Source organism: Faecalibacterium sp. BIOML-A4 (assembly GCF_009679665.1).
Taxonomy (GTDB): Bacteria; Bacillota; Clostridia; order Oscillospirales; family Ruminococcaceae; genus Faecalibacterium; species Faecalibacterium taiwanense.
The window spans coordinates 1-56344 of record NZ_WKZG01000007.1; the positions used below are offsets into that span (position 1 = coordinate 1).

Annotated in this window: 61 protein-coding genes and 3 pseudogenes (1 of these 64 cut by a window edge); 52 read left to right on the forward strand and 12 right to left on the reverse strand. The window is 54.3% G+C overall.

The window, feature by feature from the left end:
- Positions 1–944: 944 nt before the first annotated feature.
- Together GKG34_RS05980 and GKG34_RS05985 are read right to left on the reverse strand one after the other, a co-directional pair.
- Positions 945–2054 carry an aminoglycoside phosphotransferase family protein gene (locus GKG34_RS05980; protein WP_172678626.1) on the reverse strand — a complete coding sequence of 370 codons (1110 nt, stop codon included), beginning with the start codon at positions 2052–2054 and terminating at the stop codon, positions 945–947.
- A gap of 19 nt (positions 2055–2073) precedes the next feature.
- Complete coding sequence (locus GKG34_RS05985) at positions 2074–2940, reverse strand: AraC family transcriptional regulator (RefSeq protein WP_005946244.1); 867 nt, start codon at positions 2938–2940, stop codon at positions 2074–2076.
- 415 nt (positions 2941–3355) lie between these two features.
- Between GKG34_RS05985 and GKG34_RS05990 the strand changes: the two genes are divergently transcribed.
- From GKG34_RS05990 to GKG34_RS06020, 7 genes are all read left to right on the forward strand, one after another.
- A complete protein-coding gene (locus GKG34_RS05990) occupies positions 3356–4729 on the forward strand; it encodes a carbohydrate ABC transporter substrate-binding protein (protein ID WP_055184864.1) in 1374 nt (457 codons plus the stop codon).
- An 87-nt stretch (positions 4730–4816) separates the two neighbouring features.
- Positions 4817–5701 carry a sugar ABC transporter permease gene (locus tag GKG34_RS05995; RefSeq protein WP_005926926.1) on the forward strand — a complete coding sequence of 295 codons (885 nt, stop codon included), beginning with the start codon at positions 4817–4819 and terminating at the stop codon, positions 5699–5701.
- Between the two features lie 12 nt (positions 5702–5713).
- A complete protein-coding gene (locus GKG34_RS06000; protein ID WP_005946252.1) occupies positions 5714–6610 on the forward strand; it encodes a carbohydrate ABC transporter permease in 897 nt (298 codons plus the stop codon).
- 11 nt (positions 6611–6621) lie between these two features.
- Positions 6622–6810 (forward strand): hypothetical protein, encoded by a 189-nt coding sequence (locus GKG34_RS06005; protein ID WP_005946255.1) that lies wholly within the window; start codon positions 6622–6624, stop codon positions 6808–6810.
- A 39-nt stretch (positions 6811–6849) separates the two neighbouring features.
- Positions 6850–9009: a 1,3-beta-galactosyl-N-acetylhexosamine phosphorylase gene (gene gnpA, locus GKG34_RS06010; protein ID WP_005946257.1), complete on the forward strand. Its 2160-nt coding sequence runs from the start codon at positions 6850–6852 to the stop codon at positions 9007–9009.
- Between the two features lie 309 nt (positions 9010–9318).
- A complete protein-coding gene (locus tag GKG34_RS06015; RefSeq protein ID WP_243139217.1) occupies positions 9319–9849 on the forward strand; it encodes a hypothetical protein in 531 nt (176 codons plus the stop codon).
- A gap of 224 nt (positions 9850–10073) precedes the next feature.
- Positions 10074–11093: a hypothetical protein gene (locus tag GKG34_RS06020; protein ID WP_155115910.1), complete on the forward strand. Its 1020-nt coding sequence runs from the start codon at positions 10074–10076 to the stop codon at positions 11091–11093.
- A gap of 73 nt (positions 11094–11166) precedes the next feature.
- Here GKG34_RS06020 and GKG34_RS06025 read toward each other — a convergent pair whose 3' ends face one another.
- Positions 11167–12117, reverse strand: a complete 951-nt coding sequence (locus GKG34_RS06025) for an RluA family pseudouridine synthase (RefSeq protein ID WP_347563430.1) — start codon at positions 12115–12117, stop codon at positions 11167–11169.
- 191 nt (positions 12118–12308) lie between these two features.
- Between GKG34_RS06025 and GKG34_RS06030 the strand changes: the two genes are divergently transcribed.
- From GKG34_RS06030 to GKG34_RS06060, 7 genes are all read left to right on the forward strand, one after another.
- Positions 12309–13025: a hypothetical protein gene (locus GKG34_RS06030; RefSeq protein ID WP_154255798.1), complete on the forward strand. Its 717-nt coding sequence runs from the start codon at positions 12309–12311 to the stop codon at positions 13023–13025.
- 425 nt (positions 13026–13450) lie between these two features.
- Entirely contained in the window at positions 13451–16114 is a 2664-nt protein-coding gene (gene alaS / locus GKG34_RS06035; RefSeq protein ID WP_154255799.1) for an alanine--tRNA ligase, read from the forward strand.
- A 145-nt stretch (positions 16115–16259) separates the two neighbouring features.
- Positions 16260–16592 carry a histidine triad nucleotide-binding protein gene (locus GKG34_RS06040; protein WP_005946271.1) on the forward strand — a complete coding sequence of 111 codons (333 nt, stop codon included), beginning with the start codon at positions 16260–16262 and terminating at the stop codon, positions 16590–16592.
- A 26-nt stretch (positions 16593–16618) separates the two neighbouring features.
- Positions 16619–17158, forward strand: a complete 540-nt coding sequence (locus GKG34_RS06045; protein WP_005946272.1) for a phosphoribosyltransferase family protein — start codon at positions 16619–16621, stop codon at positions 17156–17158.
- Between the two features lie 69 nt (positions 17159–17227).
- The gene (locus GKG34_RS06050; RefSeq protein ID WP_243139218.1) at positions 17228–19276 is read left to right on the forward strand and encodes a ComEC/Rec2 family competence protein; all 2049 of its coding nucleotides are present in this window, start codon (positions 17228–17230) and stop codon (positions 19274–19276) included.
- A 65-nt stretch (positions 19277–19341) separates the two neighbouring features.
- Positions 19342–20370 carry a DNA polymerase III subunit delta gene (gene holA / locus GKG34_RS06055; protein WP_005946275.1) on the forward strand — a complete coding sequence of 343 codons (1029 nt, stop codon included), beginning with the start codon at positions 19342–19344 and terminating at the stop codon, positions 20368–20370.
- Positions 20367–20981 carry a DUF4093 domain-containing protein gene (locus GKG34_RS06060; protein WP_005946276.1) on the forward strand — a complete coding sequence of 205 codons (615 nt, stop codon included), beginning with the start codon at positions 20367–20369 and terminating at the stop codon, positions 20979–20981. Before holA ends, GKG34_RS06060 begins: the two co-directional genes overlap by 4 nt.
- A 28-nt stretch (positions 20982–21009) precedes the next feature.
- Here the strand turns inward: GKG34_RS06060 and GKG34_RS06065 are convergent, their stop codons facing one another.
- Both GKG34_RS06065 and GKG34_RS06070 read right to left on the reverse strand, forming a co-directional pair.
- A complete protein-coding gene (locus GKG34_RS06065; protein ID WP_243111979.1) occupies positions 21010–21711 on the reverse strand; it encodes a sigma-70 family RNA polymerase sigma factor in 702 nt (233 codons plus the stop codon).
- Between the two features lie 204 nt (positions 21712–21915).
- Positions 21916–22233 (reverse strand): annotated as a pseudogene (locus GKG34_RS06070) (recombinase family protein); the annotation flags it as partial.
- Between the two features lie 85 nt (positions 22234–22318).
- On the opposite strand from GKG34_RS06070, the gene GKG34_RS06075 reads away from it, so the two are divergent.
- The 13 genes and pseudogenes from GKG34_RS06075 to GKG34_RS06135 all read left to right on the forward strand — a co-directional run bounded on the left by GKG34_RS06075 (position 22319) and on the right by GKG34_RS06135 (position 30419).
- Positions 22319–22558, forward strand: a complete 240-nt coding sequence (locus GKG34_RS06075; RefSeq protein WP_005946279.1) for a hypothetical protein — start codon at positions 22319–22321, stop codon at positions 22556–22558.
- Positions 22559–22660: 102 nt separating this feature from the next.
- Positions 22661–23299 (forward strand): DUF6198 family protein, encoded by a 639-nt coding sequence (locus GKG34_RS06080; protein ID WP_005946280.1) that lies wholly within the window; start codon positions 22661–22663, stop codon positions 23297–23299.
- A 314-nt stretch (positions 23300–23613) separates the two neighbouring features.
- Positions 23614–24141, forward strand: a complete 528-nt coding sequence (locus tag GKG34_RS06085; RefSeq protein WP_005946281.1) for an isochorismatase family protein — start codon at positions 23614–23616, stop codon at positions 24139–24141.
- 10 nt (positions 24142–24151) lie between these two features.
- Positions 24152–24679 (forward strand): O-acetyl-ADP-ribose deacetylase, encoded by a 528-nt coding sequence (locus tag GKG34_RS06090; RefSeq protein WP_005946282.1) that lies wholly within the window; start codon positions 24152–24154, stop codon positions 24677–24679.
- 84 nt (positions 24680–24763) lie between these two features.
- On the forward strand, positions 24764–25429 hold the full coding sequence (sfsA, locus tag GKG34_RS06095) for a DNA/RNA nuclease SfsA (protein WP_005946283.1): 666 nt from the start codon (positions 24764–24766) through the stop codon (positions 25427–25429).
- Positions 25430–25507: 78 nt separating this feature from the next.
- Positions 25508–26232: pseudogene (locus GKG34_RS06100) on the forward strand (MerR family transcriptional regulator).
- A 105-nt stretch (positions 26233–26337) separates the two neighbouring features.
- A complete protein-coding gene (locus GKG34_RS06105) occupies positions 26338–26715 on the forward strand; it encodes a desulfoferrodoxin family protein (protein ID WP_044954283.1) in 378 nt (125 codons plus the stop codon).
- A gap of 565 nt (positions 26716–27280) precedes the next feature.
- Positions 27281–27538 (forward strand): helix-turn-helix transcriptional regulator, encoded by a 258-nt coding sequence (locus GKG34_RS06110; protein WP_154255800.1) that lies wholly within the window; start codon positions 27281–27283, stop codon positions 27536–27538.
- An 86-nt stretch (positions 27539–27624) separates the two neighbouring features.
- Entirely contained in the window at positions 27625–28086 is a 462-nt protein-coding gene (locus tag GKG34_RS06115) for a DUF523 domain-containing protein (RefSeq protein WP_005946292.1), read from the forward strand.
- Positions 28071–28847 carry an HAD family hydrolase gene (locus tag GKG34_RS06120; protein ID WP_005946294.1) on the forward strand — a complete coding sequence of 259 codons (777 nt, stop codon included), beginning with the start codon at positions 28071–28073 and terminating at the stop codon, positions 28845–28847. The genes GKG34_RS06115 and GKG34_RS06120 overlap by 16 nt, the downstream gene beginning before the upstream one ends.
- 57 nt (positions 28848–28904) lie before the next feature.
- Positions 28905–29354: a low molecular weight protein-tyrosine-phosphatase gene (locus tag GKG34_RS06125; RefSeq protein ID WP_005946296.1), complete on the forward strand. Its 450-nt coding sequence runs from the start codon at positions 28905–28907 to the stop codon at positions 29352–29354.
- A 12-nt stretch (positions 29355–29366) separates the two neighbouring features.
- The gene (locus GKG34_RS06130; protein WP_005946297.1) at positions 29367–29954 is read left to right on the forward strand and encodes a pentapeptide repeat-containing protein; all 588 of its coding nucleotides are present in this window, start codon (positions 29367–29369) and stop codon (positions 29952–29954) included.
- Positions 29955–29966: 12 nt separating this feature from the next.
- Entirely contained in the window at positions 29967–30419 is a 453-nt protein-coding gene (locus GKG34_RS06135) for an aminoacyl-tRNA hydrolase (protein WP_005946299.1), read from the forward strand.
- 80 nt (positions 30420–30499) lie between these two features.
- Here the strand turns inward: GKG34_RS06135 and GKG34_RS15640 are convergent, their stop codons facing one another.
- Together GKG34_RS15640 and GKG34_RS06140 are read right to left on the reverse strand one after the other, a co-directional pair.
- The gene (locus GKG34_RS15640; protein WP_005946301.1) at positions 30500–30661 is read right to left on the reverse strand and encodes a hypothetical protein; all 162 of its coding nucleotides are present in this window, start codon (positions 30659–30661) and stop codon (positions 30500–30502) included.
- A gap of 14 nt (positions 30662–30675) precedes the next feature.
- On the reverse strand, positions 30676–31557 hold the full coding sequence (locus GKG34_RS06140; RefSeq protein WP_005946303.1) for a DUF5131 family protein: 882 nt from the start codon (positions 31555–31557) through the stop codon (positions 30676–30678).
- Positions 31558–31560: 3 nt separating this feature from the next.
- On the opposite strand from GKG34_RS06140, the pseudogene GKG34_RS06145 reads away from it, so the two are divergent.
- From GKG34_RS06145 to GKG34_RS06205, 12 genes and pseudogenes are all read left to right on the forward strand, one after another.
- Positions 31561–32007 (forward strand): annotated as a pseudogene (locus tag GKG34_RS06145) (ADP-ribosylglycohydrolase family protein); the annotation flags it as partial.
- Between the two features lie 233 nt (positions 32008–32240).
- On the forward strand, positions 32241–32705 hold the full coding sequence (locus tag GKG34_RS06150; RefSeq protein ID WP_154255801.1) for an Hsp20/alpha crystallin family protein: 465 nt from the start codon (positions 32241–32243) through the stop codon (positions 32703–32705).
- A gap of 249 nt (positions 32706–32954) precedes the next feature.
- Positions 32955–33812 carry a YitT family protein gene (locus GKG34_RS06155; protein ID WP_154255802.1) on the forward strand — a complete coding sequence of 286 codons (858 nt, stop codon included), beginning with the start codon at positions 32955–32957 and terminating at the stop codon, positions 33810–33812.
- A gap of 107 nt (positions 33813–33919) precedes the next feature.
- Entirely contained in the window at positions 33920–34954 is a 1035-nt protein-coding gene (locus GKG34_RS06160) for an alcohol dehydrogenase (protein WP_154255803.1), read from the forward strand.
- A 172-nt stretch (positions 34955–35126) separates the two neighbouring features.
- Entirely contained in the window at positions 35127–36866 is a 1740-nt protein-coding gene (gene ade / locus GKG34_RS06165) for an adenine deaminase (protein ID WP_154255804.1), read from the forward strand.
- A gap of 155 nt (positions 36867–37021) precedes the next feature.
- Complete coding sequence (locus tag GKG34_RS06170; RefSeq protein ID WP_005946321.1) at positions 37022–37294, forward strand: hypothetical protein; 273 nt, start codon at positions 37022–37024, stop codon at positions 37292–37294.
- A 66-nt stretch (positions 37295–37360) separates the two neighbouring features.
- Positions 37361–37852, forward strand: a complete 492-nt coding sequence (locus GKG34_RS06175) for an HD domain-containing protein (RefSeq protein ID WP_005946323.1) — start codon at positions 37361–37363, stop codon at positions 37850–37852.
- 2 nt (positions 37853–37854) lie between these two features.
- Positions 37855–38367, forward strand: coding sequence for an NUDIX domain-containing protein (locus GKG34_RS06180; RefSeq protein WP_005946325.1), 513 nt, complete (start codon positions 37855–37857; stop codon positions 38365–38367).
- A 139-nt stretch (positions 38368–38506) separates the two neighbouring features.
- Positions 38507–39700 carry a Fic family protein gene (locus tag GKG34_RS06185; protein WP_005946327.1) on the forward strand — a complete coding sequence of 398 codons (1194 nt, stop codon included), beginning with the start codon at positions 38507–38509 and terminating at the stop codon, positions 39698–39700.
- Positions 39701–39721: 21 nt separating this feature from the next.
- Positions 39722–40177, forward strand: coding sequence for a (deoxy)nucleoside triphosphate pyrophosphohydrolase (locus tag GKG34_RS06190; protein ID WP_154255805.1), 456 nt, complete (start codon positions 39722–39724; stop codon positions 40175–40177).
- Between the two features lie 370 nt (positions 40178–40547).
- The gene (locus tag GKG34_RS06200) at positions 40548–40784 is read left to right on the forward strand and encodes a hypothetical protein (protein WP_005922522.1); all 237 of its coding nucleotides are present in this window, start codon (positions 40548–40550) and stop codon (positions 40782–40784) included.
- A 328-nt stretch (positions 40785–41112) separates the two neighbouring features.
- The gene (locus GKG34_RS06205) at positions 41113–42189 is read left to right on the forward strand and encodes a hypothetical protein (RefSeq protein ID WP_347563431.1); all 1077 of its coding nucleotides are present in this window, start codon (positions 41113–41115) and stop codon (positions 42187–42189) included.
- A 122-nt stretch (positions 42190–42311) separates the two neighbouring features.
- Here the strand turns inward: GKG34_RS06205 and GKG34_RS06210 are convergent, their stop codons facing one another.
- The 3 genes from GKG34_RS06210 to GKG34_RS06220 all read right to left on the reverse strand — a co-directional run bounded on the left by GKG34_RS06210 (position 42312) and on the right by GKG34_RS06220 (position 44240).
- On the reverse strand, positions 42312–42791 hold the full coding sequence (locus GKG34_RS06210; protein WP_242821924.1) for a helix-turn-helix transcriptional regulator: 480 nt from the start codon (positions 42789–42791) through the stop codon (positions 42312–42314).
- A 26-nt stretch (positions 42792–42817) separates the two neighbouring features.
- Positions 42818–43297, reverse strand: a complete 480-nt coding sequence (locus tag GKG34_RS06215) for a sigma-70 family RNA polymerase sigma factor (RefSeq protein WP_154255807.1) — start codon at positions 43295–43297, stop codon at positions 42818–42820.
- A gap of 142 nt (positions 43298–43439) precedes the next feature.
- Positions 43440–44240, reverse strand: coding sequence for an SDR family oxidoreductase (locus tag GKG34_RS06220; RefSeq protein WP_005939638.1), 801 nt, complete (start codon positions 44238–44240; stop codon positions 43440–43442).
- A gap of 297 nt (positions 44241–44537) precedes the next feature.
- Between GKG34_RS06220 and GKG34_RS06225 the strand changes: the two genes are divergently transcribed.
- The 13 genes from GKG34_RS06225 to GKG34_RS06290 all read left to right on the forward strand — a co-directional run bounded on the left by GKG34_RS06225 (position 44538) and on the right by GKG34_RS06290 (position 54974).
- Positions 44538–44795, forward strand: a complete 258-nt coding sequence (locus tag GKG34_RS06225) for a hypothetical protein (RefSeq protein ID WP_082210835.1) — start codon at positions 44538–44540, stop codon at positions 44793–44795.
- Positions 44761–46815, forward strand: a complete 2055-nt coding sequence (locus GKG34_RS06230; RefSeq protein ID WP_154255808.1) for a TIM-barrel domain-containing protein — start codon at positions 44761–44763, stop codon at positions 46813–46815. The genes GKG34_RS06225 and GKG34_RS06230 overlap by 35 nt, the downstream gene beginning before the upstream one ends.
- A 171-nt stretch (positions 46816–46986) precedes the next feature.
- On the forward strand, positions 46987–48504 hold the full coding sequence (locus tag GKG34_RS06235; RefSeq protein ID WP_154255809.1) for a DNA methylase: 1518 nt from the start codon (positions 46987–46989) through the stop codon (positions 48502–48504).
- A complete protein-coding gene (locus GKG34_RS06240) occupies positions 48485–48982 on the forward strand; it encodes a hypothetical protein (RefSeq protein WP_154255810.1) in 498 nt (165 codons plus the stop codon). The genes GKG34_RS06235 and GKG34_RS06240 overlap by 20 nt, the downstream gene beginning before the upstream one ends.
- Before the next feature lie 97 nt (positions 48983–49079).
- The gene (locus tag GKG34_RS06245) at positions 49080–49292 is read left to right on the forward strand and encodes an HFLK protein (protein WP_097774730.1); all 213 of its coding nucleotides are present in this window, start codon (positions 49080–49082) and stop codon (positions 49290–49292) included.
- A gap of 116 nt (positions 49293–49408) precedes the next feature.
- Positions 49409–49786: a desulfoferrodoxin family protein gene (locus tag GKG34_RS06250; protein ID WP_154255811.1), complete on the forward strand. Its 378-nt coding sequence runs from the start codon at positions 49409–49411 to the stop codon at positions 49784–49786.
- Between the two features lie 212 nt (positions 49787–49998).
- Positions 49999–50982 carry a Gfo/Idh/MocA family oxidoreductase gene (locus GKG34_RS06255; protein WP_154255812.1) on the forward strand — a complete coding sequence of 328 codons (984 nt, stop codon included), beginning with the start codon at positions 49999–50001 and terminating at the stop codon, positions 50980–50982.
- 95 nt (positions 50983–51077) lie between these two features.
- Positions 51078–51287: a hypothetical protein gene (locus GKG34_RS06260; protein WP_097772305.1), complete on the forward strand. Its 210-nt coding sequence runs from the start codon at positions 51078–51080 to the stop codon at positions 51285–51287.
- A gap of 381 nt (positions 51288–51668) precedes the next feature.
- On the forward strand, positions 51669–52436 hold the full coding sequence (locus GKG34_RS06270; RefSeq protein WP_154255813.1) for an EFR1 family ferrodoxin: 768 nt from the start codon (positions 51669–51671) through the stop codon (positions 52434–52436).
- A 17-nt stretch (positions 52437–52453) separates the two neighbouring features.
- Positions 52454–53080, forward strand: a complete 627-nt coding sequence (locus GKG34_RS06275) for an alpha/beta hydrolase (protein WP_154255814.1) — start codon at positions 52454–52456, stop codon at positions 53078–53080.
- Positions 53081–53112: 32 nt separating this feature from the next.
- On the forward strand, positions 53113–53502 hold the full coding sequence (locus tag GKG34_RS06280) for a C-GCAxxG-C-C family protein (RefSeq protein WP_154255815.1): 390 nt from the start codon (positions 53113–53115) through the stop codon (positions 53500–53502).
- 383 nt (positions 53503–53885) lie between these two features.
- Positions 53886–54644, forward strand: coding sequence for a cyclase family protein (locus GKG34_RS06285; RefSeq protein ID WP_154255816.1), 759 nt, complete (start codon positions 53886–53888; stop codon positions 54642–54644).
- 18 nt (positions 54645–54662) lie between these two features.
- Entirely contained in the window at positions 54663–54974 is a 312-nt protein-coding gene (locus GKG34_RS06290; RefSeq protein ID WP_154255817.1) for a hypothetical protein, read from the forward strand.
- A 109-nt stretch (positions 54975–55083) separates the two neighbouring features.
- On the opposite strand, the gene GKG34_RS06295 is transcribed toward GKG34_RS06290, so the two are convergent.
- Together GKG34_RS06295 and GKG34_RS06300 are read right to left on the reverse strand one after the other, a co-directional pair.
- Positions 55084–55983 (reverse strand): 4Fe-4S binding protein, encoded by a 900-nt coding sequence (locus tag GKG34_RS06295; protein ID WP_154255818.1) that lies wholly within the window; start codon positions 55981–55983, stop codon positions 55084–55086.
- A protein-coding gene (locus GKG34_RS06300; protein WP_154255819.1) for an FMN-binding protein crosses the window boundary here: on the reverse strand, positions 55980–56344 show its 3' portion. The gene runs 94 nt beyond the window's last position; the window shows 365 of its 459 coding nt (coding positions 95–459); the start codon falls outside the window, past its right edge; its stop codon occupies positions 55980–55982. Before GKG34_RS06300 ends, GKG34_RS06295 begins: the two co-directional genes overlap by 4 nt.

Below are 56344 nucleotides of genomic sequence, written 5' to 3' on the forward strand. Positions count from 1 at the left end.
GAGGGGCGTTGCCCCGACAAGCGCTACCCCAACAAGATCACTTCGGAAATGCAGACGCATTGCAGAAGTGAAGTCCCGGATGGACAGGAAATTTTCAAGAATTGAAAATTTGTGGCCACGGGACGGTTCTTGCCCTCTACCGCTGCGCTCAAAACACATAGACCGCGTTTGCGAAGCAATGAAAGCCCCAGTGGGGCTTTTAAGCGGCAGAACGGTCTGCGATAGCAGATGGAGGGGCTTTGCCCCGACAAGTTCTACAAATGTTTCCAAATTATTAAGACGCAAAAAATAAGTAGCGGGGCTCTGCTCATGTAATGAGGTCACCGTTTGCTCCGAACGAAGTTCCTGCCCCTGTTTGCGCAGCGGCGTTGACGGAAAGTCGGTATCACGTCCGGTCGGCTCATGAAATTTTCAAGGTGCGTTACCCATAAAAGAAAAATACCGCCCACGCAGCGCAGCGATGATTTTGTCGGGTGAAACGGCGGCAAAATGAATCGGTGTGTTGCGGGGCGGTTGATCTTTTAGAGATGATCCACGGTGAGGCAGTGTTCAAAATGAACACGACCACATCTTGTGGATGGTTTTAGACCAATCCACAAAATCAGTGGGATTTGTGACAGAGAATATCATGGTTCGCAAGGCGCGTCAAGATGATTTTGAAAAATTTATTGTGGTAAAGCAGTGATAGTAGGACTTATAGGAGGCCGCTTGAGCTGTTTTTTCTATTTACAGCTACAATGATAGCCATTGGGGGATTGTGATTGGTCAGGGCTGAAAAGGGCTTTCATGATTTGCTGCAGCGCATCATGTCCTCGACGCTCCCAGCGTCCTCAAAGGACGATTTGATGGGTGTGTAGGGATAAGCTGTAAAAAGAAGCATGGACGCCCCCGAAAAGGAGAGCGTCCATGCTTCTTGCTGTATCCGAATGGAGGAGATTGCGAAATCAGTGATTGTCCGGGCAGACGATTTCCAGCATCTGATCGAAAACCTCTTCCATCTGCCGCACCAGTGTGAACTGGGTGCGGGCGCGGTCGAGGTTGTGATCCGGGCGAGCAATATGGAAATAATGGTCGCCCTCCAGATAGTCAGTCAGAAAACGGATGCCGCATTCCAGCGTCATGAGCCTTGCACCCCATGCAAGGCTCTTTTTTTCTGCCATGCTCATGGATGCCCCGGCAGTGGAGAGATACCCTTTGGCGAACACTTCGTACAGATGCAGGTCAAAATGGACTTTGCTCTGGTCAGGTTCGTCCTCAGCGCAGTCGTTGGCACCGGTGCGGATGGAATCGCCGAAGTCGTAGGCCGAAAGTCCCGGCATCACGGTGTCGAGGTCAATGACACAGATGCCTTTTCCGGTAGCGGCATCGATGAGGACATTGTTGATCTTGGTATCGTTATGGGTGACGCGCAAGGGGATTTCCCCGGCGGCCAGCTGATCCAGCAGGACATGGCAGTCCTGCTCCCTCGCATGGATAAATTCGATTTCCGACGTGATATTTTTTGCCCGGCCCAGTGCATCGGCGGCGAGGGCTTTTTCAAAATTGGCATAGCGGTTGGGCGTGTCGTGGAAGCGGGCGATGGTTTCGTGGAGGGTGGAGGCCGGATAATCCTCCAGCTGGTTCTGGAATTTGCCCAGTGTCTCGGCCACGGTGCGGAAGTCGGTTTCGCTGCCGACCTGCTGCAAACAGATGGTATCTTCTACAAAGTCGTAGGCACGCCATGCGCCGCCGTCTGCATCCAGATAGCAAGTCGACCCCGACAAAGTTGGGATGACATTCAGCGTTTCCCGTGCTGGGTCGCCGCCCTCGGCAAGAATTTTCGCCCGCAGATGCCGGGTCACGCCGCAGACATTCTCCATCAGGCCCACCGGGTTAGTAAAGGTATCTGTGTTGATGCGCTGCAAAATAAAGCGTTTGGAATGATCTTCCCGCCAGACCACAAAGGTGTCGTTGATATGCCCCTCACCATAGTGGTGAGCATCGCAGAGCACAGGCCCGCCAAAATCAAAGGCATTTGCAGCAGACTGGAGCAAAGAAAGGGTAACGGATTTCATCATAAATTCCTCGTTTTCGTTATACTTCATGCCGTTTTGTCGGGGCGGGGCGTTTTCCCTGCCGCGTCTGACGGCGGTATTCGTTGGGGGTCATGCCCTCCGCCTTGCGGAAGCACTGGGAGAAATAGCTGGGGGAGGAAAAGCCCATCAGCTCGCTGATCTGCGCCAGACTGTAGCTGGTGTTGCCCAGCATATGCTTGCTCTCCTCAATGCGGCGGCGGTTCAGGTAAGTAATGGGGGAAATGCCGTACTCCCGCTGGAAGGTGTGGGCCAGGTAGTATTTGTTCAGGTGGGCAAGCTCTGCCAGCAGGTCCAGCGAGATATCCTCGCGGTAGTTGGTGTCCAGATACCGCTTGATCTCGGCGCACTCCCGGTTCTCGGTCGGGGCAGCCTCCTCCAGCTGCAGCGAAATGGTGGTGCAGCGCACTAGCCAGATCAGCAGTACCTCCAGCAGGTCCTGACAAACGGTCTCGCAGCCGTCTAAGCTGCGGTCGGCCTCGGCCAGCAGCATGTGCAGCAACGTGACCATCCGCTCCCGGTTCTCCCGGCAATTGAAGATGGCGTAGTTCGTATCCGCCTTGCTGAACAAAAACTCCATGCTGGCAACGCCCAGCACGATATACTCCAAGGGCGAGGCGTTCAGGCTAAGCTCGGTATGCTCCACCTGCGGGTTCACAATGACCATATCGTCCGGCTTTACCGGGAACAGCTGCCCGGCAAGGTAGAACTGTCCCTCGCCGCTGAGGCAGTAGAACAGCTCCGTGCAGGAGTGGGTGTGGGTGGTACTGTTCCAATCGCCGCCAAATTTGCTTTTGCTGATGTACAGCAGCCGGAAGGATTCCCGCGGAGCGGGCGCGTGGCGGATATCAAAGCGCTGGGTACTCATAGATGATCGGCTCCTTCGGGAAACGCAAACTTTCTAAAAATAAACGCAACATTCTAAAAACATTATCAAAAAATGGTGCGTTGTTTCGTGCACTTTACCCTCATTATAGAGGGAACATACAAAAAAAGCAAGCCCTGATTTTAGGCTGATTTTTATATTTTTGTTTCTCAAGTCCCTTCGAAATATGTCAAAATAGTTACAGGTTGGGGATTATGCTGAAACTTCTAAAAGATTTTTAGCACTTTTGCTGGAAGAATTTTTTAGAAAGCAACATCTATAAAAAATGAAACAACAAACCTCTTGAGCAAGGAAGCGAAAGAATTTATATTAGAGGCAGAAAAACACACAGTCCTTCGGGCAAAGCCTGTTTGCCCGGCTGTGTTTGAACGGAACAAAATGATGGAGGCAACACAGTATGAATCGTATTTCTCGTCGTAATTTCCTGAAGGCGGCCGGCGTTGGCGCCGCTGCACTGGGTCTGGCTGCCTGCGGCGGCTCTTCCAGCTCCACCGCATCCAGCGTGGCATCCTCCACCGCCGCTTCTTCCGCAGCGGCGGCTGCAGACGTTACCATCAAGGTAGCCGCCATCGAGACCGGCTACGGCGCTGATATGTGGAAGAAGGTCGCCGAGGCCTTTACCGCACAGACCGGCATCAAGGTGGACCTGACCACCGACAAAAAGCTGGAGGACGTCATCGGCCCCTCCATGCAGGGCGGCGACTACCCCGACGTGGTCCATCTGGCCACCGGCCGTGAAGCTGCCCTGACCGAGCAGTTCATCAAGGGCAACCTGATCGCCGACATCACCGATGTGCTGAGCATGACCGTGCCCGGCGAGAGCAAGAAGGTGAGCGAGAAGATCGCCGGCGGCTTTACCGACACCTCCCTGACCAACCCCTACGGCGACGGCAAAACCTATCTGGCTCCCATGTTCTACAGCCCCTGCGGCCTGTTCTACAACGCCGGTTTCCTGAAGGAAAAGGGCTGGGACGTGCCCAAGACCTGGGACGAGATGTGGGCACTGGGCGACAAGGCTGCCGCTGAGGGCACCTACCTGTTCACCTACCCCACCACCGGCTACTTCGACGCCTTCTTCTATGCGCTGATGTACGCCGCAGGCGGCCCGGAGTTCTTCAACAAGGCTACCCACTACGAAGAAGGCATCTGGGACACCCCCGAAGCAAAGACCTGCTTTGATATCGTGGCAAAGCTGGCTTCCTACACCAACCCCATCACCCCCGCACAGGCCAACGATCAGGACTTTACCCAGAACCAGCAGCTGGTGCTGGACAACAAGGCCCTGTTCATGCCCAACGGCACCTGGATCGTGGGCGAGATGGCCGAGGCTCCCCGTGCAGACGGCTTTGAGTGGGGCATGACCGCCCTGCCCGCTGTCAAGGCCGGCGGCGACGGTTACAGCTACACCTGGTTCGAGCAGGCATGGATCCCCGCCGGTGCCGAGCATCAGGATGCCGCCAAGCAGTTCGTGGCTTACCTGTACAGTGACGAGGCCTGCAAGCTGTTTGCCGAGAGCGGCGCGATCCAGCCTGTGCTGGGCATCGCCGACAGTCTGGAAGGCGACAACAAGATGTTCTACTCCATCTACGACAACGGCGCAAAGGCCGCCATGGGCAACTTTGCAGCCTTCAGCGCCATCCCCGGCGTGGAAGTGCGCACTGTGTTCTTCGACCCTGTCAACTCTCTGGTGTCCGGCAGTATGACCGAGCAGCAGTGGATCGACGGCATCAAGTCCGCCAGCGACCAGATGCGCGCCAACATCATCGAGTAATTAAGCCCTGCCCAGCGGGGGCGGTTTTTACCGCCTCCGCTTTTTTGGGCTGTACAGTACCATCAAGAAAGGAGCGGTCAATCCCCTATGAGAACGGATAAAAGCCGCAAACGGTTCGTATTCCTCTGTGTGGCACCGGCTACCATCCTGTTTTTCCTCTTTATGATCCTGCCCACCCTCAACGTGTTCCGCATGAGTTTGTATGAGCGGGGTGCCTATTCTCCCAACGAGACCTTTGTGGGGCTTAAAAACTTCCAGCATCTGCTGCGGGACGCCCAGTTCATCCGCTCCATGCAGAATATGATCCTGCTGGTGGTAACGGTCACCCTGATCACCTTCGCCTTTGCACTGGTATTTGCCGCCATCCTCACCCGGGAGAAGATCAAAGGCCAGAACTTTTTTCGCATCATCTTCTACATCCCCAACATCCTGTCGGTGGTCGTCATCTCCGGCATCTTCTCTGCCATCTATAAGCCGGAAAACGGCATGCTGAACAGCATCATCGGCCTGTTCCGCAACATGAGCGACCCCATCCTGTGGAAGGGCGAAAAATTGGTCATCCCCTCCATCATCATTGCCATGGTGTGGCAGGCCATCGGCTACTACATGGTCATGTACATGGCCTCCATGTCTGCCGTGCCCATCAGCCTGTACGAGAGCGCCAATCTGGACGGTGCCGGGCGGCTGACCCAGTTCTTCCAGATCACCATCCCCCTTATCTGGACGAATATCCGCACCACTCTGACCTTCTTTATCATCTCCACCATCAACATGGCCTTCCTCTTCGTCAAGGCCATGACAAGCGGCGGCCCCAACGGCGCATCGGATGTGGCGCTGAGTTATATGTACAGCCAGAAGGACGCCGGTCTTTACGGCTACAGCATGGCCATCGGCGTGGTAATCTTCCTGTTCTCGTTTGCCCTGTCCGCCTGTGTCAACAAGGTCACCAACCGCGATACGCTGGAATTTTAAGGAGGGAAGAAGATGCAGAATACCACCGAAAAATCTTCCCGCTCTGCGGAAGGTCTGTACAAGTTTTTCATCTATTTTGTGCTGGTTCTGCTGGCCGTTACCATCATCGTGCCGGTGGCATGGGTGTTCATGGCCTCCATCAAGCAGAATGCAGAGTTCTACGGCAACCCCTGGGCACTGCCCGCCGGGTTCTACTGGCAGAACTTCGTCAACGCATGGAACGGCGCGAAAATGGGCGAATATATGCTCAACTCGGTCATCGTCACCGCGCTGGCTCTGGCACTGCTTCTGGTCGTTGCCCTGCCCGCCGCCTACTGCCTGTCCCGCTTCCACTTCAAGGGGTGCAAGGTACTGAACACCCTGTTCATGGCGGGCCTGTTCATCAACGTGAACTACATCGTGGTGCCCATCTTCCTGATGCTGCGGGACGGCGATGTGTGGCTGAAAAGCCATTTTGGTAGCGGCTTTCTGCTGAACAATCTGGTGGTGCTGGCGGTGGTATACGCCGCCACCGCGCTGCCCTTTACCATCTACCTGCTGTCGGGCTACTTTGCCACCCTGCCCCACGATTTTGAGGAGGCCGCCTATATCGACGGTGCAAGCTATTTTTCCACCATGACCCGCATCATCTTCCCCATGGCAAAGCCCTCCATCATCACCATTATCCTGTTCAACTTCCTGTCCTTCTGGAACGAGTATATCATCTCCATGACCCTGATGAGCTCCACCAAGGCGCCCCGCACCCTGCCGGTAGGTCTTTTGAACCTGATGCAGGCGCAGCAGAGCGCCGCCCAGTACGGCACCATGTACGCAGGTCTTGTGCTGGTAATGCTGCCCACCCTGATCTTGTACATCTGCGTGCAGCGGCAGCTGACGCAGGGCATGACCGTGGGCGGCCTGAAAGGTTAAGGTGACAAACGATGAAAGCATACTGGAAAAACCATCCCGCCCTGCGCATGGTACTGATGCTGGTGCTGTTCGTGCTGGCACTGGTGCTGGTGGTGTCCGGCTGGAAAATGACCGGACAACTGGCAGGGCTTGGCATCATGCTGGTGGGCGTAGCGCTGCTGCTGGCAGTGCTGGCGCTGTATAACGCCGCCTACGATTGACCCCCTACAATTCAAAGAGAGGCAAAAGGAGAGTTTCCCATGGACGAACTGAGAAAGACCGGGCGCGTGACCATTCCCACAGACTTGGACGTTGTGCCCGAAACATTGGAGATCTTAAAAAAGTGGGGAGCCGATGCCATCCGCGACTGCGACGGCACCGACTTCCCGCAGCAGCTCAAGGATGCGGACGCCAAGATCTACTCCACCTACTATACCACCCGCAAGGATAACGCATGGGCAAAGGCAAACCCGGACGAGGTACAGCAGTGCTACATCATGACCGGCTTTTACACCGCCCCCGGCGACACCGTGACCATCCCGCTGATGAAGGGCATCAGCCCGGAGCTGATGCAGGTGAACACCAACGACGACATCACCCGCTGGTGGGAGGTCATGGATCGAACCACCGGTCAGCCCGTGCCCCCGGAAAAGTGGAGCTACGCCGACGGCAGTGTGACGGTACAGGCCGTACCGTTCCATGAGTATACCGTCAGTTTTCTGGCTTACCTCATCTGGGACCCGGTGCATATGTACAACGCTACCACCAACGGCTGGACGAATTTTGAGCACCAGATCACCTTTGACGTGCGTCAGCCCAAGACCCACAAGTATTCCATGGAGCGCCTGCGCAAGTTCATTGCAGAGCACCCCTATGTTAACGTCATCCGCTACACCACCTTCTTCCACCAGTTCACCCTGATCTTCGACGAGCTGAAGCGGGAGAAGTTCGTGGACTGGTATGGATACTCTGCTTCGGTCAGCCCTTATATCCTCAACCAGTTTGAGCAGGAAGTGGGCTACAAGTTCCGCCCGGAGTACATCATCGATCAGGGCTACTATAACAACCAGTACCGGGTGCCCAGCAAGGAATTTCGGGATTTTCAGGCCTTCCAGCGCCGCGAGGTGGCAAAGCTTGCCAAGGAGATGGTGGACATCACCCACGCGTGCGGGTGCGAAGCCATGATGTTCCTCGGCGATCACTGGATCGGCACCGAACCTTTCATGCCGGAGTTCAAGACCATCGGACTGGATGCCGTAGTGGGCAGCGTGGGCAACGGCTCCACCCTGCGCCTGATTTCTGACATTGAGGGCGTGAAGTACACCGAGGGCCGTTTCCTGCCGTACTTCTTCCCCGACACCTTCCACGAGGGCGGCGACCCGGTGCGGGAAGCCAAGGAGAACTGGGTTACAGCCCGCCGCGCTATCCTGCGCAAGCCCATCGACCGCATCGGCTATGGCGGCTATCTGAAACTGGCCTTGCAGTTCCCGGAGTTCGTGGACTACGTGGAGAGCGTCTGCAACGAGTTCCGCGAACTGTACGAGAACATCAAGGACACCACACCCTACTGTGTCAAGCGAGTGGCCGTGCTGAACTGTTGGGGTAAAATGCGGGCTTGGGGCTGTCACATGGTGCATCACGCCCTCTATTACAAGCAGAACTATAGCTATGCCGGTGTCATTGAGATGCTGTCCGGTGCGCCCTTTGATGTGAAGTTTATCAGCTTTGAGGATATCAAGAATGACCCGCATCTGCTGGATTCGTTGGATGTCATTATCAATGTCGGCGATGCCGACACCGCACACACCGGCGGCATCTGGTGGGAAGACCCGGAGATCTCCTCCGCTATCCGCAAGTTCGTCTGGAACGGAGGCGGCTTTATCGGCGTGGGTGAGCCTTCCGGTCACCCGTATCAGGGCCACATTCTCCAGCTTGCCAGCGTGCTGGGCGTGGAGGAAGAAAACGGCTTCACCCTCAACTACGACAAGTACAACTGGGAAGAACACCCGGACCATTTCATTCTGCAGGACGCCGACCAACCCGTGGACTTTGGCGAGGGCAAAAAGAACATCTACGCCCTCGAGGGCACCGAGGTGCTGGTGCAGCGGAACAAGGAAGTGCAGATGGCGGCACACGACTTCGGCAAGGGGCGCGCCGTGTACATCAGCGGTGTGCCTTACAGTTTTGCCAACAGCCGTACCCTTTACCGCGCTATCCTGTGGAGTGCCCACAGCGAGGAGGAGCTGCATACATGGTTCAGCTCCAACTACAACGTGGAGGTGCACGCCTACGTCAAAAACGGCAAGTACTGCGTGGTGAACAACACCTACGAGCCGCAGGACACCACCGTTTACACCACAGACGGCAGCAGCTTTGCTCTGCATCTGGATGCCAACGAGATCAAGTGGTATGAGATCTAAGTTCTCCTTTTCATAAACGAACACAACGGGCAGCTCTGTTACCAGAGCCGCCCGTTGTGTTTGCTGTATCTGCCGATAACTCAACCTGTGTCAATCGAACGCTGCAATGGAGATGGCTGAAAACGCAGAAATTCAGTAATGGGAGCGTAGTAGACCTGCAGAAAAAGAAACTGCCCGCGCAAGTATGCGTAAGATGGTGAAGCACTTGCTGAAAAAATATAAGTATGCGCCAACGTCAAGCGGCGTAAGGGCTGCAACAAAAAGACCGTGCAGAAGGATTGGCTGGAAGATCTGGTTGTTCGGGAGACCATGAAGCTGATTCAGGACGATGCGGTGATTGACAAGATCGTTCAACTGGTCATGGATGTCCAGAATCAGGAAAACACCACGATGCCGCTGCTGGAAAAGCAACTGCGAGAGGTCAACAAAAAGCTAGACAACCTGATGAAGGCGATCGAGGACGGCTTGTACACCCGGACAACGAAAGAGCGTCTGGAAGCGCTGGAAATCCAGAAAGATGAGCTGACTGCAAAAATCGCAGATGAAAAATTGAAGAAGCCCAGCTTCAATGAGGATTTCATCCGATTCTGGCTGATGAAATTTAGAAAGTTCGATATTTCGCAGAAAAAGCAGCGGAAAGCGCTGATCGAGATTTTTGTCAATGCCATTTTTCTGTACGATGACCGGATGCTAATCACGTTCAACTACAAGGATGGCACCCAAACCGTCCGGTTTGAGGACACTTTGACCGCTGATTGCGGAGAAAAAAGTTTGCGTTTGCGAAGCAACGAAAGCCCCAGTGGAGCTTTTTTGTTTGCCCACAGCGTGGTCAGAAAATGAAAAAAGAATGCAAAATATGGTGCGCTTGAAAAATGTCAGGACGGGATTTTTGTAAAAAATGTAGAATATCTTGCCGGAAACTGTGCATTCTCTCCAACAAAAACTGCCCAAACGTGTTGATATTGAGAAAAAAGCTTCACAAACGTTTACAAAAGGGTAACAGGTTGGTATACTTTATGGTGGTAAACGTAACAAGCCATGGAAGCTGAAAGGAGAACCTACCCGTGAATACCGCTGCACCGTCCCGTAAAAAACTGCTGAGCCTTGTGCTGACACTGGTGTTTATGCTCACCTGCCTGCCGGCGGCCTTGGCGGTTGATCTGAACGTGGACGCAGGCTTCTACTTCAAGCAGAGCCGCGGCGGCACCTGCACATTGGCATCCGCAGCCATGATGCTGCGCCGCCGTGCCTATTTTGACGGCCTGACCGACTGGTCCACTGTGACCGAGAACAGTGTCCGTTCCACAGCATGGTCCAACGGGCTTTCCCACAGCTTTACATATAAGGAGATGCAGGTGGGCTACGGCACACTGCCCTCCCGCAAACAGGAAAAAGTGCAGACCCTGATCACCCTGCTTTCGCAGCACCCGGAGGGCATCGTGCTGTATGACCGCAGCCAGCCCCATGCAGTGCTGCTCACCGACTACACCAACGGCAACTTCTATTGCTCCGATCCGGCAGGCAACATCTCTTCCGGACGCATCCCGCTGGAAAACTCCAGCGTTTCGGTCAATAGGTCCTCCTGCTACTGGTATGTGGCATCAGATCACAACTTCATTGCTGCAGAGGCTGACGGCCTGCGTCTGGAAGGCATGAGCTACCCCATCAATGTCCGTGCGGGCAAGGGCATGGCGCTGACCGGCACTGCAAATGCTGCGCTGGGCACCACCCTGACCAATGTGCAGTTGGCAGTGCTGGACGAGAACGACCAGACGGTGTTCACTGCACAGGCAGCACCCAATACGGCAATCTTCTCCTTCAAGTCGCTGGACAGCTCCATCCGCTTTGGTGAACTGCCCGCAGGCAATTACACCTACATGGTGGTCGTGACCGATTCTCAGGGCGATAACCTCTGCTTTACCAGTGACTTCACGGTTTCGGATGGCTCGGCAAGCAGCGGCGTTTACTGGTCGGTGAAGGATACCGAGGGCACCAAGCTGCTGGACAGCATTCAGGAAGTTCAGGATGCCTTTGCAAATGCAACTGAGTCCACTCTGGGCTGGTTTGGCGGTCTATTCCAGTAAAATACGACAAAAAAGAAGTCCCGGAATACACTTCCGGGATTTCTTTTTTTGCTGTAATTTGTTGTAAAAAAGCTTATTTCAGGGTTCCGTCCAGTACCTGACTGTAATACCAGGGCTTTGGTGCGCGGAAGGTCTTGCCGCTGAGGAACTCGAAATCCGGCTGGGTGAAGCGGGGCATGGTGAGTTCCCATGCGCACAGGGCCTGATACTTGAGCTTCAGCTCGCGGTTGGCGGTGTTGTTGCCGTATTTGCTGTCGCCCAGAATGGGACAGCCGATGCTGGCCATGTGGGCGCGGATCTGATGGGTGCGGCCGGTGATCAGCTGCACCTTCAGCAGGGCCAGACGACCGGAGACGGCGATGGTCTCGTACCGGGTCTCCACTTCCTTGGCACCAGGCTGCTTTTCTTCCACGATCTTCACGATGCCGCGGTCCGCGTCCTTAAGCAGATAGCCGCCCAGAGTGGCATCCGGCGGCATCGGACGGCCGAAGGTGACGCAGAGGTAGGTCTTTTTCACTTCGCGGTTCTTGATGGCTGCAAGGAACAGTTCTTCGGCCTCCGGGGTCTTGGCAACGATGACAAGGCCGCTGGTGCCGGTGTCCAGCCGGTGGCACAGCGCCGGGGTGTACAGGTCGTTCTCCTTGTACTCGCCCTGCTGGTTCAGGTAGAGCAGGGTGCGGTTCAGCAGCGTGTCGTCCTCCGGGCCATCCACGGCAAGACCGGCGGGCTTGTTCACAATGACGATCTGCGGGCAGTCGTAGACCACCTGTGCCGGGCCGCGGGCGTTCTTCCACGCCGGGCCGTCCACACGGCGGTCCGCATCCAGAACTTCATCCAGAATGAACAGCTTGATCTCATCACCGGCCATCACGCGGGTGGAAAGGGGCTGCTTTTTGCCGTTCAGCTTGATCTTGTTCTCCCGCAGGGCCTTGTTCAGGCGGCCCGGGGTCAGGGCGGGAAACTGCTGGGTCAGATAGTTGTCGAGCCGGGTGGGGGCAAGACACTTTACTTTTAAAATTTTCACGGGAAATTCCTCTCTATCTTAAAATCAGTTGCAATAGAATGGGTTCTTGATTCGTTTTTATTGTAGCGGAACAAAAACCGCGCGTCAAGCGCAGAGAAAAGGAAATGTTGACTTTTCCGCGCGGGTGACGTATGATACCGAGACAGGTGCGGAAAACACCGCCCCGACAACAACAGAAGAAGGTATAGAATATGAAACTGAATAAAAAGGTGCTGGCCGTTACGGCCATTCTGGCAGTGGGCATTCTGGCAGGCTGCGGCAGCAGCAACAGCACCGCAGGCAGCGCGGCAAGCGCACCGGCTTCCGGTGTGGAAAGCAGTGCGGCTTCGTCCGAAGCAGCCGGTGAGATGGGCGATGTGCTGCCCATCGACGCCGGGAATCTGAACGAGATCAAGACGGGTTCCTACAAGTTTGCAGCCAGCATCACCAAGGTGGCCGACGGCCAGGCGACCCTGAGCGTATACGGCTACGACAGCTACCTGCCCGAGGACATCGACGCCTTGCAGGAGGGCAGCGTGCTTCGGATCCACGACCAGGGCGACACCACCGTGACCAAGCTGACTGTGACCAGCATCGACAGGGATGCCGACAACGGCTATGTGACCATCAACGGCGGCATCGAAGCGGGCGGCGTGGAGCTGACGCTGGACCACGATGTGTACCGCACCGTGACCTTTGACGATTACCCCGTCTACTATGAGATGGGCGAGGTGACCCTGCCTCTGGCCGGGGGCGTGACCCTGAGCGACAGCTCGGCCGACCCGCAGGCTTCCGCCGTGGAGACGGACGGTGCCGATGCCGTGGCCGAGGCCGTCAACGCCGAGCCGGACGGCTGGATGCCCAACAACACCCTGGTCTTTACCGAGGATGGCACCATCAGCAGCATCGTCCGCATCTGGGTGCCGTAAATTTTGCTCAAAACCGTTGACAAACGTTTTGCGTATGCTATAATTTAGCTGTACGCAAAGGGGCATTGTGTCTGCTTTGCGGAATGTAAAATTATGACAGATGGCAATGATGGGGTCAGAAATGCACACCGCCGTTCAGAGAGAGCGCTTCCAGCTGCAAGGCGTTCCGGTCGGTTCCATTTTGCGCCGCCCCGGAGCTTCCGGCGACATAAGTCGGACGCAGCGCAGCGTTAACGCGCCGAAAGCGGCAGGGGACACATTTTATCCTTTGCAATTTGGGTGGTACCACGGAGTTTGATGCACAAGCAGCCTTCGTCCCTTTTGGGATGAGGGCTGTTTTTTGTTTTTTTCACCGTGCCGCCCCTCTGCCATAACAGCATAAAAACGGCGCCTGAGCGCCAAAGACGATTGAGGAGAGAGAACCTATGCAATGGACCGGTTTGAATGAACTGCGTGAAAAGTACCTGAGCTTCTTTGAGAGCAAGGGCCACCTGCGTCTGGACAGCTTCCCCCTGGTGCCCAAGAACGACCCCAGCCTGCTGCTGATCAACAGCGGCATGGCCCCCATGAAAAAGTGGTTTCTGGCTCAGGAAGAGCCGCCCCGTCACCGCGTGACCACCTGCCAGAAGTGCATCCGCACCCCGGATATCGAGCGCGTTGGCATCACTGCCCGCCACGGCACCTTCTTTGAAATGCTGGGCAACTTCTCCTTCCAGGATTACTTCAAAGAAGAGGTCATTCCCTGGGCATGGGAGTTCCTGACTTCCGACGAGTGGATGGCCATTCCGAAGGACCGCCTGCACATCTCTGTGTACGAAGAGGACGACGAGGCTTACGATATCTGGACCAAGAAGGTGGGCATCGCCCCCGACCACATGGTGCGTCTGGGCAAGGAAGACAACTTCTGGGAGCATGGCTCCGGCCCGTGCGGCCCCTGCTCCGAGATCTACTTTGACCGCGGCCCCGAGTACGGCTGCGGCAAGCCGACCTGCGGCGTGGGCTGCGACTGCGACCGCTATATGGAGATCTGGAATCTGGTGTTCAGTCAGTTCGATGCCGACGGCAAGGGCCACTACGAGCGTCTGGCACGCCCCAACATCGATACCGGCATGGGTCTGGAGCGTCTGGCCTGCGTGATGCAGGGCGTGGGCAACCTGTTTGAGGTGGACACCGTGCAGAGCGTGCTGCACCATGTAGAGCGCATTGCCAACAAGACCTACGGCGAGGACGACAAGACCGATATCTCCATCCGTGTCATCACCGACCACATCCGCAGCTGCACCTTCATGGTGTCCGACGGCATCCTGCCTTCCAACGAGGGCCGCGGCTATGTGCTGCGCCGCCTGCTGCGCCGTGCTGCCCGCCATGGCCGTATGCTGGGCATCACCCGCCCGTTCCTGGTGGAGCTGGTGGAGACTGTCATCCAGTCCAGCGAGAGCGCATACCCCGAGCTGCGCGAGCACGATGCTTATATCAAGAAGGTCATCGGCACCGAGGAGGCAAACTTTGCCCGTACCATTGATGCCGGCATGAACATCCTGAACAACATGATCGACGGTCTGGAAAAGGCACATGAGCATCTGCTGAAGGGTCTGGATGTGTTCAAGCTGAACGATACCTTCGGCTTCCCGCTGGATCTGACCAAGGAGATCGCTGCAGAGCAGGGCATTGAGATCGACGAGGAAGGCTTCCACGCCGAAATGACCAAGCAGAAGGAGCGTGCCCGTGCAGAGCGCCTGAAGAAGAACATCTCCGGCTGGAGCGAGGATCTGTTCGGTGCGCTGGATGCAGAACCCACCGTCTTTACCGGCTACGAGACCCTGAACGACACCGGCGTTGTGGTGGCCCTGAGCGACGAGGAGACCCTGACCGATGCCATTGCTACCGACGAGGAAGCAAAGGACGGCGTGCTGGTGGTTCTGGATAAGACTCCCTTCTACGCTGAGATGGGCGGTCAGGCTGCGGACCACGGCATGCTGAACAGCGCCGACTGCAGCCTGCGCGTGCTGGATGTGAAGAAGACCCCCAAGGGCTACTACGTCCACACCTGCGTGCTGGAGAGCGGCATCGTGAAGGTGGGCGACCACCTGACCGCTCAGGTGGATAAGGAATACCGCATGGCCATTGCCCGCAACCACACCGCCACCCATCTGCTGCAGGCAGCTCTGCGTGAAGTGCTGGGCGACCACGTCCATCAGGCAGGCTCCTATCAGGATGCAGAGATCACTCACTTCGACTTTACCCACTTCAGCGCTGTCACTCCCGAGGAGCTGGCCCGCGTGCAGAAGATCGTGAACGATAAAATCTACGAGTCCATGAACGTCACCGTCCGGGAAATGCCCATTGAGGAAGCCAAGAAGCTGGGCGCAATGGCTCTGTTCGGCGAAAAGTACGGCAAGGTCGTGCGTGTTGTGGACATCGAGGGTTGGTCTACCGAGTTCTGCGGCGGCACCCACGTGAAGAACACCGCCCAGATCGGCGGCTTCAAGATCGTGAGCGAGGCCTCCGTTGCTGCGGGCATCCGCCGCATCGAGGCTGTCACCGGCCGCAACCTGCTGATCCGTGCAAACCTGCAGGAGGCTATGCTGCATACCGTGGCAAACACCCTGAAGGCAAACAACGTGACCGCTCTGCCCGTCCGTGCCGAGGCCGTGATGGCTGAGAACAAGGCTCTGGCCAAGGAGCTGGAAGAGATCAAGGCACAGGTCGCCGCTTCCAAGGTGACCAGCCTGTTTGACAATGCCGAAGAAATCGGCGGCGTGAAGATTGCTTCTGCATACTTCACCGGCACCACCGGCGACACCCTGCGCGGCATGTGCGATACCATCCGCGACAAGGCTGTGAAGCCCGCTGTGGCGGTTCTGGTGGGCAAGGCTGAGGATAAGATCACCATGGCTGTCACTGTGACCAAACAGGCACAGGAAAAGGGCCTGAAGGCCGGTGCTCTGGTCAAGGAGATCGCTGCCATTGCCGGCGGCAAGGGCGGCGGCAAGCCGGACTTTGCAATGGCCGGCCTGAAGGACGAGACCAAGATCGACGAAGCTCTGGCTGCTGTCAGCGCCATCGTCAAGAAGGCTCTGGGCGAATAAGAAAACGGGTTCGCCCTCTCCGTCAGCGCTGACGCGCTGCCAAAGTTTATGGTTTTGCCAAGGGCTCTCTCTTTGGGAGAGCTGGACGCAAAGCGGCCTGAGAGGGCGGGGACGTTTATAAAATATCAGGAAGGAGTTGTTTCCCATGGAAGATTGTCTGTTCTGTATGATCGCGGAGGGGAAAATCCCCTCCAAGAAGCTGTACGAGGACGAGCAGGTGGTGGCGTTTTACGACATCAACCCGCAGGCCAAGGTGCACTTTCTGGTGGTGCCCAAAAAGCACATTGTCTCTGCCGCTGCGCTGACCGAAGAGGACGGCGCACTGCTGGGCCATATCTTTGCAGTGATCGCAAAGCTGGCTGCGGAGCAGGGCCTGAACAACGGCTACCGCGTCATCTCCAATGTTGGCGAGGACGCAGGCCAGACCGTGAAACATCTGCATTTCCATGTTCTGGGCGGCGAAAAACTGCCTGTTTGATTCCAATAAAAAGGGAGCGTTGAATTATGGCTGAGACCTATACTCTGCACGTTGCAGGCCTGACCCGTGAGCTGACCATCTGCAAGGTGAATGACCACATGGACATTGCTGCTTTTATCATGCTGGGTGATGCCGAGCTGACCGTGGCTGCTGCCGCTGAACTGCTGAAGAAGTGCCCGGATTTTGATATCCTGCTGACCGCCGAGGCCAAGGGCATCCCTCTGGCACACGAGATGAGCCGCCAGAGCGGCAAGCCCTACGTCTGCGCACGCAAGGGCGAAAAGCTGTATATGACCGACCCCGTGGTGGTGGAGGATCAGTCCATTACTACCGCAGGCAAGCAGAAGCTGGTCATCGACCGCAAGGAGCTGGACAAGATGAGCGGCAAGCGCGTTCTGGTGGTGGACGATGTCATTTCCACTGGCGGTTCGCTCAAGGCTCTGGACGCGCTGGCTGAGCAGACCCAGTGCACCATTGTGGGCCAGGCCGCTGTTCTGGCCGAGGGCGATGCAGCTGAGCGCAAGGATATCATCTTCCTGGAGCCGCTGCCCCTGTTCTTCCACTAAGCTGCAATGCGACGCCCGCTCTGCGTTTTCTGTGCTGGAATGCTGGGTGTGGAGTTAGTGTGCGTTTTTTTGCCGCAAACGGAACTTTTTGTGCCGTTTGCGGCATTTTTTGTTGCCGTTTGTCTGGTGTTGTGCATCTTTGATGCTGCCCGCAAAGCAGCGCTCTGCATCCTGCTGGGTGCTGCTGTGGGTATGGCATCGGTGCTGCACACGGCAAACCGGCTGGAGCGCATCCGGGTGCAATATGCAGGCCGTCCGCTGATGCTGACCGCAGAGGTGGAAAGCACGGCGGATTCCTACGATCCCGATATCGTGGATGCTGTTTTGCATGTAGAGAAAGTGAACGGCAGCGCGGCATCCTTCCGGGTGGAGTGCAGTGCTTTGCCGGAGTGCAAAGCCGGGGAAAGGGTGCAGGGAAGATTTATACTGTCGGACCCGGCATCCGGAAGCCGGGTCGGCCTGTATGCGGACGGCATCGCTCTGCAGGCGGAAATGGACGAGGACGGGCCGGAGCTTACAGTTCTGGGCGAAAGCGGCAGCTTCCGCGCCCGCACCCACCGCCTGCAGCAAAGGCTCAGTGCGTCGCTGCGCCGCCGTATGGACGGCAAGACCGGCGGTGTGCTGGCTGCCATGACTACCGGCGACCGGAGTTATCTGTCTTCGGCCATGCGCAGCGCCTACCGGGGCGCGGGTCTTGCCCATGTGCTGGTGGTAAGCGGAATGCATGTGTCCATTTTGTGCGGTGATATCCTCAGCACACTCCTGCCCTACGAGTGGGAGCAGAGCTACCGCAGGCGCAGACGCCGGGCGGTATTCCGAAGTCTGCTGGCCTTTTTGCTGATGGGCGTGACAGGCTTCACACCCTCGGTATGCCGCGCCGCAGTGGCGGTCTGGGTCGGTGCACTGGGTGTGTGGCTGTACGGCCCGCCGGATACCCTTACCTCTCTGGCGGTGGCAGGTATCGTTATGACCGCAGGCAACAGCTATGCAGTGTGCGATATCGGCTTTGAACTTTCGTTTGCGGCGGTGGTGGGCACGGTGGCAGGCGGTGTGTGCATCCGCCGCGCCCGGGATGCGTGGTACCGCCAGTTCTGGAAAAACGCGAAAAATCCGGTGAAGCGCCTAGGGTATTTCAAACTGCCGGAACGTCTTTGGGGCCTTGCGGAAAGCATTTGTATCTCGTTTTGTGCTTCGGTGGCCACATTCCCGGTGTTGGTGCTGCGCGGGCTGAGTGTGAGCATTTATGCGGTGGCATCCAGTGTGGCGGTGCTGTGGCTCATCCAGCCCATGATGCTGCTGGGCCTTGGCACGGCCTTTGCCGGCCTGGCACCCGCTCTTGCTCCGCTGTATGGGGTGCTATCCGCAGCGTCTGCGGCGTTGACCGGCCTGCTCGACCGCTGGGCCGTCTGGATCTCTGCAAAACCGGGCGCGGGCATCTACTTCGATACGGCCTATGCAGCCATCGTGTGTCTGGTGCTGATCCTGTTGTGCTGGCTGGCGTTCCACTGGCGGGTACGGCTGCGGGTGGCAGGGCCATGCATCCTGCTGGCGGCAGCTGTTTCCATCGGGCTGGGCAATGCTCTCAGCCGGGATGTGGTGCACATCGACCTTGTAGGCAGCGCCAACGCGCCGGCAGTGGTCGTCACCCAGAACGATACCGCCGTGGTGCTGTTCCGGGGCGGAGCTTCTGCCCAGAACGCAGTGGAAAACCAGCTTGCCCGGCGGGGCGTGCAGACTGTGGAGCTTGTGGCAGACCTGCGCACAAACCCTAAAACGGCCTGTACACTGGAAGCAGAGCGGACACTTCCGGCAGCAGAAATGGCGGTGAACACAGCACAAAAGCTGCGGTGCACACCGGCTCTGGTGGAAATGCTGCGCACCCGGAATGGCTGTTTTGTGCGGCTGACTGTGGGCAACCGGCAGTTTGCCGTGGTCAATGGAACTGTAGAACTGGCAAAACAGGTCACAGTGCAGTGGCTGATGGCCTCCCCTGCAAAGCCGGATGCTGTGCAGTATAAAAATGTTCTGGCCCTGCGCAGCTATGACTGGATGGACAACAGAAAAGAACTGGCGGCATCCATCAGCCTGCGGCGGCACGGCGGGCTGAAAACGGAGTGATGCTTTGCAATCCGGGCAGAGTGTGGTACAATAGAACAACACCATAAGAGAAGGGAGGTGCCTGCATGGCGACCGAGACAAAACTCCGGCAGTTGGCGGACAAGGGGTGTCCGGTTTACTATTTTTATTCCAGTGAGCGGTATCTGGTGCGGCAGGCGGTCACAGCCATCACCCGCATCCTGACCGCAGACAGCGACGAGGATGCCACAGTTCTGGATGGAGCTGCGCCGGAGATCGAACAGCTCATCATGGCGGCGGGCACCATCTCATTTTTTGGTACCCGGCGTGTGGTGGTGCTGCCGGAGATCGACCCTGCAGCTTACAGTGACAAGGATCTGGAAGAGTTGAACAGCACCCTTTCCAGTCTGGAAAATGCTGTGGTGGTGCTGGGCAGCGTGTTTGAATTGGAGCGCAGCAAGCTCAAAACAGGCAAGCGCGCACAAAAGCTGATCGCGCAGTGCAAGGCGCTTGGCTACACCGAAGAATTGGCTAAGCCCAAGCCCTTTGAACTGAAAATGATGATGATCGACCGCGCAAAGGAGCAGAAAACCACCCTGCCGGACGGCGCAGCGGCGGCGCTGCTGGAGCGCTGCGGCGAGGATCCGTTCCTTTTGGAAAATGAGGTGGACAAACTCTGTGCATTGTCCGGGTATCAGACGGTCACGGCAGCGATGGTGGCGGAAATGGGCACGGTCAGTCTGGAAGCAGACGTGTTCGAGATGATCCGCATGATCACGGCCAAAAACGCCACAGGTGCCTGCAAAAAGCTGCAGACTTTGCTGCGCCTGCAGCAGGAGCCCATTGCCATTACAGCGGCCATGATCGGCAGCTATGTGGATCTGTACCGGGTCAAGCTGGGGGCAGCAAAACGGAAAAATTACAGCACGGTATTCAAGGATTTTGGCTATAAGGGCAGTGATTACCGGCTCAAGCGGTCGGCCGAAACAGCCTCGCATTACACGCTGGGCCAGATTGAAAACTGTATGCAGGTGCTGCTGGAACTGGACCAGAGCCTGAAAAGCCAGCCTACCGATGACCAGATCCTGCTGGAAACAGCGCTGTGCCGGTTGGCAATGGCGGGGAGCGGACGATGAAGGAAAACGAAATGATCCATACAGGCCGGGTGCTCATTGTGGAGGGCAAGTACGATGCGGCCCGGCTCTCCCATCTGACCGATGCCATGATCCTGCTGACGGATGGCTTTGGCATTTACAGCGACAAAAAGCGCCAGCAGCTGTTCAAAGCGCTGGCGCAGAAAAACGGCCTGATCCTGCTCACGGATTCGGACGCAGCAGGCTTCCGCATCCGCACCTACATCACCAATCTGGTGGGAGAAAAGAATGTGGTTCAGGCTTACGTGCCCGCGATCCACGGCAAGGAAAAGCGCAAGGAACAGCCCGGCAAGGAGGGCCTGCTGGGGGTCGAGGGCGTGGACGATGCCATTGTTCTACAGGCGCTGCGGGATGCCCTTGGCGCTGAGGCGGGTGCCGCAGCGGCCCGCCCGGAAGGACGGCAGATCACCTATACCGACCTCTACGAGTGGGGGCTTTCCGGCAGGCCGGGCAGCGCCGAGCGCAAGGCAAAGCTTCTGAACGCGCTGGGCCTGCCGCCGCGTCTTTCCAAAAAGGAGCTGGTGGAAGCGCTGAATCGACTGTATACTTTTGAACAATTGGACGAATTGCAGTTGAAAATTCTGGATGGCTGACTGCATGGCGCAGGGGTGAGCACACCGTTCACCTCTGCGCTGTTTTTGTGCTCGGAACATCCCACCGCTGGCGCAGAAGTTCCAGCGCATGAGTTTCCAGACGGGAAACATAGCTGCGGCTGATGTCCAGCAGTTTTGCAGTTTCCAGCTGGGTCAGCGGCGGCTGGCCGGAAAGACCATACCGCAGCAGAATGATCTGTCGCTCCCTGGCGGGCAGGCCGTCCAGCAGCTGCCGCATCCGGCGGATATCGTCCTGCGTTTCGCAGGTGTCCTCCATGCAGAAGCTGTCCTGCAGCACATCGGCCAACGTCAGCGCAGAGTCACCATCTGATTCCAGCGCTTCCTGCAGCGAGACGGTCCCGCCGGTTTTGCGGTTCCGGCGGAACTGCATCCGGATCTCATTTTCAATGCACCGGCTGGCGTAGGTGGAAAAGCGTGCCCGACGGTCAGAGTCGAAAGTATCCACTGCTTTCATCAGGCCGATGGTGCCGATGGAAATAAGGTCGTCCTGATCGCCGGGCAGGGCGTAGTATTTTTTTACGATGTGTGCCACCAGACGCAGATTGTGCCGGATCAGTTTTTCCCGTGCGGCAGGGTCACCGGCACGCAGTGCGGAAAAGGCTTCGGTTTCTTCCCGGGCAGAGAGGGGCCGCGGAAAGCTGCCGCTTTCCAGATGAAGCGCCAGAACCAGAAACTTTGTGGCAAAAAATTGCAGAAGAGATAAAAACATGCCGACCCCTCCCCATAGTATCATAAACGGTTACTGTAATTTATGAAGGAGGGCTTGCCTTTTTTCCGGACTCCGGGGCGAACAGTTCTGCCTCATTGTCCACAAAATACTGATAGGCGTCCTTGTCTGCAATCAGGTAGACAGGATTCTGCAAAATCGACTTGATGGAAAACCGGGTGAAAGAACGCCCGTTTTTGTTTTGATGCCCAGCCGTCCCAGTTCTTCAATCAGGCTGGAAAAGTCGCTAATGTTGCGGCTGATGCGGTCCAGACGGTAGACCACAATGGCCTTGAATTTCCGTTCCTTGGCCGCAGTCATCATCTTTTTGAAATCCGGGCGGTTCAGGTTGCCGCCGGAAAAGCCCTCGTCCTCAAAGACAACGGCATGTTCCGCGGCAGCATCGCCGTAGTGAGTGCGGATATATTCGCGGCAGAGGTCGATCTGATTTCCGATACTTTCGCCCTTGCCGGTATAGCGGGACTTGCGGGAATAGATGGCAATGGTGTCAGCAGTTTTGGCCATGAGATACTCCTTTCCTGTTGTCCGGTGGCCGTAGATGCGGCTATTGTAACGCCAACCGCATAGGGCCTTTGGTTCGGCCTACTTTTTGGAGCTGGGCCTCTCGTGCCAGCAGCTCGAACAGAATATCCCGGCCCTCTTCACCGACACCGCGTGCGGCCATGTGCTGTGGGCGAAAGGCTTCGTACAGGACGAGAACGGCTGGGTGGAGCTGAACGCCACCGCCGACGGCCTGACGGCAAACGCTATCCCCAAGGGGCAGGAAGTGCTCATCGTGATCGGGGAGGGGCTGGAAAAAGAACGGATTGAGGTGAGATTAAAGGAATAAGGCGGATCCCCCGTATATCGTTGTATCTTTCCATAAATAGTTTGTCTCCCGCCCAAAGTAGGCGTATAATAGGGGAAAAGAAACGCTAAAGGAGAATCCCCTATGAACGGCACCGCATTGCGCAAACCGACTGCCCGGCGGGTGATGGGCATGGTGGCGGGCATCGTCATCATCGCCCTTGGCATTGCGCTTTTCAAGCAGTCCCACCTCGGCAACGACTCCATCAGCGCCCTGAACATGCGGCTGGCGGAGCTGCTCGGCATCTCGCTGGGCACCCAGAACCTGTGCACGAACATCCTGTTTTTCCTGCTGGAATTCTGGTTCGGGCGCAAGTACATCGGCCTTGGCACCTTCGTCAACGGCATCTGCATCGGGTACATCGTCACGGCGTTCTATGACCCCATTCACGCCCACTTCGGCGACGCGCCGTCGCTGGCGGTGCAGTTGGCGTGGGTCATCGCGGCGGTGCTGGTCACGGCGCTGGGCGCTTCGCTCTACCAGACCGCCGACCTCGGCATCGCGCCCTACGATTACCTTTCCCTCGGTCTGCGGGACTACACACCCTGCCCGTACTTCGGGTGCCGCATCTTCACCGATGCGCTCAGCGCCCTGCTGTGCTGGCTGCTGGGTGGCCTTGTGGGCCTTGGCACCTTGATCTGTGCGTTCTGCCTTGGGCCCTTCATCCAGTTCTTCGATCGGACGTTCTCCCAGAAGGTGCTGCAATACAAACCGAACAATTGAGAAACCCCGCGGCGTCAAATCATACGCTGCGGGGGTCTTTTTTATTGCTGCCGTTAAGCAGAAAATGAAAATGAAGGAGATTTATCTTTCAAAACCGCCTGTGGACTACTGCGGCGATGGGGAGCCATAACAAACCCATCAGACAGGCTTTGGAAGAAGTAAATAGGGATGTGAGAAATGCACTGTCACAGGTTGATGCCGATTCCAAGGATCACGAATAGGATCGCCAGACAGATGCAGCTTAACATTTATCTGGAGATGGCCCAAGGATAAAATGGTAGCATGAAATCAAAGAAAAACAGGAGGGCTTACACATGGTTTTACTGATTGTGGATACACAAAAAGGTATCGTGGATGAACGCCTGTACGCGTTTGAAACGTTTGTCAGCAACATCAAGGAGCTGATCCGGACTGCCCGCGAACAGGGAATCGAGGTCGTCTATGTCCAGCATGACGATGGACCCGGCACTGGCTTTTCCATCGGGGACGATGAATTTGAGGTCTATTCCGAATTTGCACCGCTGCCGACTGAAAGACGGTTCGTCAAAACCGTATGCAGTGCGTTCAAAAAAGAGAGCGGCCTGCTGGAATATCTGACGAAAAAGGACGAAAAAGACGTGATGGTCTGCGGCATCATGACCGACTTCTGCATCAATGCAACGGTGGAGGCGGGCTTTGAGCATGGCCTGCACATGATCGTTCCTGCCTATGCAAATTCCACGCAGGACAACGAGTATATGACAGGGGAGCAGAGCTACCACTATTACAATGAATTCCTCTGGCCGGACCGCTATGCCGATTGTGTGCCCATGGACAAGGCGCTGGAGCTGCTCAAAAAGTGAGGTGTTTACAATGATTTCTGAAAAAGTAAAAAATCAGATTCAAGTGGTGCAGGGGGATATTACTAAGCTGGACTGTGACTGCATCGTGAATGCGGCCAATCGCAGTCTGCTGGGTGGCGGCGGTGTGGATGGTGCCATCCACCGGGCAGCAGGGCCGGAATTGTTGGCGGAGTGCCGCACGCTGCACGGCTGCCGCACCGGAGAAGCAAAAATCACTAAGGGCTACCGGTTGAAAGCAAAGTATATCATTCATACGGTAGGGCCGATTTATTCCGGCACAGCAGAGGATGCTGCGCAGCTGGCGGACTGCTACCGCAATTCGCTGGACCTTGCCAAAGAGCATGACGTCCACAGCATTGCGTTCCCGGCAATTTCGACCGGCGTGTATGGATACCCGCTGGAAGATGCCACGGAGATTGCAGTCAAAACAGTGGCACAGTGGCTGGAAGATCACGCGGATTACGCCATGCAGGTGATTTTCTGCTGCTTCGATGCCCGGACGGAGCGGGTGTATCAGGTAAGAACTCTGCAACAGTGAAAGCGGCAGGATGGTCGTGGAACTGTATCTTGGTAAACAGGATGGGCATGGCTCCCGAATCCTGTACTGAAAATGGAGTAAAGATTGAAATACAGAGAAATCGCAGACGGCATTTTTGTTGACCGTCCCAACCGCTTTATTGCCCATGTGGAAGTGAATGGAGCAGTGGAAACCGTCCATGTCAAGAACACCGGGCGGTGCAGGGAACTGCTGTTGCCCGGTACTGCGGTGCGGCTGGAAGTGTCGGACAACCCGAAACGCAAAACAAAATACGACCTTGTGGCGGTACACAAGCAGGGCCTCGGCTGGGTCAATATGGACAGTCAGGCACCCAATAAGGTGGTAGGGGAGTGGCTTGCAAAACAGGGCTACGACTATATCAAGCCGGAATTCACCTATGGGAAGTCCCGCATCGACTTTTATATGGAAAAGGGCGAGCAAAAGTATCTGATGGAAGTCAAAGGCTGCACACTGGAAGTGGACGGTATCGGCTATTTCCCGGATGCACCTACCGAGCGCGGTGTGAAGCACCTGCACGAGCTGGCACAGGCACAACGGAAGGGATATCAATGCGCAGTGGCTTTCGTGATTCAGATGGAAGGCATCACCGAGGTGCGGCCAAATGTCAGCACACAGCCGGAGTTTGGTACGGCACTGGCCGAAGCAAAGGCCGCAGGTGTGCGGGTGCTGTTTCTGCTCTGCCGTGTGGGGCGTGACAGCTTGGAAATCGTGGAGCAGAGGGAAGGCTGAAAAATTTTTCAGAAAACCTCTTGACCCTGACGCAGCGTCATAGCGTATACTGTGGCTGTCGCAAGGGAGGACAGCAAGATGATGACAGTGAACGAAGTGAGCAAGCAGACCGGAGTGAGCATCCGGACCCTGCAATATTACGATAAAATCGGTCTGCTGCGCGCGGCGGGCCGTACCGAAGCAGGCTATCGGCTGTATGACGATGCCGCGCTGGAACGTTTGCAGCAGATCTTATTGTTCCGGGAACTGGAATTTCCGCTGAAGGACATCCAGAAAATCGTGGAGAATCCTGCTTTTGACCGGCAGAAAGCACTGGAACAGCAGATCACACTTCTGACATTGAAAAAGCAGCATCTTGAAGATCTGATCGGCATTGCGCAGAAAATTCGATCCACAGGAGGAATGGTTATGGACTTTACCGCATTTGATACGCAGAAGATCAAGAAGTATACCGAGCAGGCCAAAAGGAATGGGGCGAAACGCCGGAATACAAAGAGTTTGAGGAAAAAACTGCCCATAAGACCGAGAAAGAGGTCAAGGACATGAGCAGTCAACTGATGGACATCGTGGCGGCATTCGGCGGGATGCAGAGCAAAGACCCGGCGGACTCTGAAGTGCAGGCACAGGTGAAGAAGCTGCAGGAGTTTATCACAGAGCACTACTATAACTGTTCCAAGGCGATCCTGAATCAGCTGGGGCAGATGTATGGGGCAGGCGGAGCATTTACGGAAAACATCAATGCTGCCGGCGGTGCCGGTGCCGCAGAATTTGCGCAGAAAGCCATTGAGATTTATTGCAAGTGAGCCCCAAAACGCTTTGCGTGATTCAGTTACAGAAATCATAAATAGGAAATGTTATCATATAGATACAAGAAACACACTGATAACATTCCAATGGAGGATTTCGATATGAAGGCAAAGTTTTACATCTGCAATCACTGCGGCAACCTCGTCACTACCATCCATAACGCAGGCGTTCCGCTGGTCTGCTGCGGGGAGAAAATGAAAGAGCTGGTTCCCAATACGGTGGAAGCCAGCGGCGAGAAGCATCTGCCGGTGGCAGAGCTTTCCGGCAGTCGTCTCACGGTCACAGTGGGCGCGGTGGAGCACCCCATGGCGGATGTTCACTATATTCAGTGGATTTTTGTGGAGACTGAGAACAGCGGGCAGATCCGCTATCTGAATCCGGGGCAGGCTCCCAACGTAGGGTTTGAATTGGGAAGTGAAAAGCCGGTGGCTGTTTACGCATACTGCAACCTGCATGGCCTTTGGATGACGAAACTCTGATACAATCAATGCAAACAGGGAGTGATTTGATGTCACTCCCTGTTTTTTGATGAGAATTTAATGTTGGCTGAAGCGTCTTTTCTTTTGACGGTTACAATGAAGCAGCAGACCAGAGTGGTATCTGTAAGAATAGGAGACTTGCAACGAAACTTAAAACTAACTTGCAACAAACTTGCAATCTACGGATAAGCTGCGTGTAAGAGCTTTATACGGTTCTTTTGGCTCGGAACTGTGTGTAAACGGGATAGATAAAATGAGCGGACACACTATATGTGTTTGTTAAATACCATTGGCGTTTGATTTTTTGCGTGGAATCGTGAAAATAAGACCTGTGAAAAACGTAGAAAATTTGATATGTTTGCGCTGCAAACTAAGACATATTGATGCTTTTGAAACGAGTTTATAGTGAAATATGTGTAATTCGAGTGCAGATATTCATTCTTGTGAGTTTGTTGTGTGAATTTGTCACGTTCTGCCGCAAAAAGGACTTGACGGAAAAAATACTCTGTGGTAATTTATGAGCAAATTCGCTTTTGTGAAATAAAGTCGAATTTGAATCCGCGATTTGCGGAAAAAGCAAGGAATTACGCAGGAACAGCTGAGTATAATGCTGAACATTAGTGCGAACCATCTTGCAAAAGTTGAAACGGGAAGCCGCTGCTGCTCGATTGAGTTGCTGCAGGATCTTTCGTCCTGCCTGAATGTCAGAACGGACTATCTGCTGAACGGAGATGCACCGCATAACAACCATCTGAGGGAAAGACTGACGTTTCCTGCACAGGAATTAGAAAAGATTACGGCGGACCTCCCGGTATGGGGATAGGAAAAAGCAGAATCCTCTTTTTCAATGCCCAAAAGCGTGGTAGAATAGGGAAAAGATTCAGTATCTGAAAAACGGAGCGCGCAACAATGAAGATTCTGGTCAGCGCCTGCCTGCTGGGCGAAAACTGCAAATACAGCGGCGGAAACAATTACAATCAGGCGGTCTGTGATTTTGCGCGGGGGCATCAGGTGGTTCCGGTCTGCCCGGAGGTGCTGGGCGGCCTGCCCACACCGCGGTGCCCGGCGGAAATCGTGCAGGGTGTTGTCACGAACAAAGAGGGCATCAATGTGGACCGGGAGTTCCGAGCGGGCGCAGCCAAGGCCCTTGCCATCGCAAAAGAAAATAGGGTGGAGCTTGCCATCCTGCAATCCCGCAGTCCCAGCTGCGGCGTGAAGGAAATCTACGACGGAACGTTTTCCGGGACAAAGATTCCCGGACAGGGCGTTTTTGCGAAAATGCTGATGGACGAAGGCGTCCGTGTTCTGGATGCCGGGGAATTGCCTAAAATTATCTTGAAAAATGAGGACGGAAAATGTCAATCAAACTGATTTGCAGCGATATTGACGGTACGCTGCTGCAATACGGCAAAAAGGAACTGGAAGACGAGATCTTTGAGCAGATACGGGAGCTGCATCGGCGCGGCATTTTGTTCTGCCCGGCATCCGGCCGGCAGTATACCAGCCTGCGCAAGCTCTTTGCACCGGTGGCAGACTGCTGTGTGTTTCTTTGTGAGAACGGCGGCGTGATCTATAAAGACGAACAGTGCATCGCCAAGAACCCGATGCCGCGTGCATTGGCCGAAGAAATCGCCAACGACCTGTGGACCCGCAGCGACGGGCAGGGCGAAGTGATGCTTTCCGGCCAGAATACTGCATACCTGATGGAGCGGGGTCTGGGAATGCTCAAGCGTATTCAGTTCATCGGGAACAACTATCAAATCATCCATGACCCTTCCGAGGTGCCGGAGGAGATCACAAAAGTATCGGTGTATCTGCACGAAGGCGTAGAATCTTACACGGAACGGTTTGTCCCACGATGGAAAGAGGCGAACTGCGCTGTGGCAGGGCCGTACTGGATCGACACCACCTTTGCCAACAAGGGCATCGGTGTGCGCAGCATCTGCAAGACTCTGGACATCGCCCTTGCCGATGTGATGGCTTTTGGCGACAATTATAACGATGTGTCGATGCTGGACATTGTGGGTGTGCCCTACATTATGGATGGTGCCGCCGCACCGCTGCGGGAAAAGTACCCGAACCATACACCCCGCCCAGAGGATGTGCTGCGGGAGTTCTTGAAGCAGAACTGAATTTTGCACGCATGTGTGCAAAATTCAAAATGATACGGTATAAGGAAATATTTTGACATGACGAAAGTGCTTTTCATCTGCCATGGCAACATTTGCCGCAGCCCGATGGCCGAATTTGTAATGAAAGACTTGGTGGCCAAAGCCGGGCTTTCTGATAAATTTGAAATCGCATCCGCGGCCACCAGCACCGAGGAGATCGGCAACCCGGTCTATCCGCCCGCCCGGCGGAAACTGGCCGAGCACGGCATCTCCTGCGAGGGTAAAACCGCCCGGCAGATGACCCGGAGGGATTACGAAACCTACGATTATCTGATTGCCATGGATCACAACAACCTGCGCAATATGGCGCGCTTTGTGGGCGGCGACCCGGAGCATAAAGTGTCTCTGCTGATGGATCATACCCGCCGCCCCGGCGATGTGGCCGACCCATGGTATACCGGGGACTTTGAAGCTACCTGGCAGGACGTGCTGGAGGGCTGCACAGCTTTGCTGGAAGAACTGCGCTGACAGGAGAATTTTATGACAGAGCGTTATTGTGAAGGTGAACGGTTTGCTGACCTGTCGTTCACCGAGGAGACTTTTGAGGACTGCGACTTTACCGACTGCGTGTTTGTGGATTGCTCCTTTACCAAATGCGAACTGGATCATACCACGCTGAATGAGTGCAAATTCGTGCGGTGTGAGATCACAGGTCTGCGCAGTACCCATTCCTCGGTGCAGTCGCTGGATTTTGAGGACTGCCGTTTGCAGGAAATCGAGTGGGCACCGCTGATGTCCAACGGTGCCTTCCCAGACCCCATTCACACGCTGAAAGAGTGCAGTCTGAAATATAACACCTTCACCGAAATGAACTTTAACCGCTTCGACTTTTCGGACGGCAACGAAATTGTCGGCTCCATGTTTGCCAAATGCGAGATGCAGCTGGCGAATTTCAAGGGTGTAGAACTTCACGAAACGGAGTTCTACCAGTGTGATCTGCGCAAGGCGGATTTCCGGGATGCCGCCGGTTATAAGGTGGACATTCTGGGCAGCCGCCTGAAGGATGCGAAATTTTCCCTGCCGGAAGCGGTGAATCTGCTGGCAGATTTGAAGATCAAGCTGTCGTAAGAAGGAGAAAAAATGCGTCAACTCATCATTGCACGAAAAGATCTGCAGATGTCTCCCGGTAAGCTGGCGGCGCAGTGCTGCCACGCTTCGCTGGCATTCCTCACCGACCCCATCGGCATGGGACAGGGCGTGGAACCCATTGAGAAAGACGGAGAAATTACCGGCTATCGGGCAGAAATCATGTTGGAGAAAGCAACCTATGAAGAATGGTTCGATGGCTCTTTTACCAAAACTATCTGCGGGGCAAAGAACCGCAATCAACTGCTGAAAGCAAAGACAATTGCCGAGGAATTGGGCCTTGTGGAAAACAAAGACTTCTTCCTTATCCGGGATGCCTGCCACACCGAGCTGGAGCCGGAAGAATTTGATGAAAACGGAGAAGGCATGACCCTGACCTGCATCGGTTTCCGCCCGCTGCCGGATGAAATTGCACATCAGATCAGCCATAAGTTCCATTTGTATTGAGTGCTGGTTCGCGGAATAATAAAAATAGTCCCGGCCATTCTCCTGTGACATACAGGAAAATGGTCGGGATATTTTGCTTTTTATTGAAGATTCATCCCCGCCGCCAGTGCATCCTCGGCGGCGGGGTCTGTGTGGTAGTAGTCGCTGACGTAAACGCCGAACGCAACGCAGACGGCCAGCAAAACAGCCAGCAGGCAGAGAAAAGCTCTGCGGAAAAACGATTTTTTCTTCTGGTTCTTCATAGAACTTCTTTATTTTATAAGCATTTTCCACAGTCACTGCAGCCGTTGCAGATCAACTTGCTGCCGCAGGTCTCGCAGTTTGCGCGGAAATGAGGCACATAGAGATCTTCCTGCGAGATGGGATAGCCCCAGTCGTCCACGAGGTCAAAACGGATGGGCTTGCCCTGAAAGTTCATACCGGATTTATAAGCCATCCGGCTTTGCAGCTGCTTGCTGGGCAGGTGGTAGCGTTTACCGTCTTTGATGAACACAGTGCCAGTCTCGATAAAGCAGAAGGTCACGTTGGCATCCACGCATTCCTGCCGGAGAGACTTGACCCAATCAAAATTGCAGGGGCGGGCACCATCGTAGTTTTCGCCGCCGCAGATGACCTGCTCGATCTGCCCGGCGGTAAGGTACTGCCGGATGCTTACTGGTCCGATGAAGGGCGCGCACATAATGCCCTTGTGCTTGAAGGGCAGGTCAAACAGGATGGGAATGCGCTCATCGGCGCGGCGCTGATTTTCACAGGTGACGTTGAAAAAGATGTTGTCCCAACCGCTGCCCCAGTCCGGCGGCAGGCACTCCCGTACCCGCTGCGGCCGTTTGGTGAGCAGAAAAAACACCACATCGCTGCGTTGGCGCATGATGTCCCACGCCTCAGCCCGCCACGGGTCGGCTTCTTCCAAGAAAAAATCCGAGGTCATGCAGACCCGGATCTGCTCACCACTCTGGATTTTGTAGTGTCCGGTGCGGTCTTTCTGGAGCGGATAGGAAAAGCCGCTTTTCGTTTTGTAGATCTCGGCTCCGTTCTGGTCCCGCATCCGGTCGAGAAAATACATGTAACAGTTCTGGCAGCCCTCGCTGCACTTGACGCAGCCGTGCCATGGATTCCAGATGTCGTGCAGGAAGCTCACCTTCTTTCTATGGCAAAAGTGACCGCTGAAATCACCCACAACCACCCGGAGGGCATCAAGGGCGCACAGGCCACGGCGGCAGCAATTTTTCTGGCTCGTACCGGCCACAGCAAGCCGGAGATCAAGCGGTATGTGGAGCAGACCTTCGGTTATGACCTGAACCGTACCTGCGATGAAATTCGGCCGACCTATCATCATGTGGAGACCTGTCAGGAAACTGTGCCGGAAGCAATCATTGCTTTTCTGGAAAGCGTCAGTTTTGAGGATGCACTTCGCAATGCGGTCTCTCTGGGCGGCGACAGCGACACCCTTGCCTGCATCACCGGCGGCATTGCCGAAGCTTTTTACGGGATGCCGCAGGAACTGCGGGACGAGACTTTGAAACGTCTGCCGGAGGATATCCGGGAAGGATATGAGCTGTTGCGCTTCATGATTGCCAAGATGATATAAAATGCGATGATGCGACTGAATTTCGAAAAGATTGCATAGGATTTTATAAAAGTATTATTCTTTTATGAATTTTAGCACTCTTCTATTGACACTGCTAATGAACGGTGCTATAACAGTGGCGTGCTCAGGAGGAAGGGCAAAAGGAGAGCCGCAAGACTCCCCGGAAAGCTCTTCCGAGTGGACGCTTCAGATTTTTTGCCCCGACCCGAACGCCGGGATTGGAGGAATGATTTATGCTTATGCCGACTGTTTTCCATGAAAACCTGTTCGATGATTTCTTCGATCCGTTCTGGAATGACGCTGCACTGGAACGTATGATGAACCGTGAGGCTCGTGATACCTTTGGTAAGCGCGGTGCAAACATGATGAAGACCGATGTCAAACAGACGGACAACGGCTACGAAGTAGCTGTTGACCTGCCGGGCTGCAAGAAGGAAGACGTCCAGATGAAACTGGACGACGGCTACCTGACCATTCAGGCAGTGCGCAGCCACAGCAACGACGAAAAGGATAAGAAGGGCCGCTATCTGCGGCGCGAATCCTTCTCCGGCACCTGCGCGCGCAGTTTCTACGTGGGCGATGTGAAGAAGGAAGACATCCACGCAAAGTTCGAGGATGGCGTCCTGCACATCGAGCTGCCCAGCTCTAAGCAGACGAAGGCTTTGCCTGAGAACCCGAATCTGATTGCAATCGAGTAAAACGCCGGTCGTGTGCGCCAAAGCACAACGCACATAAGATGCCCCCGGAGAGCCGCAACAAGCCCTCCGGGGGCATTTTTGTTTCGCTATCTTTTCCGCAAGGGAAAACCATGGTATACTGAGAACAGCAACTCAGAATTTATGGAGGTACCTCACTATGGAATACAAACGCTTTGGCGGTAAGCTCCTTGTCCGCATCGACAAAGATGAGGAGATCGGTGAAACAAATTTGATTTTAGGGGGACAAAGATGAGTGATGTAAAAGGAAAGACCGGCGCAGTCCTGAGGGAGACGGCAGTCCTGACCGGGGCGGTGGCGATCATTGCGGCGGGCGTTTTCTTTTTTCTGGTGCCGAGCCATACATCTGTCAGCAGCATTTCCGGCCTTGGCATCGTGCTGTCCAATTTTGTGCCGCTGCCCTTGTCGGTCATTACGATGATCCTGAACGTCGTGCTTCTCATCATCGGGTTCTTTACCTGCGGCAGAGAATTTGGCGCAAAGACCGTATACACCAGTGTGCTGCTGCCGGTGTTTCTGGGGCTGTTTGAAAAGCTGTTCCCGGAGTTCAGCTCGATGACCGGCAGTCAGGAGCTGGACGTGCTGTGCTATATTCTGGTGGTTAGCATCGGGCTGAGTATTTTGTTCAACCGCAATGCATCCTCCGGCGGGCTGGATATCGTGGCAAAGATCATGAACAAGTACCTGCACATGGAATTGGGAAAAGCCATGTCTCTGTCGGGAATGTGTGTGGCGCTTTCCGCGGCCCTGGTCTACGATAAAAAGACTGTGGTGCTGAGTATCCTCGGTACTTACTTCAACGGCATCGTGCTGGACCATTTCATCTTTGATAACAGCATCAAACGCCGCGTCTGCATCATCACCGAAAAAGAGGAGGCGCTGCGTCAGTTCATCCTCCATGACCTGCACAGCGGTGCGACCATGTACGAGGCCATCGGTGCATACAATCTGGAAAAGCACAACGAGATCATTACCATCGTGGACAAGAGCGAATATCAGAAGTTGATGAACTTTATCAACCGGGAAGACCCCAAGGCTTTTGTTACCATTTACAATGTGTCCAGCATGCAGTATCAGCCCAAGATCTGATCGGCGGAGAGCTGCCGCAAAGGACGGGCCTTTTGCGGCTTGCTCTTTGCCATAGCTGCGTGGTATACTCAAGTCCGGAAAGATCAAAGCGCATGGAGGGAATAAGCATGCTGACCTATACCTATGTTTCAGAGGGAACGTTTGCCCTGATGGAAAAACCAAAGCCGGTGCTGCAGCACGAGCGGGACGCCATTGTAAAGGTGACCCTTGCCAGTATCTGCTCCAGCGATCTGCACATCAAGCACGGCAGCGTGCCCCGGGCGGTGCCCGGCATCACGGTAGGGCACGAGATGGTGGGCATCGTAGAAGAAGTGGGTAGTGCGGTGACCAATGTGAAACCCGGCGACCGGGTGACGGTGAACGTGGAAACCTTCTGCGGAGAGTGCTTTTTCTGCAAAAAAGGCTTCGTGAACAACTGCACCGATCAAAACGGCGGCTGGGCGCTGGGCTGCCGCATCGACGGCGGGCAGGCCGAGTATGTCCGGGTGCCCTTTGCGGATCAGGGACTGAACAAGATCCCGGACGGCGTTACCGATCGGCAGGCGCTACTGGTGGGCGATGTGCTGGCCACCGGCTTTTGGGCGGCACGCATCTCGGAAATCACCCCCGAGGATACCGTGCTGATCCTCGGTGCAGGGCCGACCGGCATCTGCACGCTGCTGTGCGTCATGCTGCACAGCCCCAAGCGCATCATCGTCTGTGAAAAGGACGCAAGCCGCCTGCAGTTCATCCGTCAGCACTACCCGCAGGTGCTCACGGTGCAGCCGGAGGACTGCGCCGCCTTTGTGCGCGCCAACAGCGACCACGGCGGGGCAGATGTGGTGCTGGAAGTGGCAGGGGCGGACACTACCTTCCGGCTGGCGTGGGAGTGCGCAAGACCCAACGCCATCGTGACCGTGGTGGCGCTGTACGATAAGGCACAGACCCTGCCGCTGCCGGAAATGTACGGCAAAAACCTCACCTTTAAGACCGGCGGCGTGGACGGCTGCGATTGTGAAGAAACGCTGCGTCTCATCGCAGAAGGCAAGATCGATACCGAACCGCTCATCACCCACACCTACCCCCTGTGCCGGATCGCAGAGGGCTACGAGCTGTTTGAAAAGAAACGGGACAGCGTGATCAAGGTGGCAGTGGAATGCTGACGGTCTGCGCCAAGGCACAACGCACATAAAGTGGCCCCGGAGAGCTGTAACAAGCCCTCCGGGGCCATTTTTGTTTCCCGACATCTTTTCCGCAGCGGCAAGGCGTGGTAGAATAATGGCAGAACCAATCCACAGGTGAGAAAATCGAACTTCAGAGAGAGGAGATGTTTCTATGCAGTCTGATGAGCTGAAACGCCGGATCTCGGCAGGCAGAGGAGATGCTTTGGCTGATCTGGTTTTGAAAAATGCCAGAATTGTCAATGTGTTTACCGATGAGATCGACAACGCTGATATTGCCATCAGCGGAAATTCGATCGTGGGCGTGGGTGCGTATCACGGCCGGAAAGAAGTTGATCTGCACGGCAAATATGTCTGCCCGGGCCTGATCGATGGGCATATCCACATCGAAAGCTCCATGCTCTGTGGTCCGGCTTTCGAGCAGGCAGTGCTGCCCCACGGTACCACTGCGGTGGTCACAGACCCACACGAGATCTCGAACGTTGCGGGGCTGGAAGGCTTGGATTTTATGCTGGAAACGACAAAAAATCTGACCCTTTCGGTTTATTTCATGCTGCCCTCCTGTGTGCCGGCCACGGATCTGGATGAATCCGGCGCGGTGCTGAACGCAGAACAGCTCCGGCCTTACTACGGCAATCCCCGCGTGCTGGGGCTTGCGGAACTGATGAACGCCTATGGAACGGTGCGCTGTGACCCGAAGATCCTGCAGAAGATCCGCGACTGCACCGAAGCGGGAAAGATCGTGGATGGCCATGCACCGCTCTTGAGCGATAAGGACCTGAATGCTTATATTGCGGCAGGCGTTCAGTCCGATCACGAGTGCTCCAACATCGAGGAAGCCATGGAAAAACTCCGGCGCGGACAATACATCATGATCCGGGAAGGAACGGCTGCCAAAAATATGGAGGCCCTGATGCCGCTGTTCCGGGAGCCCTATTGCAGCCGCTGTATGCTGGTGACGGATGATAAGCACCCCGGTGACCTGCTGGACAGCGGCCACATCGATTCCAACATCCGTAAAGCGATCCGGCTGGGCGCAGATCCAGCAGTGGCCGTCAAAATGGCAACGCTGGTCCCGGCACAGTATTTTGGGTTCAAGCAGCGCGGTGCCGTAGCACCGGGGTATGCTGCCGACCTCATTGTAGTATCGGATTTTGAATCCTTTACGGTCGAACAGGTTTACAAGAATGGCACGCTGGTGGCCGAGCACGGAAAAACGCTGAAACCCGCACCGCTTGACATCGACCGTGTGAGATTTTCCCACGTTATGGATTCCTTTGATCTGGATGAGATCACGCTGCAGGACCTGGAACTTCGGGAAAGCGGGGAGCAGGAGCGTGTCATCTGCCTGAACCGGGGCGAGCTGCTTACGGAGGAAAAAATCATCCCGTTCCAACGGCATCCGGGCAAAGCTCCCGGTGTGGACCCGGAACACAACATCGTAAAACTGGCCGTTTTTGAGCGGCATCATCACTCCGGCCATGTGGGCATTGGCTTTTTAGGAAACTTCAGCCTGAAATGCGGAGCCGTTGCATCGAGCATCGCACATGATTCCCATAACCTGATTGTGGCAGGGGACAACGATACCGATATGATGCTGGCCGGCAACACTGTGCGGAAAAACAAAGGCGGACTTGCGTTTGTGGCAGATGGACAGGTCGTGGCAGAACTTGCGCTTCCGGTGGCCGGATTGATGAGCACCGAAAGCGCAGAGAGCGTTGCGGCGAAAATGCAGGCGCTGAACGATGCCCTCAAGGCACATGGCGTGGCGGAAGACATCGGCATTTTTATGACCCTCGCCTTCGTCAGCCTTCCGGTCATTCCAAAACTCAGACTGAATACATACGGCATCATCGATGTAGCGCAGCAGAAAGTCGTTCCGGCTGTTTTTTAATACGCGACAACAAAAATACTGCCGGAGACCGACCCGAATGGTCCGTCTCCGGCAACAGAACAGTTCGTTCCTACTCATAGAAACGAGCCGCATCAAGAGAAAAATTGACGGAAATTCTTATTTGATAAATCGGAATTTAATGGAGGGATGTTTCTATGAAATCTTTTGTTTGCAGTTTGTGTCACAATGGCATACTTGGAGGAGGTCTGTACCTCGATAGTCAGTCGCTTACTTACAAGACAAACAAGCTTACAGTTGACAAAAAATACAGAAATTTAGTTTTGCCGATGCAGGAAATAAAAGAAATCTCTTGGAAGTGGATAGTCTTTCCAATTGCAACAGTTAATATGAAAAATGGAGAACTATATAAATTCATTATTTTCAATAAATCACGCTTTACAAAATGGTTTCAAGAGTATTCTCGATAAATACAAAGTGCCAAATTCGCGTTTATCAAGGTGAACATTTAAGTATTAAAAACGGGAGTGAAACAAATGATGACCATTGCACAGATCATGGAAAAGATGATCGCCTTTTCCGAAGGGAATATCCATGACATCACGCACCTGAGCTGCGTGTGGACCTATGCCAAAACCATTGGTGAGCTGGAGGGGCTGGACGCAGACACGCAGTTTATTCTGGAGGTGGCGGCCATCACCCACGATATCGCCTGCCCGCTCTGCCGCAAAAAATACGGCAACACCAATGGTAAATATCAGGAGCAGGAGGGTGCCCCGCTGGTGCGGGAGTTCTTGGCGGATACCGGCATGGCAGCAGAACAGATCGACCGTGTGGCCTATCTGGTAGGGCACCACCATAGCCCGGCGCAGATCGACGGCATTGACTATCAGATTCTGATTGAGGCAGATTATATCGTCAATGCGTCCGAAAGCGGGTACGACCAGCAGGCAATCCGAACCTTTATGGAACATACGATGAAGACGGCAGCAGGTATCCAGCTGACGAAAGCAGTGTTTGGAGTGTAAAAATGATTCAGAAGCATTGCTTTGAATGCGGTACGGCATTGATTGAAAAAGAACTGGAAGAAGAGGGCATTGTGCCTTATTGCCCGAAATGCCAGCAATACCGGTTCCAGATGTACAATGTGGCAGTCAGCATGATTGTTGTGGATGAGGAGACCGGGAAAATTCTGCTCATCCAGCAGTACGGTAAGTCCTCTTATATTCTGGTGGCTGGATATGTGAACCGCGGTGAGGCAGAAGAACACGCCGCGGTACGGGAAGTCCGGGAAGAAACCGGGTTGGAAGTAGAGCACCTCCGGTTCAACCGTACTAAGTTTTTTGAGCCGTCCAACACGCTGATGTGCAACTTTACGGCTTTCGTCAGAACCGCAAAGGCGCTGCATATCAACCACGAAGTGGACCGCTGCAAGTGGTTCACCCCGCAGGAAGCCAGAGAAAACATCCGTCCCAACAGCCTTGCAGCGGAATTTTTGAATGTGTATCTGGACGAAGTGGGGAATAAGCCGATGGAGATGTGATTCGTGGCTGTGCCACGGGAATTTTGACGGAAAGTATGGAAAAAAAGTTGGTTCGGCCTGTTTCGGTTGACTTTTTTATAAAGAATCGATATATTGATACTATATAGTATCAATAAGTATCAACTGCGAGGTGGACAGAATGGATGGGGCACAGTTTGCCAAAATGCTTTCAGATAAGCATTTGTTTGAACTCAATCGGATGGAATACAAGTACTCGACTGTCAGCGTCAAAGAATTTGCCGAATTGCTGCGGCAAAACTTTGCGCAGCCTCTGCCGTTGACTGATTTTTCTGGAAATAAGCTGTTTTACCTGCCGAACCTCGCGCAAATTTCAACAAATGGTATGAAGCAGTTGCTCTCTGTCCCTGTCAGTGGACAAAACTTCGGTTTGTCGGCGATGACCGAGGAAATTTATGCTACTTTTCAAATTGAAAGTATCCGCTCGACCCGCAGCAGTATCCGTTATATCCTCGATGGTTATGCCCCTCGTGATGAACAAGAAGCCCGCATCTATGGTATGAAGCGCGGACTGGAGTTTATCGCGAATCGTCAGAATAGGATCACCGAGGAGAATCTGCATCACCTATATCAGATCAGCACAGGGGATTATCTCCCGGATGAAGATCGATTACTGCCAAACCACTTTTATCGGCATGGTGAGGTTTTTATTGTGGGCGGTGAAGAACCCAGACCGGGACTTCCGGCAGAGCGGCTTCCCGGTGCCATGAAATGTCTTGTCGATTTTGCGAATGCCAATGACGGCATCAATGAGCTGCATAAGGCTGCCATTCTGCACTTTGCTTTTGCATACTACCACCCCTATTTTGACGGGAATGGACGCACTGCACGGCTATTTCACCTCTGGTATCTTGTTCAGCAGGGCTATCCTGCGGCACTGTTCACGCCGCTTTCCCGATACATCGCTGAAAACAAGGGCGCATATTACAAAGCCTACGAACGCGTGGAGAGAAATGCTCTGATTTCCGGCTATACGGATGTGACTCCCTTTCTGTTCTACTTCTGCAATGAGGTCTATAACCGCCTGCAGGTGGATGCAGTCCCGCCGAAAACTGATCTTGAGGTATATCAAACTGCTCTTGCGGAAGGAAAAATCACAGAAAAAGAACGGCTACTCTGGGAGTATGTTCTGTCTGCTTATGGTGCAGAGGAGTTTACCACAAAGCAGCTGGAAAAGGATTTCCGAAACGCTGCGTATGCAACCATTCGGACGTTTGTGATGAAATTCCATGAGATGGGGCTGGTTACTGCAAGAAAAGCAGGAAACAGGGTGTTCTATCGTGTCGGTGGGACTTCTGACGGTCGGCCATTATAATGAATCCAAAAGGGGAACGTTATGAAAACGATTCGTGTTGTGGCCGCTGTGATCTGCGACTCCATGCAGGCAAAACGCAAAATCTACGCCACTGCCCGCGGTTATGGCGACTATAAAGGCCAGTGGGAGTTTCCGGGCGGCAAAATCGAGCCGGGCGAAACCCCGCAGAAGGCTCTGAAGCGGGAAATCGAAGAAGAACTGGACACGGAAATCGCCGTGGAGGATTTAATTGGTACAATCGAGTACGATTATCCGGCGTTTCATCTTTCCATGGACTGCTTCTGGTGTAAAGTGGTTTCCGGCGATCTTGTTCTGAAAGAAGCGGAAGCTGCGCGGTGGCTGACGAAGGAGGAGTTTGATTCCGTTCCGTGGCTCCCGGCGGATCAGACCATTTTGGATGTTATCAGAAGCTCAATGCAGCCAGTGAAACCACTCCATACCAGCGAATATGACAAAGAACCTCTGCAGAGATGCTGAGTGTTTACGGCATGAAGGATGAACTGCGCCGTCCCATGACGCTGCTGGTGAAAGCCGCTATTCCGAAAAAATTGTAAAACAGAGGCCTCTGAATCTTTTCCTAATAAGAAAGAGATTCGGAGGCCTTTATTGGTTGATCGATGTGATCAAAATGATCACATCGATTCAGAAAAACGCACTTGCGAACGAATCGCCGTAGAACATCGAACGCTTTATGGGCTATGCCAGCAAGGCTGAAATGCTCCGCATTGATATGGCTTTGCTGGTCAGTCTGGCTCTGAACGTTCTGAGCGGAAACCGCAGCGAATAGCGGACAACCAGTAACCCGTAAAAATGAGGTGATAGTGATGTAATCGGAGGTGAGTGAGCCATGCGAAAGAGTGCCCCCATTGAAGTGGTGGTACATTACCCCAAAACGAAAGAGGGATGGGACGAACTCGGAAAACGGGTCGCAACCGCCCACGCCAACTATGTGATCGAAAAAATCGACCGTCTGAACTGCCCCACATGGCAGAAGCTCGAATTGCTGCAGGCGGTGATCGATACTACCAAAGGAACCTACAAACCCAAAGAACACCAAAAGCCCGGCTGGCAGCCGAGCCGATAAACAAAGCCCCACGCTCAACATATGCTTTTCTGCTCTGACCAGAGACGGTCAGATTCAGAGGCAGTGTTGAGCGTGGGGCTTTTTGTGTTACATAAGTTTTTGGAATTTTGCTGACAAAAAATCATTGATTGTTGGCGGCCAATATGGTATCCTATGACACTGCATAACACGCAAAACAGTTCCACTTTTTTCTGAAAGAGCGTATCGAAACCGTCCTGATGGAGCAGCAGAAAAAGCTTTTTGAAAAGTAAAAGCTCTTGTGTTCCGTGAAAAAAGAAGGTAATATAAATACAGAGCAAGACACAGAACGCAGGGAGGGATGAAAATCATGTTTTACGAGATCATGCACCGGGAAAGCTGTGTGGCACAACTCAGCACGACAGGGGAATGCAGGGTCTGCCTCGAGGATTTCATGCCCTATGATCTGGTTCTGGTGGAATCGGATGATTTTGACGAGCGCATCAATAATGTAACGAACTTTTACTATTGGTGCGCCTCCCGGATGTTGACGTTGGATCGCACCTACGCCAAGGAAATCCTGAACAGTATCGGTGCATCTCAGAGCGTTACGGACAGGGAACGAGCACAGATTGCGTTATCCTACCATTGTCTGTCTTTGCTGGATGTGTTCTGGGTGAAAGAAGAAAACGAGAAGGTTCGATTCGAGGATATCAACCTTTTCGCACACTCCTTAAGCAATGCGCTTGTGGATATTGCGCTGCGGGGGCACCAAATGACGGTGACAAACGCCCATCTTCTGGCAAATGACCTGTCTACGGGCGGCTTGTACCCCAAGGCGTGGGTGCGAAAAGAGGATGGCTTCTATCTTTACAAGGATGGTGGCAGGGATGCGGTGGAACGTGAAGTGCTGGCAAGCAAAATCTGCCGGTGCTTTGACTGCCATCAGGTACTGTATGAGCAGGGGATGTTTGAAAATGAGCCGGTTTCTACCAGCAAAATCATGACATCTCAGCGATACAGTCTTGTGACCTATGCAGCCTATGACGTCTACTGCACGAACCGTGATTGGAATACGCTGGATAAGATCTTAGAGCTGGATGCTCCCGGCTACTATATGATGAACATTCTGGATTATCTGGTGGGCAATACCGACCGTCATTGGGAAAATTGGGGTCTGCTGGTAGACAACGAAACCAATCAGCCCATCCGTCTGCATGACCTGATGGACTTCAACCGGGCGTTTCAGCAGTACGACACGCCAGAAGGCGCAAACTGTCTGACCGTGGGAAAACGCCATCTGAGCCAAAAAGATGCTGCAGTGGAAGCGGTGCGGAACATCGGACTGAACCAAGTCCGTCAGGTGGAGCACACCATATTCTCCGAGCATCCGGCATGGAAAGCAACGTTTGAAGAACGACTGCGTGTTTTACGGAACGCCATGTAAGTCAGAGCGAATATCAGAATGATTGAAACAGAATGATTCCATAACGAAAGCCCGTCTGCGCTGCCACATATCGTGGCTTGCAGACGAGCTTTTTCGTTTGACCGGAGAAAAATTACCATACCTCACATGCGAAGCATAGATGGAAAATTGGAACCAAGGTTTTCCACCAGATGGCAAAAGCACTTCTGACTGATGGTCTTTTGTCCGCTTTCCCAGCAGCGGATGCTTGTCCGGCTGACCTTTGCGTGGTCGGCAAGCTGCTGGCGATTCCAGCCTTTGACCTGGCGGTATTCCCGGAGAAAAACTCCGCCGCCCCGGTGGAAAAACAGGGTGTAGTCGTCCAGAATATCCTCCACCGGGATACCGTAAAGGGCGGCGAGCTTGTCCGCAAGTTCGGGCGTGAAGCTGCGGTGAAATGCGCCGCTTTCCAGATCCTGATAGAGCCATTCCTCCATGCCCACCATGGCAGCAACCTCTTTTTGCAGCAGGTCAAGACCATAGCGGCACCAACGCAGACGGTCCCATGGGTTCGGGATGTCGGCGTAAGAGTGGTACATACGGTAGAACGCCTGCGCCTCTACGGTGGTGCGGGGGCCTGCCAAAGTTACCTGTAAGATGTATAGAGGGGTTAGACCACAACCCTCACATGACACCCTCTGAAGCAGAAAAAAGGAGCCGCTCTCTCGGCTCCCAAAAATCCATTTTGACGTAGATGCGTCATTGCGTGAAAGAGGTGGATTCTCTTTTCCATCCCAAAGTGCGCTGGGGAGAGGATAGCATTTTCAATGCATCGGCTGGCGTAGGTGGAAAAGCGTGCCCGACGGTCAGAGTCGAAAGTATCCACTGCTTTCATCAGGCCGATGGTGCCGATGGAAATAAGGTCGTCCTGATCGCCGGGCAGGGCGTAGTATTTTTTTACGATGTGTGCCACCAGACGCAGATTGTGCCGGATCAGTTTTTCCCGTGCGGCAGGGTCACCGGCACGCAGTGCGGAAAAGGCTTCGGTTTCCTCCCGGGCAGAGAGGGGCCGCGGAAAGCTGCCGCTTTCCAGATGAAGCGCCAGAACCAGAAACTTTGTGGCAAAAAATTGCAGAAGAGATAAAAACATGCCGACCCCTCCCCATAGTATCATAAACGGTTACTGTAATTTATGAAGGAGGGCTTGCCTTTTTTCCGGACTCCGGGGAGAACAACTCTGCTTCGTTGTCCACAAAATACGGATATAGCAGCTTTGCGGAGCAATGCGCCTGTTACTCGTATATTTTCCCCACGATCTTTCCGCGTGCTGCGGCAGGCAGGAGCTTGCACAAAAGGCTCAGGAATTTATACTGTGCACCGGCAACATAAACGACTGCCGGGTTCTTTTTCTCCACAATACCGGCGATGTACCGTCCAATGCGTGCCGGGTCCATGCCGTTTTGCTCGTCTTGCTCCATCTGACTGACGCTCCGGGAGATACGTCCACCGTATTCATCATCGCCGAGAATGCTTTTCTGACGTGCTTTTGTAAATCCGGTGCAGATGTCACCCAATTCTACGACGGTAACATGGATGCCGTAGGGCTTGACTTCGTTTGCCAGAGCGTAAGAGTAAGAAGAAACGGCGGCTTTGCTTGCAGAGTAGAAGGTCTGGAACGGAATGTGCGCTACGGCAGCAACAGAGCTGATGTTCACAATATGCCCCTTCCCTTGATGGCGCATGAAGGGGAGAACTGCTTTATTTACAGTGACTGTCCCGAAAAAGTTCACATCAAACTGCGCTTTGGCTTGCTCCATGGACGTAAACTCCACCGCACCGGAAATGCCAAAGCCTGCACAGTTGATCACTGCATCGATTTTAGTTTCTTTTTGGATGACCTGCTGCACAGCGGCGTTGACCGCATCTTCATCGGTCACATCGACAGACAGATGGGTGACACCCTCCATAGGGATATTTCTGCGGCTGAACTCATAGACGATGCAGCCGTTCTCTTTCAGGGCGGATGCCGTGCACCGTCCGATGCCGGAGCTTCCGCCGGTAACAATAACGACCTTGTTGTTTTCTCCCGCCATGATTTTCCTCCTGAAAATGTTGATCTGGTTCGAGTATACCGCATCGCAAGATGACTGTCTATACGGATAGCCGGATTGTGAAAAAGCACAGGGATCAACTTGCGCAAATTTTTACGCAGATTGGCCTCTCTTTTTTACACAGCCAATGCCAATTAGCGCTTGAAATCGAAATGCTGCGCAAGTATACTATACTAGCTATGCTGTACAAGCTTGATCAAAAATCAGTATGCCAGTTGACCATAAAAGACATACCAGAATTGAAGTGCGCGGCAGAATCAAAACCCTACGAGGATGAAAATGAAATTCGATAGAAGGCTTACAGATGAAGTCTACACTTCCGATACGGTAAGGCTGGGAAAAAATGCATTTCAGGCCATGCGGGAGACGATCTATCATAATGGTGGTGTTTCGTTTCGCGGTGCATCGGGCGAGATGATTTTGCATCGTTTGGATTTAAAGAAAATTTTTATCTCGACAGGATCAGCATGCGATTCAAAAAACAGAGGAGAGATATTTTACTATGATTTACAAAAAGCGATACGGTCAACCGTTTGATACCGAAAGTGTAGTGGGTTCTTTTTTGCCCATGATGGAAACGATACCCTATCTGACCAAGGAGCCGGATGGCTTCTCCTATGCCATGGAACCGCAGGATATCCTGTATGGTCTTGGCGAAAACGTCCGTGGTATCAACAAGCGCGGGTGGGTGTACGAAAGCAAATGCTCCGATGACGGCAACCATACCGAGGGCAAATCCTCGCTGTACGGTGCTTATAATTTTATGATCGTGTCCGGCAAGGATACATTTGGCGTTTTTATCGACTACCCGGGCAAGGTCACCTTTGACTGCGGCTACACCGACCTGGATACCTTACGCATCACGGTGGCCGAGGAAAATTACGATCTCTACATCATTGAGGGCGAGAGCCTGACCGATATTGTGCACCAGTTCCGCCAGTTGGTGGGGCGCAGTTATATTCCGCCCAAATGGGCTTTTGGCAACGCCCAGAGCCGCTGGAGCTACATGAACGAGGACGAGGTCCGCGAGGTGGTGGCAAATTACCGTGCCAATCATATGCCGCTGGACGCTGTGGTTCTGGATATCGATTACATGGAGCATTACAAGGACTTTACGGTGGATGCGCAGCGCTTCCCGCGTTTTGCAGACTTTGCCGCCGAGATGAAAGCGCAGGGCATCCATCTTGTCCCCATCATCGATGCAGCAGTCAAGGTCGAAGATGGATATGATGTGTACGAGGAGGGCGTGAAAAACGGCTACTTCTGCACGAATCAGGATGGCACCCCCTTTGTAGCCGGTGTGTGGCCGGGACGGGTACACTTCCCCGATATGCTCAACCCGGAAGCCCGTGCTTGGTTTGGCAGTCAATATAAGGTTCTGCTGGATCAGGGGATCGAGGGCTTCTGGAATGATATGAACGAGCCTGCTATCTTCTACGCAGAAGAAAGACTGAAAAAGACCTTTGCTCAAATTGAGAAATACAGCAAGCAAAACCTGGATATTTCCAGCTTTGGTGCTTTTACCGGCATGGTGGCAGAGCTTTCCAACAACGAAAACGATTATAAGCTGTTCTACCACAACACCAAACAGGGGCGTATGCGGCACGACAAGGTACATAATCTTTTTGGTTATAACATGACCCGTGCGGCAGGTGAGGCTTTCGAGCGGCTGGAGCCGGACAAGCGCATTTTGATATACTCCCGTTCTGCCTGCATCGGGATGCACCGGTATGGCGGCATCTGGACCGGCGACAACCATTCTTGGTGGAGCCACATTCTGCTTGCGCTGCACATGATGCCCTCCCTGAATATGTGCGGCTTCCTGTACGAAGGCCCCGACATTGGCGGCTTTGGCAGCAATACCACGGAGGATCTGGTGCTGCGCTGGTACGGCATGGGCATCTTCTCTCCGCTGCTGCGGAACCACTCTGCCAACGGCACCCGCCGGCAGGAGCCCTACCGCTTTAAGAACAAGGCTGCCTTTGCCGGTATTTTACAGCTGCGCTACCTGCTGCTGCCCTACATTTACAGCGAGTACATGAAGGCTGCCCTGCACGACGGCATGTACTGTATGCCGTTGGCGTTCGCCTTCCCGGAGGACGACTTTGCCCGCCGGGTAGAGGATGAGGTGATGATCGGTGAAAGCCTGTTGATCGCCCCGGTATATGAGCAAAATGCCCGTGGTCGGTATGTTTATCTGCCGGAGGAGATGCTGCAGGTGCGGGTAAAGTGCAGCGAAAGCAACCGCATGGAAACCAGCGTGCTGCCGGCAGGCCATCATTACATTCCGGTGGAGCTGGATGAAGTGGTGTTCTTTATGCGCAAGGGACACCTTCTGCCCCTTGCCAAGGACGGCAAAAAGATCCAGAGCGTTGCCGATGTGGACTTTGCAGATCTGCGCCTGCTTGCCTATGCTCCCGATGGTGCATCCTATGAATACTATACCGATGACGGCGAGACAAAGGATTACGACAAACCGGAACATTTTGTGCATATCACGCTGGATGCGGATGGAAACGCAAAGAGCGATCGTGCTACGGTCAAAGTAGAAGGATAATCGTCAGTCATTACGCAGTTCCTACAGAGTGACAGCGTTTCAGCTTGAAATGCTGCCACTCTTTTTTGTTGTCTATATCACGGATAAAATGGCCATTCCATCTTGAAAACAGCGTAAAGATTTATTATAATAAGATAAATAGTTGTAGCTTTTGCAAAGGAGGGCTGAATCATGGCAGCGCAGCGCACCTATCTGGCAATCGACCTGAAAAGCTTCTATGCCTCGGTGGAGTGCGTAGACCGCCATCTGGACCCCCTGACCACCAATCTCGTGGTGGCAGATGCCTCCCGCACCGAAAAGACCATCTGCCTTGCGGTGTCGCCCTCCCTGAAGGCCTACAAGATACCCGGCAGAGCGCGGCTGTTTGAAGCTGTCCAGCGGGTGAAAGAGGTCAACGCTCAGCGGCTGCAAACTGCCATCCGGCAGAAAAAGGCGGTCCGGGGAGAGGATGGAAAATACCACTTTGCCAGAACCTCTTTCGATGCCAACGCGCTGAACGCAGACCCTGCACTGGGGTTGAGCTACATCGTTGCGCCGCCCCGGATGCAGCGGTATCTGGACGTTTCCACCCAAATCTACAAGACCTACCTCAAATATGTGTCCCCGGCGGATATCTACCCCTACTCCATTGACGAGGTTTTCATTGATGTGACGGGCTATCTGCCCTATTACCACATGAGCGCCCACGAGCTTGCCATGACCATGGTGCGGGAGGTGCTGTACAACACCGGCATCACGGCAACGGCAGGCATCGGCACCAACCTCTACCTTGCAAAGCTGGCCATGGACATTGTGGCAAAACACATCCCGGCGGACAAGGATGGTGTCCGCATTGCAGAGCTGGACGAGCAGTCTTACCGGTATCTGCTGTGGAACCACCGCCCGCTGACGGATTTCTGGATGACCGGTCCCGGCACCGTCAAGCGACTGGAAGCCCACGGCATTTATACGATGGGGGACTTGGCACGGTTTTCCATCCACGGAGAAGATCGACTGTATGAGATTTTCGGCGTGGATGCGGAAATTCTCATTGACCACGCATGGGGCTATGAGCCCTGCGGCATAGAGCAAATCAAAAGCTACAAGCCCAGCACCAACAGCATCAGCGAGGGACAGGTGCTTTCCACTCCTTATCCGTATGATAAAGCAAAACTCATTGTCCGGGAAATGGCAGAAATCTTGATGTTCCGGCTCACCGAAAAGAAGCTGGTGACGGAATCCATCACCTTGGAGATAGGCTACGACCGGGAGAACGTGGACAAGGGCGGTTATCGTGGTCTGACCCAGACCGACCGCTACGGCAGAACCATCCCCAAGGCAGCCCACGGCACCGTTCGATTTGATGCCCCTACCAATCTGGGCAGCACCCTCATCAGCGAAAGCGCAAAGCTGTTTGAGCGCATCACCGACCCGGCGCTGACGGTGCGGCGCATCACCATCAACGCCAACAAGGTCACGCCGGACGAGGGCTTCTATCAGGTGGACTTTTTCACCGACACCAAGAAGCTGGAAAAGGAGAAAAAACTCCAGCAAGCCATGCTGGGCATCAAGAACAAGTACGGCAAAAACGCCGTGCTGAAAGCCAGCAGCTATGAGGAAGGTGCCACCATGCGCCAGCGCAACGCACAAATCGGTGGGCACAGTGCAGGAGGTTCGGCGGGAGGTTCAGATGGAAAACTACAAAAATAGCAAGATCGGGCGGGAGACCGCCCAAAAGTACGGGGACATCCTAGAGATGGAACGCCCCCAGACCGAAGAATCCCTCCGCAAGCACCCCCGCATGACCCTTCAGAACCGTGCCAAGATCTTCTCACCCTTCTCTCCGCTGCGGGGCTATGACGAGCAGCTTGCCGCAGAAAAGCAGCGCACCGAGCGGGTGACCAAGCGCATTTTGACCGAGGAAGAAATGTCGGCTCTGTCCGATCGGCTGATGCAGGTCACCAAGGGCATGACCATCACGGCGCGGTATTTCAAAGAGGATACTGCCCACCCGGAGGTTCCCGCAGTGGGCAACTACCTCACCCTGACCGGAAAAGCAGACCGCATCGACCCGGTGTTCCGCACCTTGCAGGTGGGAGACACCGTGGTGCCCTTTGAGGATTTGGTGGAGGTCAGCGGGGAGGGTATCATGGACATTGATGTGTATCTGGGCATCGGGGAAGAATGAGATGACAAAAAATGCAGAAAGAGATGTTTATAGGACAGCTCTTTCAGTAAAATGACCTCAGAAGAAGCAAAACACACTTCAGACGGAGGAAAATACAATGGCAAACGGTGATTACGGCTATTTCGGCAAAGGCGACACGGGCTATGCCCAGTACATGACGGCCTTCAACCGCAACTTCGGCGGCTCGTCCGGCGGCGGTGGCGGCGGCCACAACAATGGTGGCGGCAGTGGTGGAGACGGAAGCGGCTGCGGCTGCCTCATCGCCATTGCGGTGGTGGTCGTGCTGGTGCTTATTGCCATGGGAAGCTGAGGGGCATTTCCACAGCACTGGACTGCTTGCGTGACCCGGTCACAGAAAATTTAACTAGGAAATGTTATCATATAGTCACAGGAAACACCAACAACATTCCGATGGAGGATTTTAATATGAAGGCAAAGTTTTATATCTGTGAGCACTGTGGCAACCTGGTCACCACCATCCACAACGCAGGCGTTCCGCTGGTCTGCTGCGGCGAAAAGATGAAGGAGCTGCTCCCCAACACGGTGGAAGCCAGCGGTGAAAAGCATCTGCCGGTGGCAGAGCTTTCCGGCAGCACCCTCACGGTTACGGTGGGTGCGGTGGAGCACCCCATGGTGGATGTGCACCACATCCAGTGGCTCTTTGTGGAGACCGAAAACGGCGGACAGCTCCGCTATCTTACCCCCGGGCAGTCACCCAAGGCGGTGTTTGAGCTGGGCGGCGAAAAGCCCGTGGCGGTCTACGCCTACTGCAACCTGCATGGTCTGTGGATGACGAAACTTTAAGAAATAAACAGGCTCCTGCCAGTGGTTAAACGCTTGCAGGGGCCTGTTTTGGCGTGCAGTCAGAGGGATGATACCGGTGCATAGAATCTGTCCCCAGAGAGTGGCAATAAGCCCTCCGGGGGCATTTTTGTTTTTCACTATCTTTTCCGCAGGGGAAAACCATGGTATACTGAACGCAACGAATCCAAAGTAATAAACCGGGAGGTACCGTTATGAAGTGGGGAATTTTAGCGACCGGCACCATTGCCAAAAAGTTTGCGTCTACGGTGGAACAGATGGGCGCAGAGGGGGAGCAGATTGTTGCCGTGGGGTCACGGCATCTGGAAAGCGCACAGGCGTTTGCGCAGCAGTACGGCATCCCCCGCTGCTATGACTCCTACGAAGCCCTTGCCGCCGACCCGGAGGTGGAGGCCATCTATATCGCCACCCCCAACACCCTGCATTACGAAAACTGTAAACTCTGCTTGGAGCAGGGCAAGCACGTTTTGTGCGAAAAGCCCTTTACCATCAGCCCGGAGCAGGCACGGGAGCTGTACCGTCTGGCAGAGGAAAAGCACCTCTTTCTCATGGAGGCATTCTGGATCTGGCTGCTGCCGCTGTACGACCGCCTGCGCGAGATCCTTGCGGCGGGCACCATCGGGGAGCTGAAGCAGATCACCTGCCAGTACGGCTTTGTGGCCTCCGGTGCCCGGAAGGACCGCAAGTTTGATTCCGGTCTGGGCGGCGGTGCGCTGCTGGATATCGGCATCTACAATCTGGGCTTTCTGCGCATCCTCACCGGACAGGACCCGGAGAAGGTGGAGACCAAAGAGGTGCACATCAACGAGTACGGCACCGACGATTACAGCCGCCTTGCGCTGACCTACCCCGGCGGCTGCAAGGCGGAGTCTGTCCAGACCATCGGGCAGGAGCTGGAGCGCAACGCCCGCATCGTTGGCACCAAGGGCAGTATTTTCCTGCCGGATTTCCAGCACGCCGAGACCATGACGCTGGAAGTGGAGGGCAAAGAGCCGGAGGTCATCCGCTGCCCGGTGGACATCAACGGCTTTGAGTATGAGATCCGGGAAGCAAGCCGCTGCGTCAAGCTGGGACGTACCGGCAGCGACCGCTACACCCCGCAGGACAGCCTTGCCTTGACCCGCCTGATGTACGACACCCGCATGAGCTGGGGCATGAAGTTTGCGGGTGAGGTGTAAGCACACACCTTGCCGCAAAGGGCTTTTTGCGTGCGGAGACTATGGCATACGGAGAGCGGCAACTCGGAATTGATATAAAAAAGAAGGACACATAGATGAAAACAGTGGTTCTTTATAATATTATTTCTTTTATCATCCTCGTTGCTTTGATTTTTGTCTTAAGGATTGTTAGTAAGAGTAATTTAAGACAAAATCAACAACTTGTTATTAAAGTCATTGCAACTATTTTAATTGTTTGTGTGATAGCGTTCGTGCTTTTTATTGATGCAATAGCATTTGGCATTATAGGACCAGTTCAAGATTAACAATTCCAGTTTGACAAGGAAGTGCTTTGCATGAAAAAGCGTATATCAAGGATTCTCGGTTTAATAATGCTGATTATAGCTATTGCATTTATAGTGTTTGCATTGAACCATCCAGAAATGAGTTTTCCTTGGAACAATACCATTACTTGGTTACTGTATGGTTTATATATTCTTGTGACAGTCATGTTGCTTATTGCGCCTAAGACGAAGAAGTAAACAATTCGCGTTTGTGGAGCGAAGCGGAACAATGAAAGCCCCAGTGGGGCTTTCAAGCGACCGAACGGTCTTGCGGCAGCAAGATGGAGGGGCCTCGCCCCGACAAGTTCCAGTTTGCCGGGCGGACAGGCAACCGAAAACCACACAAAAAACGAGGGAGCAGCCATGGTACTTTATTTTACGGGAACCGGCAACAGCCGGTATCTGGCGCGGCGCATTGCCGAAGGGCTGGAGATGCCGCTTTACGACCTGAACGCCTGCATCAAGGCAGGGAATACCGCCCCGGTGCAGACCGGGCGTGACGTGGTGCTGGTAACGCCTACCTACGCATGGCGTATCCCCCGGGTGGTGTCGGAGTGGCTGGGCAAGACCGAGCTGACCGGGGCAGAGCGTATCTGGTTTGTGATGGATTGCGGCAGCGAAATTGGCAATGCGGCAGGCTATAACCGGCAGCTTGCAGCGCAAAAGCAGCTGCAGTATATGGGCACAGCCCAGATCATCATGCCGGAAAACTACATTGCCATGTTCAATGCACCCCGGAAGGAGCAGGCACGGAGCATCGTGGAGCAGGCAGAGCCTGCACTTCAGAAGGTGCTGGCGCAGCTCAAGGCCGGGCAGGAATTTCCTCCGTCGAGAGAGAACCTCTACGACCGCTTTATGAGCGGCCCGGTGAACCCGGTGTTCTATCGCTTTTTTGTAAAAGCGGATGCCTTCCGGGCAACGGACGCCTGCATCGGCTGCGGTAAGTGCGTGGAGTTGTGCCCCTTGAACAACATCCGTCTGGAAAACGGAAAGCCGGTCTGGGGAAAAAACTGCACCCACTGCATGGCGTGCATCTGCTATTGCCCTAAAGAAGCCATCGAGTACGGCAAAAAGAGCAAAGGCAAGCCCCGGTATCACTTTGAAGCGCTGGAAAAGAAGCAGGACGTGTGAAGGAGAGCGGAAATTAGATGAAGTTTTTGTACTTACATGGGTTGGGACAAAAACCAAACAGTTGGGACAGAGTAATAAAAGAAACGAAGGTCTCGGACAGCAGCGTCTGCTTGAGTTTGGTAGAGATGCTGGAGGACAAAGCGGCCACTTATGGGGAACTGTATGCTGCATTCTCAGGAGAGTGTGATAAGGAACATGATGAAATCGTCTTGTGCGGGCTTTCCTTGGGTGCTGTTCTGGCACTTAATTATGCGATAGACCATCCGAATAAAGTAAAGGCACTGGTGCTAATTGCAGCACAATATAAAATGCCTGAAAAGCTATTGAAGTTCCAGAATATGCTGTTTCGCTTTATGCCGAATACAATGTTCAAGCAATTTGGCTTCAAAAAAGCTGATGTGATCAGCTTGTGCGGTACGATGACGGAATTGGATTTCAGGGATTCATTATGTAAGGTGTCCTGTCCGGTATTGATCGTTTGTGGGGAAAAGGACAACGCAAACAAAAAAGCCTCAAAGGAACTTGCCAGTTATTTGAGTGATTCCCACTTCCATGAACTTTTGAAAGCGGGTCATGAAGCAAACATAGAATCTCCGGAGGAATTGGCAACAGTGTTACAGGAATTTTATGATAATGTCGAATAAACTACGATTCATCAAAGAAAGAGGACTTTAAAATGAACATCGAAGAACGGGCAGCACAGGCTGCCGCATGGAAAGCTACTGGACAGTGCAACTGTGCACAGGCGGTGCTGAAGGCATTTGAGGACAAACTGCCGGTGGATGCCGACACCTTGATGAAGCTGGGCGCAGGCTATGCCGCCGGCATGGGCTGCATGGAGAGCACCTGCGGCGCACTGATCGGCGCTGTGATGGTGGCGGGCATCGTCACCGACGGCAAGGGCACACCCCGCATTTCTAAGGAACTGCTGCAAAATTTTCAGGAAAAGTGCGGTGCTACCATCTGCAAGGATCTGAAGGGGATAGAGAACGGCGCACCGCTGTGCCCGTGCCCGGAGTGCGTCTGCAACGCTGTTCTGGCACTGGGCGAGGTGCTGGGAGAGTAAGATGAAGAAGATCTTGTCTGTTTGCCATGGCAGGATGTGCTGGAGGGGTGCACCGCCCTGCTGGAAGAGCTGCGATAAAAGGGAAAGGGGATGACGAAACGTTATTGCAAGGGCGAACGGTTTGCTGACCTGTCGTTTGCCCGGGAAGTCTTTGAAAGAATAAACCTATTGACATGGTGCGAAAATGGGTTTATACTATCCCCAACACAAGGAAGGGAGCGCAGACAGATGAAACATACAGCAGATGCCCGGCACAGACTACCCGGGCGAATGCGCTGCTCCCAGACAAATTCCAGGCAGACAGACTGAGAAAAAACAGGAAGATGCCGTTGTCTGGGAGAAGTGCCCGAACATACATCGTCACAATAAAAGGAGAACCGACAATGGCTGATTATAAACTGTGGAACGCACTGAAGGATGCTAAAAAATATCGCTGGGTGGAACTTTCTCACTCGCTGAACAACGAAAGCCCCTACTGGTCCGGCATCCCGGAAGGCTCTGTGGAGCTGGCAAAGACCGTGTGGGACTGGGGCAAGCCGGAACTGGAATGCCTGATCCAGACCTTCAAATTCCCCGGACAGTTCGGTACCCATATCGACTTCCCGGGTCACTTCATCAAGGGAAAGGCACTGTCCGAAAAGTTTGATGTGAATGACCTGATTTTCCCGCTGGTGGTCATTGATATTTCTGAGCAGGCCAAGAAAGACCCCCGCTACGCTGTGACAGTAGAGGACATCAAGGCCTATGAGGCAAAGTACGGTCCCATCCCGGATGGTGCGCTGGTGGCTCTGCGCAGCGACTGGTATAAGAAGTGGCCGGATATGGATGCGCTGTCCGGCATCGACGCAGAGGGCAAAGAAAATGCTCCCGGCTGGTCGCTGGAAGCATTGGAGTATATCTACAAGGTGCGCAATGCCGCCGCCAACGGCCACGAAACGCTGGATACCGATTCCTCTGCGGTGGCGGAGGAAAAGGGTGACCTTGCCTGCGAGCGCTATGTTCTGGACAACGACAAGCTGCAGGTGGAGGTGCTTGCAAATCTGGATAAAGTGCAGCCTGCCGGTGCGGTGGTCATCGTTTCTTATCCCCGCATTGAAGGTGCAACTGGTCTGCCTGCGCGGGTCTGGGCTGTTACCGAATAAGAGCGGAGAAGTGGGAAAATGTCCTTTGAAAAAGCAAAAGCAGACCTGGAAGAAAAAGGTCTGGGAGACCATGTCATTGTGCTGAACGAGTCCTCGGCAACCGTGGCAGAGGCAGCTCACGCACTGGGCGTGGAGCCTGCCAGCATCGCCAAAACGCTGTCGGTTCTGCAGGGCAAAAAGCCGGTGCTCAGCTTCAACTCGGCCCTCATCCTTCTGGGGGCTCTGGGCATCCTGTCCCCTGCCACCAGCGCGATGCTGCATAATCTTTCCACCCTCGGCATCAGCCTGCGCAGCATGACAGACCTGTTGGAGCAGAAGTCTTCCCTGTAAAAATGGTACGCCGGAGCGTCCGCAGATGCTCCGGCGTATCGAAATGATAGATCTCCCAGCCAAAAGGAGGCTGCTGCACAAATACTGCGCAGCAGCCTCCTTTTTTAGTTCAGATGAATCGGCAAAAGCCCAGCCAGCAGCCCAGCAGGAAGAAGAGCAACACTTTACCCAGCACCGGCAGCCATAGACGCTTGCACAAGGTGGTATCCCACCGGTGGATGTTCTGCTTGGGGCAGGTGCCAACGCAGGCTTCACAGGCGATGCATTCCCCGCTGCGCAGGCTGGTTTCCTCCAGCTTCAGGCACACCGGGCACTGCTGCTTGCAGGCATTGCAGCCCGGGATGCAGCCGTCGCTCTGCCGGTGCAGCCGCGCAAATGGCAGCACCGGCAGCAGGGCAAACACCGCTCCCATGGGGCAGAGGAACTGACAGAAGAACTGGGGCTGCACCGCCATACCCAGCAAAATGAGCACAAGCAGCCCGATGCCCACACCAAAGCCCTCCGGCGGCAGATGCAGGGCCGTCAGGCAGGAAAACACCTCCCACGGGCTTGCGCCGGTCAGCATCTTTTCCTGCCGGGTCACATACAGTGCTACCAGCCATGCCAGCAGCAGATATTTGACCTTCTGCCCCAAAAGCACCGCCCGCTCCGGCAGACGGAGCTGCTTTTTGCGGTGGAACAGCTTTTTTTGAATAAGCCCGGAAAGCGCCCAGACGGCATCGCCCAAGCTGCCGAAGGCGCAGGCGTACCCACAGAAAAAACGGTCGAAAAGCAGGGTGAAGCCGCACAGCCCCAGCAGGGAAAGTGTGAAGCTGTCCACAGAGAGCACCTCGCCTGCACCGATGTGCAGAAAGATCTGCTTTACCCCGGAAAACCCGGCCACGAATGCGCCCGGCATGGACACAAAGAAGAACAACTGCACCCCGGTGCGCAGCCATGTACGGCGCTTTTTGTCCCGCTGACGCTGCTGCGCCGCTGTTAAAGGCTTTGCCTGTGTTTTTTCCATCATCCTGCCGCCTTTCCCAGTGCGTTCTCTACCGCACCGATAAGTCCTTCTGCCGTGAGGGTAGCGCCGGAAACGGTATCCACCTCAGCAGACTGCACTGCCAGCATCTCGTCCAGCAAAGGCAGCGCCTGCTTATAGTAGGGCTTATCCTCGCCGGAAGCATCCAGCACCGCAATATCGGTCATTTTTCCGTTCTGGATAGTCACCGACACCTGAATGACATCGCCAAAACCATAGGCGCTGCCCTCATAGATGCCGTCCCGGTAGCCGCTCTGCTCTGCCTGTGCTGCGCTCTGCGCCTGCAAAACGGAAGCATTGTAGGCTTCAACTTCGGCAATTTCCTGCTTGCGCTGGCTTACCGCTG

Coding starts and splice junctions, on each gene's coding strand:
- GKG34_RS05980 (WP_172678626.1), bottom strand. CDS start 2,054: ATGAAATCCGTTACCCTTTCTTTGCTCCAGTCTGCTGCAAATGCCTTT.
- GKG34_RS05985 (WP_005946244.1), bottom strand. CDS start 2,940: ATGAGTACCCAGCGCTTTGATATCCGCCACGCGCCCGCTCCGCGGGAA.
- GKG34_RS05990 (WP_055184864.1), top strand. CDS start 3,356: ATGAATCGTATTTCTCGTCGTAATTTCCTGAAGGCGGCCGGCGTTGGC.
- GKG34_RS05995 (WP_005926926.1), top strand. CDS start 4,817: ATGAGAACGGATAAAAGCCGCAAACGGTTCGTATTCCTCTGTGTGGCA.
- GKG34_RS06000 (WP_005946252.1), top strand. CDS start 5,714: ATGCAGAATACCACCGAAAAATCTTCCCGCTCTGCGGAAGGTCTGTAC.
- GKG34_RS06005 (WP_005946255.1), top strand. CDS start 6,622: ATGAAAGCATACTGGAAAAACCATCCCGCCCTGCGCATGGTACTGATG.
- gnpA (WP_005946257.1), top strand. CDS start 6,850: ATGGACGAACTGAGAAAGACCGGGCGCGTGACCATTCCCACAGACTTG.
- GKG34_RS06015 (WP_243139217.1), top strand. CDS start 9,319: ATGAAGCTGATTCAGGACGATGCGGTGATTGACAAGATCGTTCAACTG.
- GKG34_RS06030 (WP_154255798.1), top strand. CDS start 12,309: ATGAAACTGAATAAAAAGGTGCTGGCCGTTACGGCCATTCTGGCAGTG.
- alaS (WP_154255799.1), top strand. CDS start 13,451: ATGCAATGGACCGGTTTGAATGAACTGCGTGAAAAGTACCTGAGCTTC.
- GKG34_RS06040 (WP_005946271.1), top strand. CDS start 16,260: ATGGAAGATTGTCTGTTCTGTATGATCGCGGAGGGGAAAATCCCCTCC.
- GKG34_RS06045 (WP_005946272.1), top strand. CDS start 16,619: ATGGCTGAGACCTATACTCTGCACGTTGCAGGCCTGACCCGTGAGCTG.
- holA (WP_005946275.1), top strand. CDS start 19,342: ATGGCGACCGAGACAAAACTCCGGCAGTTGGCGGACAAGGGGTGTCCG.
- GKG34_RS06060 (WP_005946276.1), top strand. CDS start 20,367: ATGAAGGAAAACGAAATGATCCATACAGGCCGGGTGCTCATTGTGGAG.
- GKG34_RS06065 (WP_243111979.1), bottom strand. CDS start 21,711: ATGTTTTTATCTCTTCTGCAATTTTTTGCCACAAAGTTTCTGGTTCTG.
- GKG34_RS06080 (WP_005946280.1), top strand. CDS start 22,661: ATGAACGGCACCGCATTGCGCAAACCGACTGCCCGGCGGGTGATGGGC.
- GKG34_RS06085 (WP_005946281.1), top strand. CDS start 23,614: ATGGTTTTACTGATTGTGGATACACAAAAAGGTATCGTGGATGAACGC.
- GKG34_RS06090 (WP_005946282.1), top strand. CDS start 24,152: ATGATTTCTGAAAAAGTAAAAAATCAGATTCAAGTGGTGCAGGGGGAT.
- GKG34_RS06105 (WP_044954283.1), top strand. CDS start 26,338: ATGAAGGCAAAGTTTTACATCTGCAATCACTGCGGCAACCTCGTCACT.
- GKG34_RS06115 (WP_005946292.1), top strand. CDS start 27,625: ATGAAGATTCTGGTCAGCGCCTGCCTGCTGGGCGAAAACTGCAAATAC.
- GKG34_RS06120 (WP_005946294.1), top strand. CDS start 28,071: ATGTCAATCAAACTGATTTGCAGCGATATTGACGGTACGCTGCTGCAA.
- GKG34_RS06125 (WP_005946296.1), top strand. CDS start 28,905: ATGACGAAAGTGCTTTTCATCTGCCATGGCAACATTTGCCGCAGCCCG.
- GKG34_RS06130 (WP_005946297.1), top strand. CDS start 29,367: ATGACAGAGCGTTATTGTGAAGGTGAACGGTTTGCTGACCTGTCGTTC.
- GKG34_RS06135 (WP_005946299.1), top strand. CDS start 29,967: ATGCGTCAACTCATCATTGCACGAAAAGATCTGCAGATGTCTCCCGGT.
- GKG34_RS15640 (WP_005946301.1), bottom strand. CDS start 30,661: ATGAAGAACCAGAAGAAAAAATCGTTTTTCCGCAGAGCTTTTCTCTGC.
- GKG34_RS06150 (WP_154255801.1), top strand. CDS start 32,241: ATGCTTATGCCGACTGTTTTCCATGAAAACCTGTTCGATGATTTCTTC.
- GKG34_RS06155 (WP_154255802.1), top strand. CDS start 32,955: ATGAGTGATGTAAAAGGAAAGACCGGCGCAGTCCTGAGGGAGACGGCA.
- GKG34_RS06160 (WP_154255803.1), top strand. CDS start 33,920: ATGCTGACCTATACCTATGTTTCAGAGGGAACGTTTGCCCTGATGGAA.
- ade (WP_154255804.1), top strand. CDS start 35,127: ATGCAGTCTGATGAGCTGAAACGCCGGATCTCGGCAGGCAGAGGAGAT.
- GKG34_RS06170 (WP_005946321.1), top strand. CDS start 37,022: ATGAAATCTTTTGTTTGCAGTTTGTGTCACAATGGCATACTTGGAGGA.
- GKG34_RS06175 (WP_005946323.1), top strand. CDS start 37,361: ATGATGACCATTGCACAGATCATGGAAAAGATGATCGCCTTTTCCGAA.
- GKG34_RS06180 (WP_005946325.1), top strand. CDS start 37,855: ATGATTCAGAAGCATTGCTTTGAATGCGGTACGGCATTGATTGAAAAA.
- GKG34_RS06185 (WP_005946327.1), top strand. CDS start 38,507: ATGGATGGGGCACAGTTTGCCAAAATGCTTTCAGATAAGCATTTGTTT.
- GKG34_RS06190 (WP_154255805.1), top strand. CDS start 39,722: ATGAAAACGATTCGTGTTGTGGCCGCTGTGATCTGCGACTCCATGCAG.
- GKG34_RS06200 (WP_005922522.1), top strand. CDS start 40,548: ATGCGAAAGAGTGCCCCCATTGAAGTGGTGGTACATTACCCCAAAACG.
- GKG34_RS06205 (WP_347563431.1), top strand. CDS start 41,113: ATGTTTTACGAGATCATGCACCGGGAAAGCTGTGTGGCACAACTCAGC.
- GKG34_RS06215 (WP_154255807.1), bottom strand. CDS start 43,297: ATGTTTTTATCTCTTCTGCAATTTTTTGCCACAAAGTTTCTGGTTCTG.
- GKG34_RS06220 (WP_005939638.1), bottom strand. CDS start 44,240: ATGGCGGGAGAAAACAACAAGGTCGTTATTGTTACCGGCGGAAGCTCC.
- GKG34_RS06225 (WP_082210835.1), top strand. CDS start 44,538: ATGAAATTCGATAGAAGGCTTACAGATGAAGTCTACACTTCCGATACG.
- GKG34_RS06230 (WP_154255808.1), top strand. CDS start 44,761: ATGATTTACAAAAAGCGATACGGTCAACCGTTTGATACCGAAAGTGTA.
- GKG34_RS06235 (WP_154255809.1), top strand. CDS start 46,987: ATGGCAGCGCAGCGCACCTATCTGGCAATCGACCTGAAAAGCTTCTAT.
- GKG34_RS06240 (WP_154255810.1), top strand. CDS start 48,485: ATGGAAAACTACAAAAATAGCAAGATCGGGCGGGAGACCGCCCAAAAG.
- GKG34_RS06245 (WP_097774730.1), top strand. CDS start 49,080: ATGGCAAACGGTGATTACGGCTATTTCGGCAAAGGCGACACGGGCTAT.
- GKG34_RS06250 (WP_154255811.1), top strand. CDS start 49,409: ATGAAGGCAAAGTTTTATATCTGTGAGCACTGTGGCAACCTGGTCACC.
- GKG34_RS06255 (WP_154255812.1), top strand. CDS start 49,999: ATGAAGTGGGGAATTTTAGCGACCGGCACCATTGCCAAAAAGTTTGCG.
- GKG34_RS06260 (WP_097772305.1), top strand. CDS start 51,078: ATGAAAACAGTGGTTCTTTATAATATTATTTCTTTTATCATCCTCGTT.
- GKG34_RS06270 (WP_154255813.1), top strand. CDS start 51,669: ATGGTACTTTATTTTACGGGAACCGGCAACAGCCGGTATCTGGCGCGG.
- GKG34_RS06275 (WP_154255814.1), top strand. CDS start 52,454: ATGAAGTTTTTGTACTTACATGGGTTGGGACAAAAACCAAACAGTTGG.
- GKG34_RS06280 (WP_154255815.1), top strand. CDS start 53,113: ATGAACATCGAAGAACGGGCAGCACAGGCTGCCGCATGGAAAGCTACT.
- GKG34_RS06285 (WP_154255816.1), top strand. CDS start 53,886: ATGGCTGATTATAAACTGTGGAACGCACTGAAGGATGCTAAAAAATAT.
- GKG34_RS06290 (WP_154255817.1), top strand. CDS start 54,663: ATGTCCTTTGAAAAAGCAAAAGCAGACCTGGAAGAAAAAGGTCTGGGA.
- GKG34_RS06295 (WP_154255818.1), bottom strand. CDS start 55,983: ATGATGGAAAAAACACAGGCAAAGCCTTTAACAGCGGCGCAGCAGCGT.